Here is a 57,400-nt window from a genome sequence, read left to right on the forward strand (position 1 = left end):
CGCCAGGTCGCGGATGCGCTTGAAGATCAGCCGCGACTGCACCGGCGAGCCGCCCGGCGAATTGATCGAGATGGCGACGACAGGCGAATCGAAGCCGAAGGCCTTTTCGATGAGGCCGGCCGTCGAGGCGAGCGACAGGCTCGGCCGGAACTGGCCGCCGCCGGCCATGATGGTGCCCTGCAGCCGGATGACCGGAATGGTGACGACTGTCGAGCGCCAGGATTTCGGCAGCAGGCGGTTGAAGAGGCGTTTCACGAACGAGTGTCTCCGGTCAATTTGCGGGAGAAAGTTGAGAATTCATCTTTTGCTCCCGGGCATGTAAGGAACGCGCCAGCCAACGGCAATGCCGCATCGCCGGCCCCGGATCAATCGCCGAAGAGCGATGACAGGCCATTATTGATCATTTCCGTCCGCTCCGTCTGCTCGTTTCCGGATGGCCCGTGCAAGGTGAGCGGCGGGCGGATCGACAGTTTTCCGCGCGCGCCGAGCACCGCCCTGACGACGATGCGGATCGCCGCCGCGTCCGGACGCGGATGCACACAGAGCAGCTCGGCATCGCCGAAGCGGTCTTCGATGGCGTCGAGAATGGCGACCAGCTGCACGGGCCGCGCAATGATGGCCAGCCCGCCGCGCGGCTTGGCGACGGCGGCAGCGCTCCTGATCCAGCGCTCGAACAGCCCATCCTCCGTCACATGCGCCTGCTTGCGCAGCGCATCGGGCGTCGAGCGGTCTTGCGCCGCGTTGAAAGGCGGGTTCATGATGACGAAATCGAATTGGTTGTCGGCAAGCCCGGCCTCGCCGCGCGACCGGCCGGTCAGCGTCACGTCGGCTGACAGCACCGAAGCGCGGTCGCCGAGATGCGCGTTGCCGGGATGCGAAAGCGTGGCGGCGGCGAACCCCGCCATTTCGGCCGAGCGTTCGACGAGCACGGCCCGTGCCGCCGGACAACGCGACAGCACGGCAAGGGCGGCAGCACCGGCGCCCGCGCCGAAATCAGCAAGCCGCCCGGAAAAGCCGGACGGTACGGCCGCCGCCAGCATCATGGCGTCCATGCCGGCGCGATGACCGCCCCGGCTCGGCTGCACCAGCCAGAAGCGTCCGCGATGGAAGGCATCGACCGTGTGCGCCGGCGTATCCGGGACGGGGGCGGTGCTCGCTGCCATTATTTTTTGCGGATCTCGTTCTCGATGCCGGCATCCTTGAGGATGCGCCGCGCGGCATCGACCTTTTCGGCATCGACCATCACGCGTCGGGGCAGGATGCCCAGCGAACCGTCAAGCACGCTCATATTCTGGTCGGCGACGAAACAGGCGATGCCGGCATCGCGCATCAGCGATTCGACAAAGGAGATGACGACGGCGTCGTTGGTGCGGACAAGCTCGATCATGGAACGAAAATCGCAGGTTGCAGCGTTCCTGTAAACGTCGAGGCGAACCTGAGCGAACAACCGCGCCAATTCGCCTCTTGCCGTGCCCGGTTGTGCCGACCTAGAGTCCTGCCGGGACCAGGGTGTTGTCGTGCGCGTCAATTGACGGGAGTTGTCGTGGTGGGTGTCGTTCTCAACATCGAAGGCAAGCGGGAATCCGCTTCCATCAAGGATCTGATCGATCTGACGGGCACCGACATGGGGCGCGTCAACGAGCTGATCCTGTCCAAGGCCGGCTCCGACGTCGAGATGATCCCGGAGATCGCCAACCATCTGATCTCTTCCGGCGGCAAGCGGCTCAGGCCCATGCTCACGCTCGCCTCCGCGCAGATGTTCGGCTATTCCGGCGAAGGCCATGTCAAGCTCGCCACCGCGGTCGAGTTCATGCATACGGCGACGCTCCTGCATGACGACGTGGTCGACGAGAGCGCGCTGCGCCGCGGCAAGAAGACGGCGCGCATGATCTGGGGCAACCAGGCAAGCGTGCTGGTCGGCGATTTCCTGCTCGGCCAGGCTTTTCGCATGATGGTCGAGGTCGGCTCGCTGGAAGCGTTGGACATCCTGTCGGCTGCGGCCTCCATCATCGCCGAGGGCGAGGTGATGCAGCTTGCCGCGGCGAAAAACCTGGAGACCACCGAGGACGAGCATTTCGCCGTCATCAAGGCCAAGACCGCGGCGCTGTTCTCGGCCGCCGCCGAAGTCGGGCCGGTCATCGCCCAGGCCTCGCGCACCGACCGTGCCGCGCTGCGCTCCTACGGCATGAATCTGGGCCTTGCCTTCCAGCTCATCGACGATGCGCTGGATTATGGCGGCTCGAGCAAGGATCTCGGCAAGAATGTCGGCGACGATTTCCGCGAGGGCAAGGTGACGCTGCCGGTGATCCTCGCCTACCGGCGCGGCACCAAGGCCGAGCGCACCTTCTGGAAGCGCGCCATCGAGGACAATGTCACCGACGATGCCGGGCTGGAAAAGGCGATCGGCCTGATGGCGCGCCACGGCGCGATCGCCGACACGATCGGCCGCGCGCGCCATTTCGGCGAGATCGCCCGCGATGCGCTGGCGCCGCTGGAGGCGACGCCGCAGAAGTCGGCCTTGATCGACGTCATCGATTTCTGCATCAGCCGCGTCAACTGAGCTTGCGGTCCTGCCGGCGCTTGCCTGGCATCCGCCGGGCAGGGCGCCTGTGAATCCCGGACCGGCCGTCTCGACAAACGGGTGCCTGGCGAATTATCTATAAAATATGGCCAGCACCGAAGACACGATCGCCGTCCGCATCAGCAAGGAACTGGCGGACCGCATCATTTCGGGCGCCATCGAGCCCGGCTCGCGGTTGCGCCAGGACCATGTCGCCGAGGAATTCAACACCAGCCATGTCCCGGTGCGCGAGGCCTTTCGCCGTCTCGAGGCGCAAGGCCTGGCGATCAGCGAGCCGCGCCGCGGCGTGCGCGTCGCCTCCTTCGATCTCGGCGAGGTCAGGGAAGTGGCCGAGATGCGGGCCGCGCTGGAAGTGCTGGCGCTGCGCCATGCCGCGCCGCATCTGACGGCGTCGATCCTCGGTCAGGCCGAGGAGGCGACCAAGGCCGGCGACAAATCCCACGACGTGCGCTCCTGGGAGGAAGCCAATCGCACCTTCCACCGGCTGATTTTGGCGCCATGCAACATGCCGCGCCTGCTCGCCACCATCGACGACCTGCACGCGGCGAGCGCGCGCTTCCTGTTCGCGGCCTGGCGCTCGGAGTGGGAGACCCGCACAGACCAGGATCACCGGGCGATCCTGAGCGCGCTCAGGCAAGGCAACACCGAATCGGCCGCCGCGACGCTCGGGCGCCACGTGCAATGGATCGGCCAGAAGCCGGTCAAGACCGCCTCCGGCAGGACCCGCGACGCCTTCGCCATCGTTGGGTAGCGACTGGGCCTTCATTTCGTCATTCCAGGGCGAGCAAGGAGCGAAGCTCGTCGCGACGGCGGAAGCCTAGAGACGCCGGCGGGACAGCACCCCCCTCTGTCCTACCGGACATCTCCCCCGCAAGGGGGGAGATCGGATGTCGCGGCCGCTTTCGCCAATCGCCAACGTTGGAAGACGTGCGCCAGCACTGGAACTGCCAATCTCCCCCCTTGCGGGGGAGATGTCCGGCAGGACAGAGGGGGGTGTGAAGGAACTCAACGTAACAGTACTCGCTTTCGGAGCTACCGCGCCGCTCGGCAGCCAAGGCATAAGCCCAGAATCTACGCTTCGCGCCCGCCCGGGAATGACGAATCCGGGCTTTTCGCGCTGGAGCGCTTGTCATCCTCGCGAAAATATGGATTCGATAATAGATCGAACTCAAAAATTATCTATAATTTGACGCCAACCAGGGAAAACACCGTGACCAACGCAGCAGCTTCGACCTACAAACCCTCCTTCAGCCCGCTTCGGCTGCACGGCCGTCCGCTCGCCTGGCAGATTGGCGCAGTCGTGCTCGGCTCGCTGTTCCTGGCGCTGTCGTCCTACATCGAGGTGCCGATGGTGCCGGTTCCGGTGACCATGCAGACTTTCGCCGTCACCCTGGTCGGCGCCCTTTACGGCTGGCGCTTCGGCGCGCTCACCATCGCCGCCTGGCTGGTTGAAGGCGCGGCAGGGTTTCCGGTGCTGGCGGGCGGGGCGGCCGGCCTGCAGCATTTCGTCGGCCCGACCGGCGGCTATCTCTTCGCCTTCCCGGTCGTCGGCGCCGTTGTCGGCTGGTTGGCCGAACGTGGCTGGAACGGCAACCGCGTCATGCTTGCCTTCGCCGCCATGCTCATCGGCAACCTGCTTTGCCTGGTTTTGGGCACGGCCTGGCTTGCCGTCATGATCGGCGCCGAAAAGGCCATCACCTTCGGCTTCCTGCCCTTCATCGTCGGCGGCCTGCTCAAGTCGGCGCTGGGCGCGGCGACACTGAAGCTGTTTTCGGGCAACCGGCCGGCCGATCATCGGTAAAGCTATCTGATAGACCGATCCTCGACGCCATATGACCGTCAGCCTGCGCGCCCATCATCTGCTTTGCCTGCTGACCTATGTCGGCAAAGGCTACTCGCCGGCCTTCACCGCCAACTACGACGTTGTGGTGGGGCGCCTGGCCGGGGGCGAGGATATCCTGGTCGTTTCCGGTCCGGACGATATTTGCGCCCCGCTGCTGGACGAGTCGGATCCGCACTGCCTGGGCGAAAGCGCTGCCGGGCGCGACGACCTTGCGGCGCAGGATGTCGCTGATCTTCTGGGCCGGCCGCTCCAGGCCGGCGCCCGGCTCGAACTGGATGCTTCAAGCCTGGCGCGGATGCGCAAGGCGTTTTCTTCCGGCCTGACGCGCAAGGCCTGTCCCGGCTGCGAGTGGTTCGAACTGTGCGGGAAAGTCGCGGCGGGCGGCTTTCGCGGGACACGCCTTTAGAGCAATTCCAGGAAAAGTGTGAAACGGTTTTCCGTCCGGGATTGCGTACAACAAATGAGCAATTCCAGGAAAAGTGTGAAACGGCATTCCGTCCGGAATTGCGTACAACAAAACCCGCTTATCCCTGCGTTAGTCGATATTCAGCAGGCGAACGGCATATTTTCTCCGCTCGCCATCGTTTGTTAAGCGGGATGATTGGATTGTGATTCGCTTGCCGATTGAAGCCTGACCCCAAAAAGGCCATGCTTTGTCGGGAAAAGTACGAGTCTAAGGGCGGCCTGCCAAGGGCGGGATCGCATCTGGCTGAAAGGGATACGATGCGGCAAGGACGTGCGCGCTGGCTGACGAGGCTGGCATTTTTGACCGGAGTGGCGCTTTGGGTGCTGCCGGTCCAGGCCAAGGAAGGACCGCTGCAGATCACGTCTTTCTCGGGCGCTTATCTTGCGGCCCACATCGCCGAAAGCGACAACGACCTCGACGATGCGATCGCCTATTACAAACAGGCGCTGGCCTTTGCTCCGAACGACAACGAACTGCAGCAGAGCCTGATGCTGGCGCTGGTCGCGCAAGGCCGTTTTGAGGAATCGCTGGTCTATGCCGACAAGCTGAAGGAAGTGCCCGATGTCGAGCGCTTCTCGCGCCTGGCGCTGGCCATCGATTCCTTCCACAAGAAGGACTACGCCAAGGCGCAGTACTGGCTGAAGCTCTCGCTCGAATCCGATCTCGACCGGCTGCTCTCCGGCGTCATGGACGGCTGGGCCAAGGAGGGCGCTGGCAACGCGTCCGAGGCGATGGATTCCATCGACAAGTTGCAGGGCCCGGATTGGTTCGGCCTGTTCAAATCGTTCCACCGCGCGCTGATCGCCGACGCGGCCGGCTTGAACGACAAGGCCGATGAGATCTACGCCGCCACCCTGGCCGATACCACGGCCGGCGGCTCCGCGCCCGAAACCTGGATGCGCAATGCCCAGGCCTATGCCTCGTTCCTGGCCCGCAAGGGCGACAAGTCGAAGGCGCTGGCGGTGTTGAACCAGGCCGAAGCCTTCGCGCCGGGCAAGCTCGAAATCACCACGCTGCGCGACCGCATCGCCAAGGACGACAAGATCGAGCCGCTGGTCGCCGGCCCGGCCGACGGGGCGTCCGAAATCCTGCTTGACCTTGCCACGGCGCTCAACCGCGGCGGCGGCGAGCCTTTCGTCCGGCTTTACCTGCAATACGCGCTGGCGCTGAAGCCGGACAGCGACGCAGCCCTTGTGCAGCTTGCCGCCGTTGCCGAGCAGCTCAAGGACGGCGAAGGCGCCATCGCGCTTTACCGCCGCATTCCGGCGTCCTCGCCGCTGAAGGAGCTCTCCGACCTGCAGCTCGGCCTTAACCTGGCCGATCTCGACAAGCATGACGAGGCGATCACCCATCTCAAGGCCTATATCGACAAGCATCCTGACGACATGCGCGCCTATCTGGCGCTTGGCGGCGTCTATGGCTCGAAGGAAGATTTTCGCTCGGCCGCCAATCTCTACGACAAGGCCGTCGAGCAGTTGAAGTCGCCGACCGCCGCCAACTGGAACATCTTCTACCAGCGCGGCATCGCCTATGAGCGGCTGAAGGAATGGCCGAAGGCGGAACCCAATTTCCGCAAGGCGCTGGAGCTGCAGCCCGACCAGCCGCAGGTCATGAACTATCTCGGCTATTCCTGGGTCGACATGAACATGAACCTCAAGGACGGCCTGGCGATGATCCAGAAGGCCGTCGACCTGCGGCCGAACGACGGCTACATCGTCGATTCGCTGGGCTGGGCCTATTACCGCATGGGCCGTTTCGACGACGCCGTGCGCGAGATGGAGCGCGCCGTGTCGCTGAAACCGGAGGATCCGGTCCTCAACGACCATCTCGGCGATGCCTACTGGCGCGTCGGCCGCAAGCTCGAAGCCACCTATCAGTGGACGCAGGCGCGCGACCTCAAGCCCGATCCGGATGTGCTCGCCACCCTGCAGCAGAAGCTGCTCAAGGGCCTGCCGCCGATCGAATCCAACACCGCGCAGGAAACCCCGAAGGTGAAGCCGGAGCCGGCACCTGTGCCGAAGGGCTGAGCGACTTTCGCCAACATTCAAGAATGCGGGGCTCGTCGAGCCCCGTTTTCGTTTCAGCCTGGCCACCCGTCGTCATCCTCGGGTCTCCGCGACGCCGCTTCGCGGCTGCTCCGCCGTGGAATGACGAGGTTCGGGCGGCTTCAGCCAATCCTCGGCGTTTGCGCCGATTTCACGGAAATCACCGGCGAAAATCTCGCCCGTCGACAATGGCAACTTTCAAAATCCCTGTGTCCAGGAACTAAAACATTTTTCGGTAGACCACGAAGCCTGAGCGCTCGCCAATCCTGTCGTAGAGCTGCATGGCGGTGTGGTTGGTCTCGTGCGTCAGCCAATAGACGCGGTTCGCGCCCGCTTGCCTGGCGCGCTCGTAGACGCCTTCGATCAGCGCCCGGCCGACGCCCCGGCCGCGCGCGGCCTTTGTGGTGAAAAGATCCTGCAGGTAGCAGCTCGGGACTATCGACGTCGTCGAGCGATGGTAGAGATAGTGGACGAGGCCTTGTAGCTTGCCGTCGCACTCGGCCACCAGCGCATGCACCGGCTCATAGGCGTCGAAGAAACGCGACCAGGTCATCTGCGTGATCTCGCCGGCAAGCGCGGTCGGGCCGGATCGCCCGTAGAACGCGTTGTAGCCGTCCCACAGCGGCAGCCATTCTCCGTAATCCTGCCTTGTGAGGGGTCGGACAGTGAGTTGACCGGACATGGCGAAACCTCATTGTTGACGCTTAGCGGAGCAAACGGTCACCGCCGCTCGCCGGCAATGGGCCAGCCGGCCGCAAAGCGTTCAACCTCGTCGGATGCGGGTCGCTGCCTTGACGCTCGCCGGCCCGGCAACTAGGGAAAGCTTCGTTCCGCGCTTTCCGAGGCCGCCGTGACCATCGAGATTCCTGCCCATATGCATCCCAGCCGCTCCTTCCAGGGGCTGATCCTGACCTTGCACAATTACTGGGCAGATTATGGTTGCCTCATCCTGCAGCCCTACGACATGGAAGTCGGCGCCGGTACCTTCCATCCGGCAACCACCTTGCGCGCGCTCGGCCCCTTGCGCTGGAACGCAGCCTACGTCCAGCCCTCGCGTAGGCCGAAGGATGGCCGCTACGGCGAGAACCCGAACCGCCTGCAGCATTATTACCAGTACCAGGTGATCCTGAAGCCCAATCCGCCGAACCTGCAGGAGCTCTATCTCGGCTCGCTCGAGGCGATCGGCGTCGATCCGCTGCTGCATGACATCCGTTTCGTCGAGGACGACTGGGAAAGCCCGACGCTGGGCGCCTGGGGGCTCGGCTGGGAGTGCTGGTGCGATGGCATGGAAGTCTCGCAGTTCACCTATTTCCAGCAGGTCTGCGGCATCGAATGCGCGCCGGTGGCGGGCGAGCTGACCTATGGGCTCGAGCGGTTGGCCATGTATGTGCAGGGCGTCGACAACGTCTACGACCTCAATTTCAACGGCCGCGAGGGCGCCGAGAAAGTCACTTACGGCGACGTCTTCCTGCAGGCCGAGCAGGAATATTCGCGCCACAATTTCGAATTCGCCAACACCGCGATGCTGTTGCGGCATTTCGAGGACGCCGAGGCCGAGTGCAAGGCGCTGCTCGATGCCGGCACGCCCAAGCCGAGCGACAATCTGGCGATGCACCGCATGGTCTTTCCGGCCTACGACCAGTGCATCAAGGCAAGCCATGTCTTCAACCTGCTCGACGCGCGCGGCGTGATCTCGGTTACCGAGCGCCAGAGCTATATCCTGCGCGTGCGCAATCTGGCCAAGGCCTGCGGCGAAGCGTTCCTGAGGACGCGGGCTGGCGGGCTGGCGGCGGCTTAATCCAATACGGCTTTGGTGGTCTCGGCCGCGGCGGTGATCGGCAATGCGATCTGGGCAGTCGCGCCATCGATCGTGCGAATGGCCTGCCTGATCCCCGGCATCGTGATCGCGCCATGCGCCTGGGCGGCGAAGCAGGCGCTGAGCGCCAGGATCTGCAGGGTTCTCGATGCCGTTTTCATCGTCGTTCAGCCAATAGTTCTCTGCCTGAGCGTGTGTCGCTTCAGCGCAGCGTTCGGTTCATGGGAAGTTCTGCTCCAAGGACGGGCGAACCCGTGCCGTCCCGACAGTGGATCGAAAAATTCCGCGCAATCGACCGGAGAGCCGGTCGGCTTGCAGGGTGACAGCGGACGGCCGAGTTGCTATTCCCGCCCATTCGTGACATCGGCGCTACGCGCCGACCCTCCCCATCGAGGGGAGGGCGGGGAGCTTAACTATGCCTGACTTGCTGCTCGAACTTTGCTCCGAGGAGATTCCCGCCTGCCCGCGCGACCGCAGCGCCGGAGGCGCGAGGACGCGCAAAGAAGAAAAAGGCATGCGGGTGGAGAAACTCTGATGCCGGATTTATTGCTCGAACTTCGCTCCGAGGAAATTCCCGCGCGCATGCAGCGCAAGGCTGCCGGCGACCTCAGGAAGATGCTGACCGACGGTCTGGTCGAGGCGGGTCTGACCTATGAGGCGGCGCGCGAATATTGGACGCCTCGGCGCCTGGCGCTCGATATCCGCGGCTTGACCGCGCGCTCCAAGGACATTCACGAAGAGATCAAGGGTCCCTCGACCACGGCGCCCGAGCAGGCGGTGCAGGGTTTCCTGCGCAAGGCCGGGCTTTCGTCGATCGCAGACGCCCATGTCCATTCCGATCCGAAGAAGGGCGATTTCTATGTTGCCCATATCTCGAAGCCGGGCAGGGCGGCCGAGCAGATCATCGCCGAGCTGGTGCCGGGCATCATCAAAAACTTCCCCTGGCCGAAGTCGATGCGTTGGGGGCCGGCCTCGGCCAAGCCCGGCTCGCTGCGCTGGGTGCGGCCGCTGCAGTCGATCGTCTGCACCTTCGGCCCGGAGACCGAGGAGCCGGTGGTGGTCGATTTCGAGATCGACGGCATCCGCTCCGGCAACATCACCTATGGCCACCGCTTCCACGCGCCGGGCGCGATCACCGTGCGCCGCTTCGACGACTATGTGAGCAAGCTCGAAGTGGCCAAGGTCGTGCTCGACGCCGACCGGCGCAAGGAGATCATCCTGGCCGATGCCCGCAACATCGCCTTCGCCAACGGCCTCGACCTGGTCGAGGACGAGGGTTTGCTGGAGGAAGTCTCTGGCCTGGTCGAGTGGCCTGTCGTGCTGATGGGCGAGTTCGAACGGGATTTCCTCGCCATTCCGGGCGAGGTCATCCGCCTCACCATCCGCGCCAACCAGAAGTGTTTTGTCACCCGGCCGCAGAGCGCGGGCGAGGACCTCTCGAACCGCTTCATCCTCATCGCCAACATCGAGGCGACGGACGGCGGCAAGGAAATCGCATACGGCAACGGCAAGGTGGTGCGCGCGCGCCTGTCCGACGCGCTCTATTTCTGGCGGACGGACCAGGGCGATTTGCCGGACCTCGACCAGCTCGTGGAATCGGCGGCGAAGTTCGACCTGGATTTGAAGAAGCCGCTCGACCAGCGCATGGCGCGGCTCGATCATCTCAACGTGACCTTCCATGCCAAGCTTGGCACGCAAGGCGCGCGCGTCGCGCGGATCAAGCGGCTGGCTGAGGATCTTGCCCCGGTTGTCGGTGCCGATCTCGCGCTCGTCGCTCGCGCCGCGGTTCTCGCCAAGGCCGATCTGCAGACCGAAGTTGTCGGCGAGTTCCCTGAGTTGCAAGGCGCCATGGGCCGCAAATACGCGCTGCTGCAGGGCGAGCACCCCTCGGTCGCGGCGGCTGCCGAGGAGCATTACAAACCACAAGGCCCCACCGACCGCGTGCCGACCGATCCGGTCTCTGCTGCCGTCGCGCTCGCCGACAAGCTCGACATGCTCACCGGATTCTGGGCGATCAATGAAAAGCCGACCGGCAGCAAGGACCCGTTCGCGTTGCGCCGCGCGGCGTTGGGCGTGGTCAGGATCCTCATCGAGAACCGTATTCGTCTGGCGCTGACGTCTGTTTTCGCCAAGGCCTTCGCGAACTTCAAAGGCGGCGCGGATCAGTCGTCCGACCTCCTGGCCTTCTTCCATGACCGCCTGAAAGTCTACCTCCGCGACCAGGGCGCCAGGCACGATCTGATCGATGCTGTGCTGTCGGCAGGTTCGCGCCCAATCTCCCCCCTTGTGGGGGAGATGTCGGCGAAGCCGACAGAGGGGGGCGCTGTCCTGCCGGCCTCTCGTTCTGTCGCGCCCCCCTCTGCCCTGCCGGGCATCTCCCCCACAAGGGGGGAGATTGGCCAATCGCCGAACGACGACCTCCTGCAGATCGTCCGCCGCGTCGAGGCGCTGGGCACCTTTCTCGACACCGAGGATGGCAGGAACCTGCTTGCCGGCACCAAGCGCGCCGCCAACATCCTGGCCGCCGAGGAGAAGAAGAAAACGTTGGTCGCCGAGACCGTCGAGCCGGCATTGTTCCGCGAGGAAGCGGAAAAGAAGCTCTATGCCGCGGTGAATCAGGCCGAGAAGGAAGCCGGCCAAGCGATTCAAAACGAAGATTTTTCCGCCGCCATGCTGGCGCTTAGCGTGTTGCGCGAACCGGTTGATTCATTCTTTGAGGGCGTTCTCGTGAATGATGAGGAACAGGCCGTGCGCGCCAACCGTCTGGCGCTGCTCGCCCGCATCCGCGCGGCCACCGACCAGGTCGCGGATTTTTCAAAAATCGTCGGCTGACGGTTCGAAAATCGCGCGTTTTAGGTAACCCGCATCGCTACGACCCGGGTAGGCTTGCACAATTTGCCGCCCGAAATTTAATGCGCTGGAGCCGGCTTACAGTCATACGGCGATGACTTCCACGTGGGAGAACGATGCGTTCCCAACCACGGAGGCATGCCATGAATTCCGTTGACGATATCGACTTGATCGAAGAAACCCCGGCCGCCGCCGAGGCCGTAGAATCCCTCTCCGAAAACGTCCTCGATCATGCCGCAGCAGCGGCGGTCGAAGCCGCTGATCCGTCCGAAGACGACGAGGAAGACGGCGACGAAGACGGTGAGGCCGACGAAGACGGCGACGAGAAGACCACCGCCTCGGCCGACGACGAGTTGGAGGATGAGGATGATGACGAAGACGATGACGATGACGCCGACGAAGAAGCCAAGGCCTCGGGCGACGACAAGTCCGACGACGAGGATGAAGATGGCGACGGCGAAGACGCTTCCGACGATGACGATAAGGAAGAAGCGGCCTGAGCCGTTTCTTATCGTCTGAACAACGAAGGGCGGCGCGACAGCGTCGCCCTTTGTTTGTCAGTCCCGTTGTGTCGTTCTTCCGGAAAAGCCGACAGAGGCTGGACGCCTAGCATAGCGAAGCGGGATCCAGTGTGATCTACATCGCCTTGCCGGCACGCGGCAGTGACTCGGCATTTTGCGGCTGTGGCTGCGCGCCGCTTGACGCACTGGCCGTCGCGGCCGGCTGGCCGCCGGTCTTGCCGTTGCTGTTCGAAGCCGACGCAGTGCCGTTCGCGGGCATTGCCGGCGACGTGCCGTCTGCCGGCGCGGTGGCCGCGGTTGCCGGTGTTGAGGGCTTAGCCGACGCGGTCGCCGCGGGCGTTGCGAAAGCGCCGCCGACAACACCGCCGCGAATGATCATTGGGGCCGGCTGGTGCCCGGACTTTGCGGGAATTGCCGCCACCTTCTCGTCGGTGACGGCGGGCATTGGATCGCCAAGTGCTATCATCGATGGCGTCGATGCCGCGGACAGCTTGGCCGGCTCGATCGCGTTCACCCTGATAAACGAAGGCGTCGAGGTCGAGACGCCAAGCACGACGATGGACGAAGCATGTGCCGCGCCGTTCATCGCCAAAAGGCCGATACCGAACGCTCCAAGCAAGCGCATTATGAGAACTCCCCAGCCCGCAACCACATCAAGCCCGCACCTTAGGGCCGGTGAATTGAAACCGGCTTGCGCGGAAACTTAACATTTTAGGGATTGATAAATCGCCAATTCCTGCACTTGCCCGACGGAAGCGGCCGTATTACGGGACCGGCATGTTCAAGACTGGTGGCGGATTTGGCTGAGATACTGGCGGTTGGCGAGGCGTTTGCGCAGGCTTTGGCGTTGCTCGAAGGCGGCGACGTCGTCGCCATCCCGACCGAGACGGTTTACGGCCTGGCTGGCGATGCCACCAATGGCGTTGCCGTGGCGCGCATCTTCGAGGCCAAGGGCCGGCCGCGCTTCAACCCGCTGATCGCCCATGTCGCCGATCGCGCGATGGCGGACCGCATCGCCAGCTTCGATCCGCTCTCGGCAAAGCTGGCCGAGGCCTTCTGGCCCGGTCCATTGACGCTGGTGCTGCCGCAACGCGCGGAAAATGGCATCCATCCGCTGGTCACTGCGGGGCTGGACACCATTGCGCTGCGCATGCCGCGCGGGTTCGGCGGCGAACTGATCGCGCGGCTAGGCCGGCCGCTCGCCGCCCCCAGCGCCAATTCTTCAGGCAGGATCAGCGGCACCACGGCAGCCGCGGTCGCCGCCGATCTCGGCGACAGGATCAGGCTGGTCGTCGATGGCGGCGCGACGCCGGTCGGCCTGGAATCGACTATTCTCAAGGTCGAGCATGGCAAGTTGCGGCTGCTGCGGCCCGGCGGCATCGGCGCCGAAGAGATCGAGGCGGTGGCCGGTGCGAAACTGTCACGCGGCGCCAGCGGCATCGAGGCGCCTGGCATGCTCGCCTCGCATTACGCGCCCGGCGCCGCGATGCGGCTGAACGTCGAGGACGTTGCCGAGGGCGAGGCGCTGCTTGCCTTCGGCCGCAATCGCGCCGAGGGCTGGGAACGAGCCGTTGCGCTGCGCAATCTCTCCGAAACGGGCGACCTGCGCGAAGCTGCCAGCAACCTGTTCGCCTTTATGCAGGCGCTCGACCGCATCGGCGCCGCGACCATCGCCGTCGAGCCTGTCCCGTTCGAGGGACTGGGCGAAGCGATCAACGATCGGCTTGCCCGCGCCGCCGCGCCGCGCGACAAGACCGCTTGAGCCTATCTCTTTGTTTTGATGCAATTCCGGGCGGAACCGCTTCGCACTTTTCCTGGAATTGCTCTAGGTTCTGACCATGAACGATCAGCCCTTCGACCTCGATCCCGCCGTTATCGACCGCTTCGCGGCGATCGTCGGCGACAAATATGCGTTGCGCGATCAGGCCGATATCGCGCCTTACATCACCGAGCGGCGCGGCCTCTGGCACGGCCGGACATCGCTTGTGCTCAGGCCCGGCAGCGTCGACGAAGTGAGCCGCATCATGCGGCTTGCGACCGAGACCGGAACGCCGGTGGTGCCGCAGAGCGGCAATACCGGGCTGGTCGGCGCCCAGGTGCCGGACAAATCCGGCCACGACATCGTGCTTTCGCTGTCGCGGCTGAACCGCATCCGCGAGATCGATGTCTTGTCGAACACGGTGACGGTCGAGGCCGGCGTCATCCTGCAGACGCTGCAGGAAGCGGCAGACGCTGCCGACCGGCTCTTCCCGCTGTCGCTTGCCGCGCAAGGGTCCTGCCAGATCGGTGGCAATCTTTCCTCCAATGCCGGCGGCACCGGCGTGCTCGCCTATGGCAATGCGCGCGAGCTCTGCCTCGGCGTCGAGGTCGTGCTGCCGACCGGCGAGGTGTTCGACGACCTGCGCAAGCTGAAGAAGGACAACACCGGCTACGATCTGAAGAACCTCTTCGTCGGCGCCGAAGGCACGCTCGGCGTCATCACCGCCGCGGTGCTGAAGCTATTCCCGAAGCCGAAGGGCAGGGAGGTCGCCTTTGCCGGCCTGCCGTCGTCGCCGAAGGACGCGCTCTCGCTGTTCACCTTGGCGATGGACCGCGCTGGCGCCTCGCTCACGGCTTTCGAGCTGATCGCCAAAAGGCCCTACGACTTCACGCTCAAGCATGGTCAAGGCATCACGCGGCCGCTGGCCGACGACTGGCCGTGGTATGTGCTGATGCAGGTTTCGTCCGGCCGCTCCGAAGAAGATGGCAGGGCGCTGATCGAGGAGATCCTGGCCGAGGCTCTCGAGCAAGGCATCGTTGGCGACGCGGTGGTGTCGGCAAGCCTCGCCCAGGGCGACGCTTTCTGGAATTTTCGCGAGACGCTTCCCGAGTGCCAGAAGCCCGAAGGCGCCTCGATCAAGCACGACATCTCGGTGCCGATCGCCTCGATCCCCGAGTTCATTGAAAAGGCGGCCGGCGTGGTGGAAGGCGTCTGCCCCGGCGCGCGCGTGGTCTGCTTCGGCCACATGGGCGATGGCAATCTTCACTACAACATCTCGCGCCCCGTGGATTGGCAGGACGAGGCGTTCCTCGACCTTTACCACCCCATGAACAAGGCCGTGCACGATGTCGTGCGCTCCTTTCATGGCTCGATCTCGGCCGAGCACGGCATCGGCCAGCTGAAGCGCGACGAACTGATCGCCACGGCGCCGCCGATGGCGATCGATCTGATGCGCCGGGTGAAGGCGGCCTTCGATCCGGCCGGCATCATGAATCCCGGTAAGGTTATCTGATCCTTCCTGTATCCGGCGGCCGGTCGCATTCCGATAACCATCGGCTCAGATCAGCAAAATTTAACCGACTTTCTTAAGCGCACCGGTAAGAAGCGAGCGCTAATGTTTCCCCATAACGAGGCCGGAAAAACCGGCCCTGAGAGAACCGGAAAACGGCCCTCAGGAGTAACAGGGAAGACATTCGATGAACACTGGATTGAAGCCAGTCTGGGCCGGACGCAACATGCGCCTCGACCCGTTTCGCCTGCCGCAGATGGTGAGTTATGCCACCCGCGACGACTATGGCGATGTCACCTTCACCATCGACCATCGTGGCGCCGTTATCCGCCGTGTGTTGGAGATGAGCGGCGTGCCGGCGATCATCGCGCTGCCCGCCAACGCGTTCCGCGGCGTCGCCGCGCGCGCCATGGAAGATCCGGAAGGCAACGTCACGGTGACGCTGGAACTGCTGCACAATGACCCGATGCTGTCGGTGCCGCTGCTGGTCGCCGACGACCTCGACGACGTCGCCGCCGACTGGCGCGCCTGGGCCGATGCCTTTCGCCTGCCGATGCTTCTGATCGAGGCCGACGGCATTGCCCGCACGCTGGAAGAATCCCTCGGCGCCGCCATCAAGGCGCTGCCGGCGCAGGAGCGGCGCAAGGGCCGCGTCTCCACCATGCGCCGGCCGCGCTTCCTGGCCCGCCGCAAGGCCGGCAACCTGGGGCTCAGGCTCGTCATCGACGGGCAGGAGATTATTGCGCGGGAGTAGAGCGCCACTTCCCTTCTCCCCTTGCGGGAGAAGGTGTCGCCGAAGGCGACGGATGAGGGGTGTTCCAGAAGGCGCCAGCGCCTCACTCCGCTGGAACACCCCTCATCCGTCTCGGCGCTGCGCGCCGATCCACCTTCTCCCGCAAGGGGAGAAGGGAAAAGCCGCACTACACCAGCGGCTTCAGCCATATCCACACTGACCCGCCGATCAGTCCGAGGAAGATCAGCCAGCCGACCTGGTTGTTCGACTTGAACAGTTTCAGGCACTGATCCGGATTGTTGATGTCGAGCCGGATGATCTGGCGCGCCATATGCGCGCCGGCGGCGATCAGCCCGGCCAGCGCCACCACGGGCACCTGCGCCGAAGCGAACGCGATGGCGAAGCAGACCAGCGCGCCGCCATAGAGCCCAACCAGCCAGGTCTTGGTGTTGTCGCCGAACAGCCGCGCCGTCGAGCGCACGCCGACGATGGCGTCGTCTTCCTTGTCCTGGTGCGCGTAGATCGTGTCGTAGCCGATCACCCACAGGATCGAGCCGATATAGAGCATGATCGCCGGGTCATCGATGTCGCCGAACTCGACCGCCCAGCCCATCAGCGCGCCCCAGGAGAACGCCAGCCCAAGCACGAATTGCGGCCAGTTGGTGATGCGCTTCATGAACGGATAGACGGCGACGATAGCCAGCGAGGCGATGCCGAGCGGGATGGCGAAGCTGTTGAACTGCAGCAGCACGGCAAGCCCGATGAGCGCCTGGATGATGACGAATGTCCAGGCCTGGCGCCGTGTCACCTTGCCCGCCGGCAGCGGCCGCGAGCGGGTCCGCTCGACCTGGTTGTCGATGTCCTCGTCGGCGAGGTCGTTATAGGTGCAGCCGGCGCCGCGCATGGCGACGGCGCCGACAAAAAACAAAAACAGGTACCAGGGCGCGGGCAGCAGCGTCAGGAGCGGGTCGGTCGGGCGCGGATAGGCGCTCGCGGCAAGCGCCGCCGACCACCAGCAGGGCCACAACAGCAGCTGCCAGCCGATCGGCCGGTCCCAGCGCGCCAGCTGGGCATAGGGCCAGAGCCAGCGCGGCAGCACCCGGTAGACCCAATGGCCGCTCGGCGCATCGGCAACACGGCCCTGGATCGCTTTCGACTGGACGGGTTCCATCACGCTGGAGTGGCAGCAGCAAGCGGCGCCGTCAAGCGGCCGCGTTGTCGCTCAAGCCGTGAAACTCGGGCGGTGAAAACTCAAGCCGTGAAAACATCGTGACCGGCAAACCATGCCTTGGCGACCTCGATGAAGGCTGTAGCCGCCTTCGACAGGCGCTGGCGCGTATCATGGGTCAGGATGATGCGCTGCATGGGCAGCGGATCGGAGAGCGGCTTGCAGACCAGCGGCAGCCCGTCATAGCTGCGGTCGCCATACGGTCTTGTATAGCTGACCGCCACGCCGAAGCCGTTGGCCACCATGGAGCGCTGCAGCTCGAACGAGCTTGTCGTCGCCCGCGCGACCGGCGACAGGCCGCGGCTGAGGAAGAGGTCCAGCATGTGCTGCCAGCTGTGCGGCTGGTCTGTGGTGATCAGCGGATGTTCGGCGAGCTCCGCCAGGCTGACGGCGTGCTTGTCCGCCAGCACGTGGCCGGCGGGCAAAAGCGCATGCGGCCGCAACTCATGCAGAAGGACGCGCTTGAAATGCCCGGGCAGGCCGAGATCGTAGGTGAGGCCGAGATCGACGGCGCCGTCGGCCAGGCGCCGCCCCAGCGTGTCGAAGGTCTCGTCGCCTATGACGACCGTGACGGCGGGGCAGCGCTCGGCGAAGGCGCGCATCAGCGCCGGCGCGAAATAGGGCGCCAGGTCCTCGAAGCAGCCGAGCACTAGCTCGCCGCCGACATCGGCCTCGCGCGATCCGAGCGCGGCCAGTTCATCCGCTTCGCCAAGCACCTGCCTTGCCTTGGCAACGGCCCTGCGGCCGAAGGATGTCAAGGAAACGCCACTGCCCCGCTGGCGCACGAGCAGTTTTTGGCCGAGCGCATCCTCGACATTGTCGATCGCCACCGAGATCGACGGTTGCGACACGTTGAGCGCCGCGGCCGCGGCCGTCACGCTGCCATAGCGGGCGACGGCGACGACATAGCGCAACTGGGTGAGGGTCAATCTCACTGGAAAAACATCTCATAGGAAAAAACTATAAATCAGATGACAAGTTATTATTTTGCGCGATGTCCGGCACTTGCGATAGTCGGTTGCCTAACCACGAGCAATTCCAGGAAAGGTGTGTAGCGATTTTCCGTCCGGAATTGCGTCAAACAAAGCAATTCCAGGAAAGTGTGTAGCGGTTTTCCGTCCGGAATTGAGTCAAACAAAAGCAATTCCAGGAAAAGTGTGTAGCGGTTTTCCGTCCGGAATTGTGTCAAACAAAGAGATCGAGCGCCATGGCCAGCCCAAAGATCGATGCCTCGACGATTGCCGATTATCAGCGCGACGGCGCGGTTTGCATCCGCGGCGCCTTCAAGGACTGGGTCGATGTCATTGCCGACGGCATCGAGCGCAACATGCAGGAACGCAGCGCCACGGCGTCCGACATCGCCGGCGGTAAGGGCAGCTTCTTCGACGATTACTGCAACTGGGAGCGCATCCCGGAATTCGTCAGGGTCGTCAGGGAATCGCCGGCCGCCGAGCTCGCCGCCGCCGTGATGCAGTCGCGCAGCGCGCAGTTCTTCCACGATCACGTCCTGGTCAAGGAGCCCGGCACCCAGAAGCCGACGCCCTGGCACCAGGATATTCCCTATTACTTCGTCGACGGCAGCCAGACGGTCAGCTTCTGGATCCCGATCGATCCGGTGAAGGAAGCGACGCTGAGGCTGATCGCCGGCTCGCACAAATGGGAAAAGATGGTGCTGCCGGTGCGCTGGCTGAACGACGACAATTTCTACGCCGGCGAGGGCGACTACCGGCCGGTGCCAGATCCCGACAACGATCCTTCGATGAAGGTGCTCGAATGGGAGATGGAGCCGGGCGACGCCATCCTGTTCGACTTCCGCACCGCGCATGGCGCGCGCGGCAACCTGACCTCGGCGCGCCGCAGGGCGCTGTCGCTGCGCTGGGTCGGTGACGACGCGCGCTATGTCGAGCGTCCCGGCCGCACCTCGCCGCCGTATCCCGGCCACGACATGAAGCCCGGCCAGAAACTGCGCGAGGACTGGTTTCCCGTCGTTTTCCAGAGCTGAGTCGTTTTTCCGGACCGGCCGGAAGCTGGACTTGCCTCATCCGCCTTGATGAAGGCCAGCTTCCCGTGCGCAACCGCCGCCAAAATGCCAAGATGCCTTGACCCGTCGCCCGCGGAGCAATAGCGGGTTCGGAGAGACGATCAGCAAGAGGTGGCCATGAACGTTCTTCTTCTCGGCTCGGGTGGCCGCGAACATGCGCTTGCCTGGAAGATGGCCGCCTCGCCCCTCCTGACCAGGCTCTACGCCTCGCCCGGCAATCCAGGCATCGGCCGTGTCGCCGAACTGGTGAAGCTCGACGTCGCCGACCATTCTGCCGTGGCCGCCTTCTGCCAGGAGAAGAAGATCGACCTGGTCGTGGTAGGCCCGGAAGGCCCGCTGGTGGCCGGCATCGCCGACGATTTGCGCGCCTGGGGTGTCCGCGTCTTCGGTCCCTCGAAGGCTGCCGCCCGGCTCGAGGGCTCGAAGGGCTTCACCAAGGACCTTTGCGCCAAATTCAACATCCCGACCGCCGCCTATGGCCGCTTCGGCGATCTCAGCTCGGCCAAGGCCTATGTCGAGGAGACCGGTGCGCCGATCGTCATCAAGGCCGACGGGCTTGCCGCCGGCAAGGGCGTCACCGTCGCCATGACCCTCGACGAGGCGATCGCCGCGCTCGAAGCCTGCTTCGACGGTTCCTTCGGCACGGCCGGCGCCGAGGTGGTGGTCGAGGAATACCTGACTGGCGAGGAGGCGAGCTTCTTTTGCCTGTGCGACGGCGCCACCGCGCTGCCCTTCGGCACCGCGCAGGACCACAAGCGCGTCGGCGACGGCGATACCGGGCCCAACACCGGCGGCATGGGCGCCTATTCGCCGGCGCCGGTGATGACGCCGGAAATGACCGAACGCACCATGCGCGAGATCATCGAGCCGACCATGCGCGGCATGGCAGAACTCGGCGCGCCCTTTGCCGGCATCCTCTTCGCCGGGCTGATGATCACCGACCAGGGGCCGAAACTGATCGAATACAACACCCGCTTCGGCGATCCCGAGTGCCAGGTGCTGATGATGCGGCTGAAGGACGACCTGCTGGTGCTGCTCAACGCCGCCGTCGACGGCCAGCTCGCGCATATGTCGATCCGCTGGAGCGACGAGGCGGCACTGACCGTGGTGATGGCGGCCAGGGGCTACCCGGGCACACCGGAAAAAGGCTCGGTCATCCGTGGCCTCGATCAGGTGGAAGGCGAGGGCGTCCAGGTCTTCCATGCCGGCACCGCCATCAATGGCGGCGCGCTGGTCGCCAATGGCGGTCGCGTGCTCAACGTCACCGCGCTGGGCGCTACCGTCGGCGAGGCGCAGGCCAAGGCCTACGCCGCGCTCGACCGCATCGACTGGCCGCAGGGTTTTTGCCGCCACGACATCGGCTGGCAGGCGGTTGCGCGCGAGAAGGCCGGCGCCTGATCCTGGTTCCCGGTCGGCAAGGGATCAGGCAGCCTTGCTCCTGCCGCCCTTACGCGCCCAGGCTGGCAGCCAGTCGCCGTGAGTGGCGAGCAGATCGTCGACCAGCGACCAGATCTGGTCGAGGTCGAGCTCGGCCGCAGTGTGCGGGTCCATCATCGCCGCGTGGTAGATATGCTCGCGGTTCTCGTTGATCAGCGCCCGCACCGTCAGCTCCTGGACGTTGATGTTGGTGCGGATCAGCGCCGTCAGCTGTGGTGGCAGGTCGCCGATATAGGTCGGCTGGATGCCCGACGCATCGACCAGGCACGGCACTTCGGCGGCGCAGTCGAAAGGCAGCGAGGTGATGCAGCCATTGTTGCGGACATTGCCGTAGATCACCGACGGCTCGCCGGTCCACACCGAGTTCATGATCGAGGAGGCGTATTCCTTGGATTGCTCGACCTCGATCCGCTCCGCCGAGCGATAGGCCTCCGCCTGGCCCTTCCAGCGCTCGATCTGCTCGATGCAGCGTTTTGGATATTCGTCGAGCGGAATGCTGTATTTCTCGATCAAATCGGGCCGGCCGTCCTTGATGAAATAGGGCGTGTATTCGGCAAAATGCTCCGAGCTTTCGGTGACGAAATAGCCGAGCCGGGTCAGCATCTCGTAGCGCACCTTGTTGGGGCAGCGCGGGTTCCAGCCCGGCCTCGGCACACGCCCCTCGCGATAGGCGCGCACGAGATCCGGATAGAGGTCGCGGTAGGAGCCGTCCGCCTGGCGATGCTCGAACTTGAGATAGAAGGCCATATGGTTGATGCCGGCCGAGCGGTAGCGGATCTCCTCATAGGGGAGGTCGAGATCATGCGCCAATTCCATTGCCGTGCCTTGCACCGAGTGGCACAGCCCGACCTGCTTGATTGTGGGGTATTTCTCGGCGATCGCCCAGGTGTTGATCGCCATCGGGTTGACATACTGCAGCATGATCGCCTCGGGGCAGACGGCGAGCATGTCCTCGCAGATCTTCCACAGATGCGGCACGGTCCTCAATCCGCGCATGATGCCGCCAACGCCGAGCGTGTCGGCGATCGTCTGGCGCAGGCCGTATTTCTTCGGCACCTCGAAGTCGGTGACGGTGCAGGGCTCGTAGCCGCCGATCTGGAAAGCGACGACGACGAAATCCGCATCCGTCAGCGCCTCGCGCTGGTCGGAATAGGTCTCGGCCTTCGCCTTGACGCCGAGCGTCGCGATCAGCTTGTTGACGACGACGGCGCTTTCTTCCAGCCGCTGCGGGTTGATGTCCATCAGCGCGATCGTCGCAGCCGACAGCGCCGGCCGCTGCAGCACGTCGCCGACGATGTTCTTCATGAACACCGTCGAGCCGGCGCCGATGAACGCGATCTTGGGATTTCTAGCCACTATGAACCTCCGGCATATGTTCAGGCCACGTCGAAAGCGGCCCTGACGAGCCGTTCGGTGTAGGCGGTCTTGGGATTGGTGAGGACCTCGTCGACTGGCCCCTGCTCGACGATCTTGCCGTGCTGCATGACGATGACGCGGTGGCAGAGCGCCCGCACCACCTTGAGGTCGTGCGAAATGAACAGGTAGCTCAGGCCGCGCTCGTCCTGCAGCTTGCGCAACAGGTCGATGATCTGCGCCTGCACCGAGAGGTCGAGCGCCGATGTCGGCTCGTCCAACAGGATGAATTCGGGCTCCAGCGCGATGGCGCGCGCAATCGCGATGCGCTGGCGCTGGCCGCCGGAGAATTCATGCGGAAAGCGCGACAGGATATTGCCGGGCATGCCGGCGCTCACCAGCGCCTCGCGCACCCGATCGACCCGCTCGCGCCGTGTCGCGCCCAGCCTGTTGACGACCAGCCCTTCCTCGATGATCTGGCCGATCGTCATGCGCGGGTTGAGCGAGGAGAACGGGTCCTGGAAGACGACCTGCATGCGCGAGCGCAGCGGCCGCATCTCGTTCCGCGACAGGCCGTGGATCGGCTGGCCGTCGAAACGGATCTCGCCGCGCTTGGCGTCGGTGAGCTTGAGCAAGGCAAGACCGAACGTGGTCTTGCCGGAGCCGGATTCACCGACCAGCCCCAGCGTCTCGTGGCGGCAGAGTTTCAGGCCGAGATCGTCGACGGCGACCAGCTCGCGCCAATCCGGCTTCAGGAAGCTGCCATGGCGCAGCATGAAGCAGACGCGCATGTCGTGGGCCTCGAGAATGGTGCCGCTGTTCTGCGGCAGCGGCTGCGGCGCGCCGCGCGGCTCGGAAGCGAGCAGCCGCTGCGTGTAGGGATGCTGCGGATCGGCGAACAGCCGCTCGGTGACATTGTGCTCGCACATCTCGCCATGCTGCATGACATAGACGTAGTCGGAAAACTTGCGCACCACTGTGAGGTCGTGGGTGATCAGGATGACGGCCATCCTGAGCTCTTTCTGCAGGTTGCGGATCAGGTTGAGGATCTGCGCCTGCACCGTGACGTCGAGCGCGGTGGTCGGCTCGTCGGCGATCAGCACATCGGGATCGTTGGCAAGCGCCATGGCAATCATCACGCGCTGGCGCTGCCCGCCAGACAGCTGGTGCGGATACTGCTTGATGCGTGCTTCGGGCTCGGGGATCTGGACATGCCGCAAGAGCTCGAGCGCGCGGGCCCAGGCTTCCTTTCGGCTGACCTTGCGGTGCACCCTGATCGCCTCGACGATCTGGCTGCCGACCGTGTAGATCGGGTTGAGCGAGCTCATCGGCTCCTGGAAGATCATCGAGATGCGGTCGCCGCGCAGCTTGCGCCGGGCGCTCTCCTGGAATTTCAGTATGTTCTGCCCGCAATAGTCGACGCTTGATTTCGGCGACACGGTGGCCCGTTTCGACAGCAGCCCCATGACGGTGCGCGCCGTCACCGACTTGCCGGACCCGGACTCGCCGACGATGGCGATCGTCTCGCCGCGATAGAGCTGGAACGAGACGTCCTTCACCGCCTCGACGGTGCCGTGCTCGACCTTGAAGGCGACCTCGACGTTGCGGGCGTCGATGATGGGCTGGTCGTGGCGTCCGGCATGGTCGAGCCGGACGTCTGGTGCGAAGGATTCGGCGAGCGCGACGGTCATCCCGGCCACCTCAGTACGGATCGACGGCATCGCGCAGGCCGTCGCCCAGCGCGTTGAAGGCAAAGACGGTGACCAGCACGAAGCCGACCGGCGACAGGATCCACGGATAGGTGCCGATGACCGAATAGGTCGCGGTATCCTGCAGCATCAGCCCCCACGAGATCAGCGGCGGCTTCACCGCGAAGCCGAGGAAGCCGAGGAAGGATTCGAGCAGCACCACCGTCGGAATCGCCAGCGTCACGGCGACGATCACGTGGCTCATCACATTGGGGAAGATGTGCTGCAGGATGATGCGCCGGTCGGTGGCGCCGACCGCCATGGCGGCGCGCACATAGTCGATGCGCGCCAGCGCCAGCGTCTTGCCGCGCACTTCGCGCGACATCTGCGCCCAGCCCAGCGCCGACATGACGATGATGACGAAGGCGAGGAAGACGTTGGTCGGCGCGGTGACCGGGATCAGCGTCGTCAGCGCCAGGTAGAGCGGCAGTTGCGGGAAGGCGAGCACCAGCTCGACGAAGCGCTGCATCCAGACATCGAACTTGCCGCCGAAATAGCCGGACACCATGCCGACCGTGGTGCCAATGACGGTGATGATGAAGACGACCGTCAGCGCGATCATCAGCGAGACGCGCGATCCGTGGATGGCGCGCGACAGCACATCGCGACCGAACTTGTCGGTGCCGAGGAAATGCACGGGCTGGCCGTCCATCGAGGCGAAGAAATGCCGGTCCGCCGGGATCAGCCCGAAGAGCTTGTAGGGCGCGCCTTCGACGAAGAAGCCGAGCAGGCGCGGATGATCGTAGTCGGGACCGACGATCGGCTGGAAGGTGACCGGATCGAGATCGGCCGAATCGGCCAGCGCATAGACCCTCGGCCGCAGGGTGAAATTGCCGTCCTTGTCATGGAAGGAAGGCAGTTCCGGCGGCGCGAAGGCGACATCGGTCGCCTTCGGATCCGAGGGCGCGAGGAAATCCGCGAAGACAGCCATGATCAGCAGCAGCACGACCAGGAAGAGCCCGGTCATGCCGGTCCAGGAGCGCTTCAGCCGGCGCCAGACCAGCGCGATATAGCTTTCGTTGCCGTGTACCGGGGCGATCGTCGCCGCCTCGGGCGGCAATGGCGGCGGGGAGGGGTCGCGCGCAAGCATCTAGCGCTCCCCGAACTGGCGGACGCGCGGATCGAGCAGGACCAGCAGCATGTCGGCGATGATGTTGCCGACGATCAGCGTCGCCGACAGCACCATCATGAAGGTCGCGGTGACATAAACATCGCCGACCGCCATGGACCCGACAATCGCCGGGCCGACGGTCGGCAGCGCGAAGATGATCGCCGTCTCGATCTCGCCGGTGAGCATGTAAGGCAGCACCACGCCCTGATACATGATCAAAGGATGCAGCGCGTTGGGCACGGCATGGCGCATGACGACAGCGCCGCCGGTCAGGCCCTTGGCCTTGGCCGTCTCGACATATTGGGCGTTGAGCGTGTCGAGCAGATTGCCGCGCATAACGCGCATGTTGTAGGCGAGGCCGCCGAAGGTGGCGATCGCCACCACCGGCCAGACATGCTTGACCAGGTCGACGAACTTGGCCCACGACCACGGCGCGCCGCCATATTGCGGCGAGAAGAATGAGCCGATCTCCGACACGTTGAACTGGAAGACCAGGAGATAGACGATGATCAGCGCCATCAGGAAGCGCGGCACTGTCATGCCGAGGAAGGAGATGGCCGAGAGCGTCGAGTCGATCCAGCTATACTGCCTCGTCGCCGCCCAGATGCCGAAGGTAATGCCGAGAACCGAAGCGAGCAGGTGGCAGACCAGCGCCAGCAGCAGCGTGCGCGGCAGGCGTTCTCCCACTACATCGGCCACCGGCTTGTTGTAATAGAGGCTGTAGCCGAAATCGCCGCGGGTGACGATGCCGCCGATCCAGTTGAGATACTGGATGGGCAGCGGCTTATCGAGGCCGTGTTCGATGCGGTAGGCCTGCGCCTGGGCGTCGGCTTGGGCGAACGACGCGCCGCCCTGGTTGATCAGCTGGGAGCGGATGTAGTCGGCATAGTCGCCCGGCGGCGCCTGGATGATGGCGAAGGTCACTAGGCTCAAAATGGCGAGGACGGGAAGCGCCGACGCTATGCGCATGAGCAGGAATCGCAACATGGACGGTCCGCTTCCTCATCTCGCCGACGCGCCGCCTGGGGCGTTCGGGGGTTGGTTTGTCCCGGCCGCGCCATCAGCGCGGCCGGGGTCTCTCTCAGTCAGGGGAGGTAAACCTACATTGGGCCCTTGTCTCCAGGCTTGCCGGGAAGCTCCTCTGGGAACAGTTCGTATTTCGCCTGCTTGTCCGCCTTGACGAACACGCGCTCGCGGACGATCGAATCCTCGGCCCAGTTGAACATGAAGATCGGCGTCCCCTGCGGAATGTTGGCGAAGCGCTTGTTGACGATCAGCGCGCCGGGATATTCCGTCAGGCCGACATTGTAGACATGTTCCGTCGAGATCTTCTGGAACTCCTTCATCAGGCTGGCGCGCTCGTCATTGTCCGACGAGGAGACGAACTTGTTGACGATGTCGACGAGGTCCTTTTCGAAAGGCATCAGGTCGACCTGGCCGCTTTCCGGCGCGCGGTGATCCCAGCTGGTCTTGGGGCCGATGGGAGCGAGTTGCACGGTATTCTGCACGACGGAGGTCAGCTCCTGCTCGTTGCGCCGGATCAGCCAGTCGAAGCGGCCGGAATATTGCGTGGCATCGCGCTGGGTGCCATTGAGGCCGTTGAGCACGACCCTCAGGCCCAGCTTCTCCATCTGCGCGACGACGCCTTCGGCAAGGCTCTTGTCGGTGGTGTAGTCGTTGTTGACCAGCATCACGATCTCGACATCCTTGCCGCCGGCGGTGCCGGCCGGGAAGTTCACGATGCCGTCGCCGTCCGTATCCTTGAGACCGGCCTTGGCGAGCTCGGCCTTGGCGCCTTCGAGGTCGAAGGGATAGTAGACGGTGGAATTGCGGTCATAGAAGCTGGTGCCGGAGGAGAAGCCGCCGGGATAGATGGCGGTGAACGGCCCCTTGACGAGGGAGTCGCCGAGCGCCTTGCGGTCGAGCGCCATGGTGACGGCCTTGCGGAAGTCCTCGTTACGGTTCAATTCGCGGATGGCCTGGCCGCGCTCGTCCGGGTTGCCCCAGCCATTGGCGGAAAAGTTCAGGCGCAGATTATAGCCGATGAGGCGCGGGCCGAAGGCCAGGCGTGCCGGCGCGTTCGCGTCTGCGGCGCGCTTCAGGGAGGCGACGAAGTTTTCCGGCTGCTCAAGGTTGGAGAAATCGCCCGAGCCAGCGACCGCCTGGACGTCGCGGTCGGCCCAGGTCGATAGCTTGTATTGCAGCTCGTTGAGATAGGGCAGCTGGTTGCCCTTTTCGTCGACCTTCCAGTAGTAGGGGTTGCGGCGCATGACGATGATGTCGTCCGGCCGGTATTCGACCGGCACCCAGGCGCCCATCACCGGCATGTTCATGAAATCCGGTGGGAAGGCGTTCTTGAACTGGTCGTAGGTGTTCTTCGAATATTTCGGATGCTGCGGCTTCAATATGTGCGAGGGGCCTGGGCAGAAGGTGCCGTAGGCCATCGCGTAGAGGTACTGTTTCGGGAAGGCATCCTTGAAGGTCCACTCGACGGTGTAGTCGTCGATCTTCTTCAGCGTCGTGCCGACACCAAAGGTTTCCTGCGTCGCGCCATTGAGCGGCGAGACGTTCGGGTCGATGACCTCGTCGTCCCAGTAGAACATGACGTCGTCGGCGTTGAAGGGCGCGCCATCGGACCATTTGGCGCCCTCGACCAGATGCATGGTCAGCTTATGGCCGTCCTTCGACCACTCCCAGCTCTTGGCGAGGTTCGGCAGCGGTTCGGTATCCTTGGCCTCGACCTGGAACAGCGGCGCCGTGCGCGTCAGGCATTCGGACAGGCCGATGTCAATGCCGCCCCAGCCTTGCGTCTGGCCCGCGCCATAGTTCCAGCCTTCCGGCCGGCCGCCGATGACGTGACGCATCGTGTCGCCATAGACGCCGGTGCCGTCCGGCATGTTGGCCGTCTTGAACACCAGCGGCTCCTTGGGCAGCCTGTCCTTCACTGGCGGCAGCTTGCCGGCCTTGACGTATTTTTCGGTGACCCAGTCCGGCTCGTGATATTCGGGCAGCGCCTTGAACTCCAGGATGGAGTCGCGCGCCACGTATTTGATCTTGCCCTCGGCCGGAAACGTCGCCGGCTTGGGCGGCACCGTCGGCTCGGAAGCGAAGGCGTTGAGTGCCGGAACGGAGACGCTCAGCGCCAATCCGGCGGCAATGCCAATGCTGCGTAGGTTCCTCATTATTTCCTCCCTCTTGTTCACACGTTTTCTGCTTGTCTTCCGCCTCGACGGCTGACTGCGACGGACCTTTGCCTCCCGTGGATCCGCCGCCGCGCCCAGATTTTCAGCCGGTCTGCTTCAGTGCGGCCTTTTCGGCACGCAATTCCTCGATCGAGCGCACGTTGCGCCGCGCGGCACCGGCCCATTCGCGGGTCTTGACCTTGGATTTCGCCAGCCGCTCCTTTGCCGCCGGAACGGCGTGCGCGTATTGCGGCAGCCAGGCGGCTTGAGCGACGACCATCTCGTCCACCATCTGCCAGACCTCTTCCGGCGTCGACACCGCGCCGACCAGCGGATCATGCAGCACGGCGAGCTTCAACAGGTCGATGTCGCCGGCGATCGCCGCATGTACCGACATGCGCTGGACGTTGATCGAGGCCATGCAGGTGGCCGCGCAGGCTTCCGGCAGCGTGATGCCGGCGGCCATGTTGATGCCAAAGCGATCGACGAAGCCGGGTGATTCGATGATCGCGTCCTGCGGCAGGTTGGTGATCACGCCGTTATTCTTGACGTTGAAATGGCCGCGATAGACGCGGTTCGTCTCCAGCGCTTCCAATATGTGGCTGGCATGCTCGTTGGAGCGCTTGGCCGGGTCGATCGGCTTCGACGCGGCTTCGAGGAATTGCGGATATTCGGTCTCGAACCAGTTGCGGGTTTCGGTGGAATAGCGGAGATAGCCGCCGGTCTCGCCATGGATCCAGTCGGACATGTCGATCCAGCGCGTGATCTCGTCGGGCCGCTTGCGGTACCAGGGCAGATATTCGGAGAGATGGCCGTTGCTTTCGGTCGAATAGACGCCGAAGCGCTTCAGCACGTCGATGCGCAGCTTTTCCTGCTGGGAATAGACCGGGTGCGCCTCGAAGGCGGCAACCAGTTCGTCCTTGCCGATCTTGCGGCCGTTCAGCCGCAGATCGATGAACCAGGTCTGGTGGTTGATACCGGAACAGACATAGTCGAGTTCATGCCTGGACTTCGCGCCAAGCACCTCGGCGATCTGCTCGGCGCCATGCTGGACGCCGTGGCAAAGACCGACCGTGTCGACCTTGCCGTATTCGATCGCGGCCCAGGTGTTCATCGCCATGGGGTTGGCGTAGTTCAGGAATTTGGCATCGGTCTCGGCGACCTCGCTTATATCCTTGCAGAAGTCGAGGATCACCGGGATGTTGCGCTGGCCGTAGAGGATGCCGCCGGCGCAGATCGTGTCGCCGACGCATTGGTCAATGCCATATTTCAGCGGGATCCGGATGTCGTCGGCATAGGCTTCGAGACCGCCGACGCGCACGCAGCTGATGATGTAGCGTGCGCCCTCCAGCGCCTCGCGGCGGTTCGTGGTCGCCGTCACCCTGGTCGGCAGATGGTTGGCCTCGACGATGCGATCGAGGATCGCCTTGATCATGCCGAGATTGTGCTCGCTGACGTCGGTCAGCGCGAATTCTATATCCTTGAATTCCGGCACGCACAGAATGTCGGTGAACAGCTTCTTGGTGAATCCGACGCTGCCGGCGCCGATAATAGCGATTTTGAAGCTCATCACCTTCACCTCGATCCAATCGAATGCTAGGCAAGGAGCAGCAAGGGAGGACACGGCCGCGTGCCATCGCGCACGCACCGCTCAAAGCCGGAAATCCGGCTTTTTTCCTCCCGCCCGCTCCTCGACCGCGGGTCGTTCCCGTTCTTGAGGGCTTGATTATGCGCTTATTCGCGCGCTCGGCCAGAGAAGGATTATGCTTTCAAGGGTAATTTTGTGCTGCAGGACCTGATCGCCAACGGACAGTTGATGCGCACGATTTCGCTGCCGCGCGGCCGCCAGCGCCTGCACGCGATGCCGACCAGCACCGGCTATGAAGTGCGCGAAGGTGAGACCTACGACTGGGACGGGCGAAAGCGCGGCCAGACGCCGTTCACCGTGCTTCAGCATACGATCAGCGGCAACGGCCAATTGCGCTACGAAAGCCGCAACTATCGCCTGCAGGCGAACGACACGCTTTTGGTGCTGGTGCCGCACAACCATCGCTATTGGCTGGGGCAGGGCGACCGCTGGGAATATTTCTGGATCTCGATGAACGGCGAGGAGGCGCTGCGCATCCACAAGTCCATTCTGAGCGTTTCAGGACCGGTGTTCCGGTTGCAGCCGGCGACGATCGATCACCTCGCCGATTGTAGCCTGCGGCTCATCAAGGGTGCTGGTTCGCCCGGCGCTGCCTCCGCGATCGCCTACGAGGCGGCGATGGCGCTTTACGACGATGTCTTCGGCTCGCACGCCTTCGCCGAGAAGCAGAGCGCCATGCAGCCGGTCATCGACCATATCAACGCCAATCTCGACAAGCCGCTGCCGGTGGCGGATCTGGTCGGGATCAGCGGCCTCAGCCGCGCCCATTTCTCGCGCTGCTTTGCCGAGAGCGAGGGATTGCCGCCGGCCGAATTCGTCTTGCAGCAACGCCTGCAACGCGCGGCGAAGCTGCTGACCAGGGCGGATTTCCTGCCGGTGAAGGAAGTCGCGGTGCTATGCGGCTTCGAGGATGCGAATTACTTTTCCAAGGTGTTTCGCCGCTGCTACGGCATCAACCCGACGCAGTTTCGCACCACTGGCATGTATGCCAGCCTGGGCAGCCATCGCTAGAGCAATTCCAGGAAAAGTGTTTCACGGTCAGGCTCGGCGACTTCGCCGTAGCCTTCGTCCAGAATTGCGTAAAAACAAAAACTTGGAGCGGTTCTGCGGTTCCGTGAAACGCGGAACCGCTCTAGCGGCACGGTTACTACTGCCTGCGGTGGTCGAGCGCCGTCGAAGCGGTATTGACCGGGTCGGCTACGGCGAAGGCGGCATCGAGCTGTTCGGGCGTGCGTTGGCCGGCCCGTTTCCAGGCAACATATTGCGCGATGCCGAAGCCCGCGCGCTGCGGCACCGTCTTCACCACCGGCATGCGGAATCCGTCGCGGAATTTTTCCCAGCGCGACCCGAGCACCGCGACCATTTCCTCGAAGGTCGGCGGCGTCGCCACGTCGGCATAGGTGATCGTGACCTTGCCGGCGAGTGCTGCCTCGCGCGAAATCGGCACCGGGATCGAGGCGAGGTAGTCGGCCGGCACGTCGAGCAGGCCCCCGAAGGCCCATTCTTGGCGCAATTCATCCGCGCTCATCGGGGCAACGCTGACGTCGATGTCGTTGGGCGTGCCGGGCACCCGGTAGGGGCAGCGAAAACGGCCGCAATTGGCCTGCGCCGAGAATTGCCACAGCGCATAGCCCTGCCAGTTTCCCATCGGGAAATGCACGTCGATGTCCGGCTTGTAGCGCGCATACCAGAGCGGCAGCCGCGACAGCAGCCGGTACTGGTAGCGGTTGTCGGCGATATACTGGGCGGTCTTGCCGTTGACATAGAGCACGGGGAAGCGGCCGAGGCGGCGATGCACCTGGCGCACGAATTCCTCGGCGTCCTCCAGCGACATCCACTGCGTGGCGTCGATGCCTTCGATGTCGAGGGCCATCAGCTCGTCCGGCGCCGGTTGCGCAAAATCGATGAAATTATTGGCTTGCTCGACCGGGTTGCCGGGCCGCGCGAGGTGATAGGCGCCCCATTTCAGGCCGAGCGCCTTGGCCACAACCTTGCGCGTCTGGAACAACTCGCGCGTCACCGCATAGCGCTTCCACTGAGCCTTGCAGAGTTTGACGTCGGCGTCGGCCCCGAGGCAGAAATAGGGCGGCGGCAGGCCGTCGGACGCCTTGTTGATGAAGCCGGCGATGCGCTTGTCGGTGACGAGCTGCTGCCAGTCGATCGAATTGTACTCATAGGCGTCGATCACCAGCGGGCGCTCGGCATTCTTCCATGGCTCGGAGAAATCCGAGGCCTGTGCCGCCGTGCCCAGCGCAACCGCCGCCGCGAGAAGCGCCAGGCGGCGAAGAGGGCGCGCCGGCTTTTTCAATCAGGGTGTCCCCACTGACCAGGGGACGATCCTGAACCGCCATGGTTAAGGAAGTGCTTCGGGGGCGGATGTACAAACAAGGACAGGGCTCCGACCGATACGGCCGCGGCGACTGGCGTCGTTAGTTTCGCCGGGGCTATCCCACCGACCGGCCGAAAAAATCGAGGTCGAAGAGATCGGCCATCGCCTTGTAGCCGGCGTCGGAGGGGTGCAGGCCATCGCCGCAGTCGAACTCCGCGCGAATGCGCGAGTCGTCTTGCGGATCCGCCAGCGCCCGGTCGAAATCGACGATGGCGTCGGCGGGGCTGGAGGTCCTTATCCATTCGTTGACGGCGCGGCGCATCCGTTCCTTCTCGGGAGAATGGAACGTGCGCAGCGCCTCTCCCTGGAATGCGCCCGCAAAGGGTGTCAGCGTGCCCTGGATGACCTTGATGCCGCGCATATGGGTGCGGGCGATCAGTTGCCGGTAGCTGCCGACCATATCCTCCACCGAGACCGCCTCCGCCGCGCCGGCTAGCATCGTTCCCGGCCAACCAATGTCGTTGATGCCTTCCAGAAGCACGATGTGGCCGACATTGGGTAGACTGAGCACATCGCGGTCGAAGCGGGCGAGCGCACTTGCGCCGCGCGCCCTGCTGGCGTTCACCCTGTTGCCGCCGATGCCATGGTTGAGAACGCCAAGACGGGTAAGCAAACCCGCCGCCGAAAGCCGCTCGGCCAGGCGATCAGGCCATCTGGCGTTCGCATCCACCGTCGATCCGAACCCATCGGTTATGGAATCGCCGAAGCAGACGATCGAGCGGCTGTCCGCCTCGCAGCCGACAAGGACGGTGGTAAGGAAATAGCGGCTCGTGGACGTCTGCTGCAAGGGCATGCGCTCTGCGTCGACGAACTCGCCGTAATCAGAAATATAAGCGGTCTGCTGGGCCTCGAAGTGATACGTCTGGACGGGCGCGAAACCGCTGAAATACAGGCTGACGGCTAGGTCGCAAAGGTCGCCGGCCTCGAACTCGACGGGGTCGCTCAAAAGCGGCGCGCCGGGCAGGATCCTGGCTGCGCGCGAGCCGCCGAAAGTCAGCCCGCGCGCACTCCCGCCCTCGATGCCGCCGCCGGCGCTGGCCCTGGCGATGGATGCCGCGCCGATGTCGATCGGCTCGCTGCCATGCTCGTTCGAAAGCCGGATGCAAAAGCGCACGCCGCCCTTGCTGATGCGGACGACCTGCCTGACCGTCTGGTCGTGGAAGCCGTAGAGCACTGCGTCACCCGGCCACACATTCATCGGGCTGGCGGCCCACGTTCCCATCCAATGTCCCGTCATCCGTCGCCTCCTCATGGATCGAGCAAAGCAACGCTAGCAACGCCTCGTTGGCCTCACCACCAGAAATCCGCTGGCCGTCCGATACTTTCTTGCCTCAACGACTTGCCTCCACGTCAATCGCAGGACCGCCATCGGCGTCGCGTTCAAAGTACAAGAAAGTATCGATCGTGCGTCAGAGACGTGGTGGCATCATATTTTTCGCTTGGCTAGCCTTCACATTGTAGCAGCCGGCAGTGGAGGAGCCTTTGCCGGCCAAAGAACGGTTTTGCCGCCCGGTGGAGATCGCGCGCGAGACTGGTCGATTGCCTTTAGGAAGGGAGGATAGACTATGCCGAATATCATGGATTTCAGATTGAACCGTCGCGCCCTGCTTGCCGGTGCCGCGGCGACGGCCGCCGCCGGCGTAATGGCTGGGAGCGGTCCGGCCGGGGCGCAGGAGCTCTCGAAAGTGGTGGCCTGGGAAACGCCCTATCTCGGTTTTTTCTTTTTCGTCGTCCTGCAGGAGGCATTGAAGCGCAAGGCCGAGAGCCTGGGTCTGCAATTCGTCGGAAAGGACGCCAACGGCGATTCCAACGCGCAGGTGAACGACTGGAACAGCCTGCTGCTGCAGAAGCCACGCTACCTTATCTCGGACGCGCTCGATTCCGAACTGCTTATCCCGCTGACGAAGAAGGCCAGGTCGCTGGGCGTTCCAGTCGGCATGGTCGATACGCCGCTCACCGGCGGCACCGTCGCCGCCTCAGTCACCTTCGACAATCGTCAGTCGGGCGTCATGGCGGCTGAAAAGACGGCCGAATTGTTGACCAGGAAATACGGTTCGCCCAAGGGCAGCGTGCTGAACAATTACGGCTCGCTGACGGCGGTAGCCCTGCGCAACCGCAAGGAGGGTTTTGAGGAAACCCTCAAGTCCAAATACAAGGATATCGAGGTCATCTCGCGGCCGCAGAATAACCAGCATGACGAGGCGCTGGCCGTCGTCTCAGCCACGCTGCGCGAGCGCCCCGACCTCGACGCCATCCACATGCCAACCGACATCTTCGTCGTCGACGCCCGCAAGGCCATGGAGACGCAGAAGCGCCTTTTCCCGGTCGGTCACGAGAAGCACATCATCCTGACCAGCATCGACGCCTCGCCCAATGCGCTCGAATGGGTGAAGGCCGGCGAGATCGATGCCGATATCGCCCAGGACCCGATCGCCTATGTCGAGATTGTTGTTGACCTGCTGGAACAGTACACGCTCAAGGGCCAGCCGGTGCCGACCGGCCCCTATGAGAACAAGAAATACTTCTGGGAAAAGGGCATGATCGCCGACAGTCCATCAGGGCCCCTTCTGACCATTCCGCCCTACTTCCTGACCAAGGAGAACGCCGACGATCCGCGCCACTGGGCCAACGTCGTCACCAAGGTCTGGAAGATGGAACAGAACGCCGGCTGAGCACCGGCAGGGGAGGGCGCGCGCTGTCGGCCGCGCCCTACTTGACCTGGCATGGGGAAGCCGACCGATGACACAGTCAGATCGCGAGCCGACGGAAGGCGCGCGCCGGGCAGGCGAAGGGCTGTTTGCGCCAGCGCCGAGCGACCGGTCCGTGCTGGTCGTCGACAATGTCTTCAAGACATACGGGCCAGTTTCGGTGCTCGACGGTGTGTCTCTGGCGGTACCCAAGGGCGCGATCCACGGCCTGCTCGGCAAGAACGGCGCCGGCAAATCGACGCTATCCAATGTTATCGCGGGTTTCACGCGTGCCGATGCGGGCAGCATACTGCTCGCTGGCGAGGACGTGTCGTCGCTGACGCTTACCGCGCGCAAGAAGCGCGGACTGCACCTGCTCTCACAGCATTCCGAGATTTTCGAGGACCTGTCGATCGGCGAAAATCTGCTCCTGCCGAACCTGCCGCGCCGCCGCAGCCTGATCGACTGGGGCAAGCTCCACCGGCAGGCAAGCCTGCTCCTGGAAAGCCATGCCATGCAAGTCTCCTCGCGGCGGCGCGCCGGCGATCTCAATGCCAGCGACCGCAGGCGGCTCGCCATCATCAAGGCCGTAGCGGGCGATGCCAGGCTGATCATCCTCGATGAGCCGACGGCGGGGCTTGCGGCGCGCGAGCGCCAGCATCTGCTGGAATGGGTCGAGGCGCTGACGGCCGGGGGCACGTCCTTCATCTACATCTCGCATCACAATGACGAGGTCCGACAGCTATGCAGCGAATACACGGTCCTGCGCGACGGCAAGGTTGCAGCAAGCGGCGCCGCCGGGTCGCTGTCCGCCGACGGCATGGCGCGCCTGATCACCGGAAGCGACGTGAAAGAATTTCGGCGCGAGGGCCAGATGGCGCCGAAGCCGCCCATCGTCGAGATAAGCGATCTGTGTTTTCCCGGCGGCGGCCCCGTCGAGCTGACCGTTGGCCGTGGCGAGATCGTCGGCCTCGTCGGGTTGCTTGGCGAGGGCCCGCAGGAATTGCTTCGCACGCTGGGAGGCCTGCTCCCGGCCACGTCCGGTCGCGTCCTGGTCGACGGCCGCCCGGCGCGGATCGATTCCCCAGGCCACAGTCTTGCCGCCGGCATCGCGTACCTGACGCATGACCGCATCGGTGAGGGTCATGTCGCCTCGATGTCCATCGCCGAGAACCTAAGCCTGGGCAACTGGCCCCGCCGGGCCGGATGGATGATCAGCCGTTCCAGCATGCTCGGCCGCATGCGCCAGGCCCGCGCGGCCATGGACGTGGTAATGGATACGCCCGACCAGGAGATCCGCAAGCTCAGCGGCGGCAACCAGCAAAAGATCCTGCTTGGCCGCCTGCTGGAACGAAACCCGGCGATCCTGCTGCTCGACGAGCCGACGATCGGTGTCGACGTGGCGGCGAAGGAACACATCCACCGTCTCATCGACGACGCCACTAGGCGCGGCGTCGCGGTTCTGCTGATCGCGCAGGACCCCGACGAGATGCAGCGGCTGGTCGACCGCGTGGTCGTCTTTTCCAAGGGCCGCATCGAACGGTCGCTTTCGGCCGAGGGGCTGACGGCGGACGCCATCGCCGACGCCAGATCGCTCCGGAAACCCATGACAGAACGCAGGACGACATGAACGGCAGGAAATTCCTTCTCGACAATGTGGTGTGGATACTGATCATCGTTTTCAGTCTCCTTGCCGGCGTCCTCAATCCGTTCTTCCTGTCGGAGGGCAACCTGCAGAACGTGCTGGTGCAGGCAACCACATTGGGCGTGCTGGTGCTGGCGGTATCGTTCACGCTTCTGATCGGCGAAATCGACCTGTCGGTCATCGGCAACCTCGTCTTTTCCGGTATGATCGGCGCCTACGCCATGCAGGAATACGGCGCGCACTGGACCGTCGCCGTCGCGGTGACGGTGCTGACGGGCACGCTTATCGGCGCTGTCAACGGCTATTTCGTCTCCTATATGCGGATGAACTCGCTCATCGCCACGCTGGCCATGGGTCTGTTTCTGCAAGGCGCGGTGCTCGGCGCTACGCAGGCCCGCACGCTGGTCATTGCTGACGAAGGATACGGCTATATCGGCAGCGCGACGATCGGCACATGGCCGATCATGCCGGTGGCGCTGTTCGTCATCTATCTGGCGGCGCATGTCGTGCTTGCCTACTCCGCCTGGGGTCGCAACCTCTATGCCACCGGCGGCAACCGGCGGGCCGCGCACGCGGCCGGCATCAATGTGCGGCGCGTCCGGCTCAGCGCGTTCGCCGCAGCGGGATTCCTGGCCGGTCTCGCCGGCTTCCTCTACGCCTCCTATCTCGGTGGCGTGAGCGTCACCGTAGGCAGCACGACCCTGCTCTACGCGGTCGCGGCTCCTGTCATAGGCGGCGTATCCCTGCTTGGCGGACGCGGACGGGTGCTCGGCATGCTTGGTGGCACGCTGCTCATCACGGTCATCCAGACCGGACTACAGCTGATCAACGTGTCCGCCTATTACATTCAGATGATCGGCGGCGCGATGATCCTGCTGGCTATTGCCGTCGACGCTTTTCGGGTGCGTGGCGAGGAGCAGGAATCGGTCTGAGCACGGGCGTTTTCGGCAGATAAGGGGTTCCGCGCCTGTCACTCCCGCCCTGGGCGCCTGTGTTCATCAGCCGTTTTTCGTCGCCGCCAAAACGTCAAAAAAGTATCGGTTGGATGGACAAGCCGTGGTGGCAGGCGTTTCAATTGCCGCCTAAGCTTTCAATCACGGCGGCCAGCGGGAATACGCGGCCTGCCCGACGAAGCGCAGCAACCGGTCATAAGACCGGACCCGCGCGGGAGGAATAAAGATGAATCCGGACCTGGAAGTCGTCCAGATCAGACAGGGAGAGTCGTTCAAGGCCTGGGCCCACGGCTATCCTTTCCGCACCGTGCGCTGGCACTTCCACCCCGAATACGAGCTGCATCTGGTCGTGGCCACCACCGGCCGCTATTTCGTCGGCGACTTCATCGGCGAGTTCGAGCCGGGCAATCTTGTGCTCACCGGCCCCAACCTGCCGCACAACTGGGTCAGCGACGTGCCTCCGGGCGAGACCGTGCCGCTGCGCGGCCGCGTCGTCCAGTTCTCCGAAGAATTCATTGCCGACGCTTCCGCCGCGCTGCCCGAACTTGCAGCCTGCGCCGGTATCCTCGAAACCAGCCGTCGCGGCGCGCTGTTCTCGCTGGCGACGGCTGAGCTGGCCGCGCCCTTGCTGGCCGAACTGGTCGAGGCGCAAGGCGTGCGCCGCCTGTCATTGTTCATGGCCGTGCTCGACGTCTTGAGCCGTGCGAGCGACGTCCGCACCCTGGCCAGCGCCGGCTACCTTCCCGACCCGTCCGGCTTCATGTCGGCCGGCATCAACCAGGCGCTCGCCTATATCAACTGCCACCTGACCGAGCCGTTCAGCGAAGGCACCCTGGCCGAGATCGCGGGACGCAGCCCCAGCGCCTTCTCGCGCAGCTTCCGCCGGCACACCGGAATGGCGCTGGTGCAGTATGTCAACCGGCTGCGCATCAACCTTGCCTGCCAGTTGTTGATGAGCGAGGCCCAGATGTCGATCACCGAGATCTGCTACGCCGCCGGCTACAACAATATCTCGAATTTCAACCGCCAGTTCCTGGCGCAGAAAGGCATGTCGCCTTCGCGCTTCAGGGCGTTGCTGGCGCAGAACGTAAACGCGGAGATCGCCGCCTAACAGGGAGGAACAGGGAGGAGCCCAAAGCAATTCCAGCAAAAGCGTGAAACGCTTCGGTTCGGCGATTTCGCCGCAGCCCCGTCTGGAATTGCGTCAAAACAAACAGACGTTCAGGGAAGGAAAAACGCGGGGTGCGAGGCACCCTGTGCTGGAGATCGCTTGTCCTGAAATCCAGCACGCCAAGGAGGATGTTTGCGCGGCTTACCGGATCGGATCGATCCTCAGCCGCTGCCGATCATACTCCTTTCAACAGTCCGATATGCAGTCAAGGCCTGACGCGCCGTTTGGCGCGCAAGTCTCGTGAAACCATTTCTTGAAACGGAGTCATTCGAATGACCAGATATGCATGGAAATCGCCGTTTGCCTTGAAATCGACCATCGCGGCCGTGTTCGCGCTCTCTCTGCTCGGCGGCACGGCGGCCTTCGCCGCCACCGTCACCGACGCCACGGTTGCCTTCCTGATGCCTGACCAGGCATCGACCCGCTACGAGCAGCACGACTATCCCGGCTTCGTCGCCGAGATGAAGAAGCTTTGCCCAGGCTGCAAGGTGATCTACCAGAACGCCGATGCCGATGCGGCGCGCCAGCAGCAGCAGTTCAATTCGGTGATCTCGCAGGGCGCCAAGGCCATCGTGCTCGACCCGGTCGATTCGACCGCCGCCGCCTCGCTGGTCAAGCTGGCGCAGAGCCAGGGCGTCAAGGTGATCGCCTATGACCGGCCCATACCGACGGCGCCGGCCGATTTCTACGTGTCCTTCAACAACGAGGGCATCGGCAAGGCCATCGCCGATTCGCTGGTCGAGCATCTCAAGGCTCTGAAAGTCGATCCGGCCGGCGGCGGCCTGCTGCAGATCAACGGCTCCCCGACCGACGCCGCCGCGGGTCTGATCAAGAAGGGCATCCACGAGGGCCTCGACAACAGCGGCTACCCGATCCTGGCCGAGTTCGACACGCCGGAATGGGCGCCGCCGAAGGCCCAGCAATGGGCCAGCGGCCAGATCACGCGCTTTGGGACCAAGATCCTCGGCGTCGTGGCCGCCAATGACGGCACCGGCGGCGGCGCGATCGCGGCCTTCAAGGCGGCCGGCGTGGATCCGGTTCCGCCGGTGACCGGCAACGACGCGACGATCGCGGCCTTGCAGCTGATCATTGCCGGCGACCAGTACAACACCATCTCCAAGCCGAGCGAGATCGTCGCGGCCGCCGCCGCCAATGTTGCGGTCAAGCTCTTGTCGGGTGAGACGCCGAAGGCCGAGATGACCCTTTACGACACGCCCTCGCAGCTCTTCACTCCGGCGGTGGTGACGCAGGAGAACCTCAAGGCCGAGATCATCGACAAGAAGATCAACACGGCCGCAGAACTCTGCGTCGACCGCTACGCCGAGGGCTGCAAGAAGCTCGGCATCACCAACTGATAAGATCCCAGCATCCGGCCACCCGACGGGCGGCCGGATGTCCAGGGAACACGATCGTCACGAAAGGTCAGCGCATGAGTGAGAGTCCCGAAGGATCGGCTTCCGTCGGCGAGTTGGTGCTCAGCCTGCGCGGCATATCGAAGAATTTCGGTGCCGTCTCGGCGCTGACCGATATCGACTTCGACGTGCATGCCGGCGAGGTCGTGGCCTTGGTCGGCGACAACGGCGCCGGCAAGTCGACGCTGGTCAAGATTCTTGCCGGCGTGCACCACCCGAGCTCGGGGACGATCAATTTTCGCGGCAGCGCGGTCACGCTGCCCGACCCGCGAGCAGCGCTGACGCTGGGCATCGCCACGGTGTTCCAGGATCTCGCGCTGTGCGAAAATCTCGACGTGGTGGCGAACATATTCCTCGGCAATGAGCTCAGCCCGCTGCGGCTGGACGAAGTGGCGATGGAAATGCGGGCCTGGACGCTGCTCAACGAATTGTCGGCGCGTATCCCGAGCGTGCGCGAAGCGGTCGCCTCGCTGTCCGGCGGCCAGCGCCAGACGGTCGCCATCGCGCGCTCATTGCTGCTCGAGCCGAAACTCATCCTCCTTGATGAGCCGACCGCCGCGCTCGGTGTCGCCCAGACGGCGGAGGTGCTCAACCTTATCGACCGCGTCCGCGCGCGCGGCCTCGGCGTCGTGATGATCAGCCACAACATGGAGGATGTCCGCGCCGTTGCCGACCGTATCGTGGTGCTGCGGCTGGGGCGCAACAACGGCGTCTTCGAGCCCGACGCTTCGAACCAGGACCTGGTGAGCGCCATCACCGGCGCGTCCAACAACGCGGTGTCGCGTCGCACCGAGCGCCTGCGCATGGAGCGCGATCACGCCGGTAGCGCACAGGCGGGGGAACAACGCCAATGACGGCAGAGAAAAGCACCTCCGCTCCGCTGGCGCTCGACCGCGCCGACGCGCGGGTGAAGCATCAGGCAGGTCTCGGCGGAGCGATCCGCTCCTTCCTCGATCGCGTGCGCAGCGGCGATCTCGGCTCGCTGCCGGTCGTCGTCGGCCTCGTGGTCATCTGGACTGTGTTCACCAGTCTCAACCCCGTGTTCGTTTCGAGCAGCAATCTGGTCAATCTCCTGTTCGACTGTTCGACGGTCGGCGTCATCGCGCTCGGCATCGTTTGCGTGCTGATGGTCGGTGAGATCGACCTTTCCGTCGGGTCGGTCAGCGGTTTCGCCTCGGCGATGGTCGGCACGCTCTGGGTCAATCAGGGGTGGCCGGTCGCGCTCGCCATTGTCGCCGCGCTGGCCTTCGGCGCGCTGATCGGCTCGCTCTACGCCCTGCTGTTCAACCGGCTGGGCATGCCGAGCTTCGTCTCGACGCTTGCCGGTCTGCTCGCGGTGCTGGGCATGCAGCTTTATATCCTTGGCTCGACCGGCTCGATCAACCTGCCCTATGGCTCCACCCTGGTGGATTTCGGCCAGCTGATGGTGATGCCGAAATGGGTCTCGCACACCCTGGCGGCGATCCCGGGCCTGGCCATGCTGGTCAGCGGGCTTCGCACCTTCGCGCGCCGCCGCGCGGCCAATCTGTCGGCCCGGTCCGTGGCCGGTCTCGTCGTGCGCGTCGCCACCATAACCGTCGGTCTCGAGCTGATTGTCGCCTACCTCAACCAGTCGCGCGGCATCCCATGGATGTTCGGCCTCTTCGTCGGGCTTGTGGCGGCGATGAACTACGCCCTGACCAGAACCAAATGGGGACGTTCGATGACGGCCGTCGGCGGCAACCGCGAGGCGGCGCGGCGCGCCGGTATCAAGGTCCGCGTCATCTATCTCAGCGCTTTCGCGCTGTGCTCCACCTTTGCCGCGCTTGGCGGCGTGCTTGCGGCGGCGCGGCTCGCTTCCGCCAGCCAGCAGGCCGGCACCGGCGACGTCAACCTGAACGCGATAGCCGCCGCGGTCATCGGCGGCACCAGCCTGTTCGGCGGCCGCGGCAGCGCCTATTCCGCGCTGCTCGGCATCATCGTCATCCAGTCGATCGCCAGCGGCCTGACGCTGCTCGATCTGTCCTCGTCGCTTCGTTACATGATCACCGGTGCCGTGCTGGCGATCGCCGTGATCGTCGACTCCCTCGCGCGCCGTTCCCGTGCCTCGCACGGCCGCGCCTGAACAGCTCAAACGAGAAGGGTACACATGGCTCAGAATCTTTCGGGAAAAGTCGCCGCGGTCACCGGCGCGGCATCGGGTATCGGTCTCGAATGCGCCAGGGCGATGCTTGCCGCCGGCGCTCGGGTGGTGCTTGTCGACAGGGCGCAGGACAAGCTGAAGGAGATCGTCGCCGAACTCGGCGAAAGCGCGATCCCGCTGGTGGTCGATCTCACCAGCCCCGCGAGCGTGGCGACGATGATGCCTGGGATCCTCGAAAAGGCCGGCCAGCTTGACATCTTTCACGCCAATGCCGGCTCCTATGTCGGCGGCGAGATCCTCAACGGCGACCCGGACGCCTGGGACCGCATGCTGAACCTCAACATCAACTCGGTCTTCCGCTCGGTGCACGCGGTGCTGCCGCATATGGTCGAGCGCAAGACCGGAGATATCATCGTCACCAGTTCAATTGCGGGTCTCGTCCCCGTCGTCTGGGAGCCGGTCTACACGGCCTCGAAACATGCCATACAGGCGTTCGTCCATACGCTGCGCAGGCAGGTGGCCAAGCACGGCCTGCGCGTCGGCGCCGTGGCACCAGGGCCGGTGGTGACGGCGCTGATCAGCGATTGGCCGAAGCAGAAGCTCGAGGACGAGCTGGCGGCCGGTGGCCTGATGCAGCCCACCGAGGTCGCGGAGGCCGTCCTGTTCATGCTCACGCGGCCGCGAAACATCACCATTCGCGACCTGGTGATCCTGCCGCAGAGCAATGATCTGTAGGCAGTAGGATTTAGGCAGTAGGGAATAGGGAAGGGGCAGTTGCCTCCGGCCATCCAACGCGGACCATTTTTTCTACTGCCTACTGCCTACTGCCTACTGCCTACTCACTTACCTTTGAGGTCCCCCATGCCTTCCCACTTCATCGGCATCGATGTCGGCACCGGCAGCGCGCGCGCCGGCGTCTTCGATGAGCGCGGCGAGCTCCTGGCTTCAGCCAAGCGCGACATCGCTCTCTTCATCGAGCCCGGCGAGATCGCCGAGCAGTCCAGCCGGGACATCTGGCAGGCGGTGTGCGCCAGCGTCCGCGACGCGGTTGCAAAATCAGGCGTGGAGCCCCGCAAGATCGGCGGCGTCGGCTTTGACGCAACCTGTTCCCTTGTGGTGGTCGGCGACGACGGCGAGGCCCTGCCGGTGGGCCATTCGGGAGACAGCGACAGGAACATCATCGTCTGGATGGATCATCGCGCCCTCGACCAGACCAGGCGCATCAATGCCGGCCGGCATCCGGTCCTCGACTATGTCGGCGGCGTCATTTCGCCGGAGATGGAAACGCCGAAGCTGCTATGGCTGAAGGAGAACCTGCCCGAGACCTTCGCTGCGGCCGCGCATTTCTTCGACCTGGCCGACTATCTGACCTGGCGCGCCACCGGCAGCCTGGCCCGCTCGGTTTGCACCCTGGCCTGCAAGTGGACCTATCTCGCCCATGAGCGGCGCTGGGACGAGAGCTATTTCCACGCTATCGGGCTTGGCGAACTTGCCGACGAGCATTTTGCCCGCATCGGCACCGAAGTGGTCGATCCAGGCACGGCGGTGGGTGCCGGCCTGACGGAGGCGGCCGCGGCTGAATTGGGACTGGTTGCAGGTACAATCGTCGCTGCCGGGCTGATCGATGCCCATGCCGGCGGCGTCGGCACGGTGGGTGCCGCCGGCGATACCGGCACCATCTCGTCGCGCATGGCCTATGTGCTCGGCACATCAGCCTGCACCATGGCGAGCAGCGAAGGCCCTGCCTTCGTGCCTGGCGTGTGGGGGCCTTATTATTCCGCCATGGTGCCGGGGTTTTGGCTGAGCGAGGGCGGTCAGTCGGCGGCCGGCGCGGCCATCGATCTTCTGGTGCGGTTCCACCCGGCCGCAGCCGAGGCTTCCGCGCATGCCGCGGCAGAAGGCAAATCGCTTGCCGATTGGCTGGCCGCGGCCGCCACGGCGGCTTCGCCCGACCTGTCGGCGGCCGCCACGCTCGCGGGAAGCATCCACGTCGTGCCCGAGTTCCTCGGCAATCGTTCGCCGTTCGCGGATCCGGATGCCCGCGGCCTGATCGCCGGGCTGGGCACCGACCGTTCCGTCGAAAGTCTTGTCGGCCTTTACGTGGCCGGCCTTTGCGGCCTGGGCTATGGCGTGCGCCAGATCGTGGCGGCGCAGGGATCGTCCGGTCTTGCCGTCGACACCATCGTCATCAGCGGCGGCGCCGGGCAGTCGCCACTGGTACGCCAACTGCTTGCCGACACCGCCGGCCTGCCGGTCGCCGCCTCGCAATCGCCGGAACCGGTGCTGCTGGGCGCCGCGATGCTCGGAGCGGTCGCGGCCGGCCGTTACCCCGACCTTTCGACCGCCATGCCTGCCATGTCCCGGCTTGGCGACGTTTTCCGGCCGGCAGCCGGCGCCATGCGGACGTGGCATGACAAGCGTTACGAAGCCTTCCTGGCCCTGCAGGCGGTAGGCCGCAGCATACGCTGAGCTATCGGCAAGGCTTCAGCGCCGCAACAGCGACGGGACCTCGAACGGATCGGGCGCCGGCTCCTGTGGCAGCGTGCCTTCGGCCCTGCGTTTCTTGTGATGCGCCAGCGAACATTGCGCCGAGCACAAGATACCGCGATCGGTCCAATAGGCGGGGCCTTCCTCGAGCATGCCGTGATAGTAGCTGAAGCTTGGGGCCCGATAGGGCAGCCCGCATTCGATGCAGCGATAAGCGTCAGGTCTGGCAAGCATGGGTGGTGTCCGGTCTGTCTGTGATCTGCCCCAGCAGATTATAGCGGGATGCAGTTCCCTGTTGCAGTAATTTTGAAGGCAACAATGCCTCGAAAATTGGCCGAAGCCTTCGCGGGTTCGTCATCCACGGGCGGAGCAAGGAGCGAAGCGACGCGCGCAGACCCGAGGATCCATTCCGTGACTTCGACGCGTTGCAACGGTCCAGAATTCTGCTCCGCTGCACCCTTTGGCTGCGGTCACGGCAGGATCCTCGGGTCTGCGCTCCCGCTCCGTCCGTGGATAACGACGCCCGCGTAAAATCCGCGTGACAAAATTTGACGTTTACGTAAAAAGAAGGTGCGAACCGGGCCCAAAGACGGATGGTTTCGCTTCGGCCATGCACTACGATTGGCTGGAACGGAGGAGGAGAAGCAAACATGTATCGCGCACCGGTCGAGGACATCGCCTTCACGCTGAAGCAGGTGGCCGGGCTGAAGCCGGCGCTGGATGCCGGCACTTTCGGCGATCTCGGCGAGGACCTCGTCGACGCGATCCTGGCTGAAGCGGGACGTTTTGCCAGCGACGAGGTTGCTCCCCTCTACAAGATCGGCGACGAGCATGGCGCGGTGCTGAAGGATGCGGCCGTCACCACGCCGCCCGGCTGGAAGGAGCTTTACCGGCGCTGGATCGAAGGCGGCTGGAACGCACTGTCCGGGCCGGAGGAATATGGCGGTCAGGGTCTGCCGACGATGCTTGGCGTCGCCGCGCTCGAAATGTGGAACTCCGCCGCCATGGCGTTCGGCATCGGCCCGACGCTGACCATGGGCGCGGTCGAGGCGCTCGACAAACACGCTTCCGAGGCGCTGAAGCAGAAATATCTGGCCAAACTCGTCTCGGGCGAGTGGATGGGAACGATGAACCTGACCGAGCCGCAGGCGGGCTCTGACCTCGGCGCGCTGCGCAGCCGCGCCGAGCCGGTCGGCGACGGTACCTACCGCATCTTCGGCCAGAAGATCTTCATCACCTATGGCGAGCATGATTTCACCGACAACATCGTGCATCTGGTGCTGGCGCGGCTGCCCGACGCGCCGGCCGGCACGCGGGGCATCTCGCTGTTTTTGGTGCCGAAGTTCTTCGTCAATGACGACGGTTCGCTCGGCGCACGCAACGACGTCTTCTGTTCCGGCCTCGAGCACAAGCTAGGCATCCATGCCTCGCCGACCTGCACGATGATCTATGGCGACGGCTTTCAGGGAGTGACGCCCGGCGCCGTCGGCTGGCTGATCGGCGAGGAGAACAAGGGGCTGGCCTGCATGTTCACGATGATGAACAACGCCCGCCTTGCCGTCGGCATGCAGGGCGTGGCCGTGGCCGAGACCGCGACACAGAAGGCGATCGCCTATGCCAATGAGCGGCGCCAGGGCAAGGCATCGGACTATTCAGGCTCCGGCATGGCGCCGATCGTCCATCACCCCGACGTGCAGCGCAATCTTCTCACCATGAAGGCGCTGACCCAGATCGCACGCGCGATCAGCTATTCCTGCGCGCATGCCATCGACCGCGCGCGTGTCGCCGAGGGCGAGGCCGCAGCCAACTGGCGCGACCGCGCCAATTTGCTGACGCCGCTTGCGAAAGCCTTCTCCACCGATGTCGGCGTCGAGGTGGCATCGCTTGGTGTCCAGGTGCATGGCGGCATGGGCTTCATCGAGGAGACGGGCGCTGCCGCCCTTTATCGCGACGCGCGCATCGCGCCGATCTATGAAGGCACCAACGGCATCCAGGCGATCGACCTCGTCTCGCGCAAACTGCCGCTTGGCAACGGCGAGCATGTGCATCGCTATATCGGCGAGCTCAAGGCGGTCGCCGATGCGGTGCGCACCTCCAATATCGAAGGCTTCGGCCGCACCGCCGACAATCTCGACCGCGCGCTGGCCGATCTCGACGAGGCGACGCGCTTCCTGCAAAAGCTGCTTGCCGACGGCGAGGCCGACGCCGCGATGGCTGGCGCCACACCTTATCTGCGGCTGATCTCGCTTGCCGCGGGCGGCGCCTATCTGGCGCAGGGCGGGCGGGCCGACCGCGGCCGCATCGCGCTCTGCCGCTTCTTTGCCGAAAACCTGCTTGGCGAGACGCGCGCCTTGAAGGAGCGCGTCATCGACGGCGCCGAAAGCCTTGCCGCCGCAGGCAAGGCGCTGATCTCCGCTTAAGCATCCTGACGTTCAAAGGACCAACCGTGACCGACCATATTCTCATCGAGCGCCAGGGCGCCGTGCAGATCATACGCATCAACCGTCCGGACAAGAAGAATGCGCTGACGCGCGCCATGTACGCCAAGATGTCGGCGGCGCTCGCCGAAGGCGATGCCGATCCGGCGGTGCGCGTGCATGTCTTCCTCGGCGTTCCTGGCGCTTTCTCCTCCGGCAACGACCTCGCCGATTTCCTGGTCATCGCCACTGGCGGCGAGGGCGGCAACGAGGTTTGGGATTTCCTGATGGCGCTGGCCAGGTCGCAAAAGCCGATGGTTTCGGGCGTCGACGGCATCGCCGTCGGCATCGGCACCACGCTCAACCTGCACTGCGACCTGACCTTCGCCACGCCGCGCACGCTCTTCCGCACGCCCTTCGTCGATCTCGGCCTGGTGCCGGAGGCCGGTTCCAGCCTGATCGCGCCGCAGCTCCTGGGACGCCAGGGCGCCTTCGCGCTGCTCGGCCTCGGCGAGGGTTTCTCGGCCGAGCGCGCCAAGGCCGCCGGACTGATCTATGAAGTGGTCGCGGAAGACGCGCTCGAAGGTGCGGTGCTGGCTGCCGCCAACGGCATCGCCGCCAAGCCGCCGCAGGCGCTGAAGATCGCGCGCGACCTCATGCGCGAGCCGCGCGAAGCGCTGATTGCCCGCATCAAGGTCGAAAGCGAGCATTTCCGGGAGCGGCTGACCTCCGACGAGGCGCGCGCCGCGCTGACGGCTTTCATGACCCGGAAGAAATAGCCGGAGCTATCGGTGCTCCGCCGCGATGCGGATGCCGAGGCCGATCAGCACGATTCCGGTGACGCCTTCGATGGCGCGACGGATCGATGGCCGGCGCAGGAAGTCCCCTGCCTTGGCCACCACCGTCGCGCAGAGAGCCAGCCAGGCAAAGGTCATGATGGCGAAGACCGCTCCGAGGCAGAGCAGCGCGAGGAAACTTTCCCCGCCGGGCGGCACGAATTGCGGCAGGAGGCTTGCAAAGAACACCGCCATCTTCGGATTGCCAAGGTCGCTGATCAGGCCCTGGCGATAGGCGTTTGCACTGGTCAGCCGCCGTGACGGCCCCGCGATGGTTGCCATGTCCTGCTGATGCGAGGGCCGCCAGGCCTCCTGCAGCGCCTTGAAGCCGAGATAGATGAGATAGGCGGCGCCCGCATACTTGACCGCGAGGAACAGCGGCTCCGAAGCGACCAGAAGCGCGACGATGCCGGCGCTGGTGGCAAGCGCCCAGATCGTCTGGCCGCTTGAGATGCCGAGCGCGGTGAACACGCCGGCCATGCGGCCGCCGAGCAGCGTGTTGCGAATGGTGATGGCGGTATCGGGCCCCGGCGTGGCGAGCACGATGAACGAGACACCGAGAAAGGCCAGGAACAGACTCATGGGTCACCTCTTTGCAGTCGGATCAACGTGAGATCGCACCCTGCGCACCATCCTCGGGAACGTCAGGGATACAGCCTGGCCTTGTCCCAGCCGCCCGCGGCGTTGCGCGAAAAGACGACACGGTCATGCAGGCGGAACGGCCTGTCGTGCCAGAACTCGATCGTCTGCGGCAGGATGCGGAAGCCCGACCAGTGTTTTGGCCGGGGGATTTCGCCGATGGCGTAGCGCGCCGTGTACTCGGCTACCGCTTTTTCCAGCGCGAAGCGGCTCTCCAGCGGCCGCGACTGTTTCGAGGCCCAGGCGCCGATGCGGCTGCCGCGCGGCCGCGTTGCGTAATAGGCGTCGGCCTCGGCGTCGCTGACGATCTCCACCGGCCCGCGCACGCGCACCTGCCGGCGCAGCGATTTCCAGTGGAAGCACATCGCGGCCTTCATGCTGCCAAGAATCTCGCGGCCCTTGGCGCTTTCGAAATTCGTGTAGAAGACAAACCCCTTTTCGTCGAACCCCTTGAGCAGCACCATGCGCACATCCGGCATGCCGTCGGCATCGACGGTCGCCAGGGCGACGCCGTTGGCGTCATTGATCTCGCTTTTGGTGGCGTCCTCCAGCCATGCGGCAAAGAGCCTGAACGGCTCCGCGGCCTCGGTGAAGTCACTGCTTGTTAACTCGGTTTCGTTCATAGTTTTCCAAATTTTTACCGTTGCGGGAGGAGTTCGCCGATTGTTGCGTATCGCGCAAGCTTTTGACAGCAGGCAATGGGGCGTTATCGCTTCGGCCAGCGTCAAGGCTGTGGTCGTGTCGGCGGTGCTGCCGCTTGCCGCTTGCGGCGCCGGCGGTTTCAGCCTGGAAAAGGCTGAGGTCGACCGCTCGATCATCACCTCCAGCGCGCCGTTCTCGCCCGCCGCCCCGGCGGCGGGCGACAAGGACTCCGACCAGACCACCATCGGCAACGCTGTCTCTTCCGCCGACATCAAGGAGCTTGGCGGCCAGACGGTACCATGGGCCAACGCAGGCACCGGCTCGCGCGGCGCGATCACCGAGCTGGTGGAGTTGAAGGATGGCGGCCTGACCTGCCGCCGTTTCAGCGCCACGCGCGAGAGCTTCGACGGCGTTGCCCTCTACCAGGGCGAGCTGTGCCTGGCCGGCGCCGGCGGCTGGCGCATGCAGGAATTCAAGGCGCTCTGAGTTTCGCGCAAATTGCCCTTGCGCCACTGGAATTTCTTCCTATGCGAGCGCATATAGGGGGCGACTACAAATCCATTCCCTCTTGCAGGCAGGAAGCATGCGCGACCCCTATGAGGTGCTGGGCGTTGCCAAGAACGCATCGGCCAAGGACATAAAATCGGCTTACCGCAAGCTCGCCAAGAAGCATCATCCGGATCAGAATCCGAATGATCCGAAGGCGAAGGACCGTTTTGCCGCCGCCAACCAGGCTTACGAGATCGTCGGCGACGAGAAGACGCGCGCCGCTTACGATCGCGGCGAGATCGACGCCGACGGCAAGCCGAAATTCCATGGTTTTGAAGGTGCGGCCGGCGGCGACCCGTTCGCCGGCTTCCGGCGCCAGCAAGGCCCGGGCGGCGCGCATTTCGAGTTTCGCAGCGGGCGGCCGGGCGGCGATCCGTTCGACGGCAACAGCGACATCTTCAGCCAGATATTCGGCGATGCTTTTTCCGGCGCGCGCGGCGCCGGCAGGGGTGGCGATCGTCGCCAGCCTGCCCAGGCCGCCGATTTGAACGTCACGCTGGACATCAGCGTCGAGGAAGCCGCCACCGCCGAGAAGGTGACGGCGATGTTCCCCGATGGCCGCAAGATGGCTGTCAAGCTTCCGGCCTATGTCGAGGAAGGCCAGACCATCCGCCTCAAGGGGCAGGGCGAGCAGGGGCCAGGCCAGCCGGGCGACGCGCTGGTCAAGATCCACATCCGCCGCCATTCGCGCTACCGCATCGAGGGCCGCGACCTGCATGTCGACCTGCCTGTCGATCTGGCCGACGCCGTGCTCGGCGCCAAGGTGGCGGTCGAGACGCCGACTGGCAAGCTCGCGGTCAATGTCCCCGCATGGTCGAGCTCGGACAAGGTGCTGCGCCTAAAGGGCAGGGGCCTGCCGGAAAAAACAGGCGGCCACGGCGACCTCTACGCCCATGTGCGGCTGATGCTGCCGGAAGGCGGAGACGCCGATCTCGAAGCCTTGATGCGCAACCGAAAAGGCTGATCCCGGCGATTTTCTCCTCAGGTCAGTCTGTTTTCAACGCTTGAAGGGGCTTTGTGCCTGTGCGATAGGCACTCCACAAAGCAGACATTCTTGCGGAGAACGCGCACATGGCGGGTGGACAAGGCCTGATGGCCGGTAAGCGAGGCCTGATCCTGGGCGTCGCCAACAATCGGTCGATCGCTTTCGGTATCGCCAAGGCTTGCGCCGATCACGGCGCCGAAATCGCGCTGACCTATCAGGGCGAAGCGTTCAAGAAGCGCGTCGAGCCGTTGGCGGCCGAACTCAACGCGCATGTCGCTGGCCATTGCGACGTCACTGATCCCGATAGCCTGGACGCCGTCTTTGCCGATATCGCCAAGCGCTGGGGCAAGCTCGACTTCCTCGTCCACGCCATCGCTTTCTCTGACAAGGACGAGCTCACCGGCCGCTATGTGGAGACGACGCGCGACAATTTCCTGCGCACCATGGACATTTCGGTGTTTTCCTTCACCACCATCGCCAAGCGCGCCGAGCCGCTGATGACGGATGGCGGCTCGCTTTTGACGCTGACCTATTACGGCGCCGAGAAGGTGATGCCGCACTATAACGTCATGGGCGTCGCCAAGGCGGCGCTCGAAGCGAGCGTGCGTTATCTCGCCGTCGACCTCGGCGGCAAGAAGATCCGCGTCAACGCGATTTCGGCCGGCCCGATCAAGACGCTCGCCGCTTCCGGCATCGGCGACTTCCGCTACATCTTGAAGTGGAACGAGTACAATTCGCCGCTCAAGCAGACGGTAACGCAGGAAGAGGTCGGCGATTCCGCCGTCTACTTCCTGTCGGACCTGTCGCGCGGCGTGACCGGCGAAGTCCATCATGTCGATTCCGGCTACCATGTCGTCGGCATGAAGGCGGTCGACGCGCCGGATATCTCGACCGTCAAGGAATAACCCGCTTCGCCTAACTTCGTCCCAGGCCCTGGCCCGACCTCGGAAGACCTGATGTACCCGCTCGTCTACATCGCGCGCCATGGCCAGACCGAGTGGAATGCCGAGCGTCGCCTGCAGGGCCAGGCCGACACCGACATCAACGCATTCGGCCGCGAGCAGGCGAGGCGCAACGGCGAGCGGCTGGCCGCGCTGATCGGCAAGGGCCAGGATTTCGATTTCGTCGCCAGCCCGATGCGGCGCACGCGCGAGACGATGGAATTGATGCGCGCCGCGATGGGGCTTGACCCCTCCGCCTACCGCACCGACCCGCGTCTGGTGGAAATAAGCTTCGGCGACTGGCAGGGCTTCACCTTCGCCGAGCTCGAGAAACGTGCCCCCGGTTCAACCGACGGCCGCCGCGCCGCCAAATGGGATTTTCAGCCGCCCGGCGAGGGCGCCGAAAGCTACGAGATGCTGCTCGAGCGGATGAAGCCCTGGTTCGACGCGCTCCGTCAGCCGACGGTCTGCGTCACCCATGGCGGCGTCATACGCTGCTTCTTCCGCTTCGTTGCCGGCTTGTCCAAGCAGGAAGCCGCCGGCCTCGAGGTCCCGCAGGACCGCCTGCTGCGGCTGGAGGGTCGCAGCCTGGAGTGGTTGTGAGGAAGACGCGTCTCCGCTTCGTCATGTATGGACGGCCCCTCTTGGGCAAGAGGGGCCGTCCATACATGACGAAGCTTCGGCGTTCCGGCCAACGTCTAAGGTCGGTCCCGGCGCAATGCGGGCCTCGCGGCATAAATTAATTCTGGTCGCTGTCGGGCAACTGCATATCCGTCACGACATTCTCGCCATTGGTCACATCGTAGGCGAGGACGATGTCCATGCCAGGCTTCAGCGAGTCGAGATCGGTCTCTGCGTTGAGCTTGTAGGCCTTGCCGTCGTCAAGCGTCAGCGTCAGCGTGTCCTTGTCGACCTTCTTGATCAGGCCTTCGGTCTGGCCGGCGAACGCGGCGGAGGTGGAAATCAGCAACATGGCGCAGGCAGCGCCGATCAGGGTACGCATCGTCGTCCTCTTTAGGTCATTGCGCCGGTTGGTCAGCGGCGGGTCCTCAACGGCGGATGGGAAGAGAGCAGAAACCAACCGAATGTGTCAAAACTAAATCCGCAATATCACAGTTTGATGCATCCGATCACCGTTTGACCACTGTGGAAAACGCCAATAGAACGCAGCCTTAGCGGCTCGCCGCCGGGCAGGACAAACCTTCATGTCTCACAACACATTCGGCCATCTCTTTCGCGTCACCACCTGGGGTGAAAGCCATGGCGCGGCGCTCGGCTGCGTTGTCGACGGCTGCCCGCCCGGCATCCGCTTCAGGCGCGAGGACATCCAGGCCGAGCTCGACAGGCGCCGGCCCGGCCAGTCGCGCTTCGTCACCCAGCGCCGCGAGCCGGACGAGGTCAAGATCCTGTCCGGCTTCATCCTCGACGAGGACGGCGAGACGATGGTCACCACCGGCACGCCTGTCTCGATGCTGATCGAGAATGTCGACCAGCGCTCCAAGGACTATGGCGAGATCGCCCGCCAGTACCGTCCTGGCCATGCCGACTACACCTATGACGTCAAATACGGCCTGCGCGACCATCGCGGCGGCGGCCGTTCCTCGGCGCGCGAGACGGCAGCCAGAGTGGCGGCCGGCGCGCTGGCGCGCAGGATAGTGCCCGGCATAGTGGTGCGCGGCGCGCTGGTCTCGATGGGCGAGAAATCGATCGATCGCGCCAACTGGAACTGGAATTTCGTCGGCGACGCCGAAAACCCGTTCTTCACCCCCGATCCGGCATCGGTCCCGGTGTTCACCGCCTATCTCGACGGCATCCGAAAGGCCGGCTCCTCGGTCGGCGCGGTGATCGAGATCGTCGCCGATGGCGTGCCGGCCGGCCTCGGCGCGCCGATATATGCCAAGCTCGACCAGGATATCGCTTCCGGCCTGATGTCGATCAACGCCGTCAAGGGCGTCGAAATCGGCAACGGTTTCGAGGCGGCCCACATCACCGGCGAGCAGAACGCCGACGAGATGCGCATGGGCAATGATGGTAAGCCCGTGTTCTTGTCCAACAATGCCGGCGGCATCCTCGGCGGCATCTCGACCGGCCAGGCGATTATCGCCCGCTTCGCCGTCAAGCCGACCTCCTCGATCCTGACCCCGCGCCAGTCGATCGACAAGGACGGCAAGGACGTCGAGGTGATGACCAAGGGCCGCCACGACCCATGCGTCGGCATTCGCGCCGTGCCGATCGGCGAGGCCATGGTTGCCTGCGCGATCGCCGATCATTATCTGCGGCACAGAGGACAGACGGGGAGGGGAGTAGGGGAGTAAGGCAGTAGGGAGTATGTTAGCCGGCCGCCAAGGTCGCCAACTTTTTCCTTTCCCCTACTCCCTTACTGCCCTATTCCCCTACCCCCTGCGAGCGAAGCGAGCGTTCCATGCCATACGACCAGAAGAAGATCGTCGAAGCGATCCGCGCCTTCGAGCGCGGCGAGATCGTCGTCGTCATGGACGATGACGGGCGCGAGAACGAGGGCGACCTGATCGTCGCGGCTGTCCACTGCACGCCGGAGAAGATGGCCTTCATCGTGCGCAACACCTCCGGCATCGTCTGCACGCCGATGCTGCGCGAAGACGCCAGGCGGCTGAACCTCGCGCCGATGGTGGCGGACAATGACTCTGCCCACACCACCGCCTTCACGGTCAGCGTCGATTTCAAGCACGGCACCACGACGGGCATTTCGGCCGACGACCGCACGCTCACCGTGCGCAACCTCGCCAACGGCAATGTCGGCGCCTCCGACTTCGTGCGTCCCGGCCACATTTTCCCGTTGATCGCGCGCGAAGGCGGCGTCTTGATGCGCTCCGGCCATACCGAGGCCGCGGTCGACCTCTGCAAGCTAGCCGGCCTGCCGCCGGTCGGCGTCATTTCCGAACTGGTCAACGACGACGGCACCGTCAAGCGCGGGCCGCAAGTGCAGGCCTTCGCCGAAGAGCATGGCCTGAAGCAGGTGTCGGTCGCCGACCTCATCGCCTATCGCCAGCGCAAGGAAACGCTGGTCGAACGCGTCGCCTGTTCCGACATCGAGACGCTTGGCGGCAAGGCGCAGGTCTTCACCTACACGCTGCCCTGGGATTCCATGCACCATGTCGCGGTCGTCTTCGGCGATATCCGTGACGGCGAGGAGGTGCCGGTGCGCCTGCATTCCGAAGATGTCGTGACCGACGTCTTCGGCACCAGCCATCGGCTCGACGGCATCATGAAGGCGATGGGCGAGCGCAGGCGCGGCGTTATTGTCTATCTGCGCGAAGGCTCGGTCGGCGTCGCCCATCAGGAGCGCAAGCGGCCGGCAAGCGGCGACCGCGAGGACCATGAGGAAGCCCGCCGCCGCGAGAACGAGTGGCGCGAGATCGGCCTCGGCGCGCAGATACTGAAGGACCTCGGCATCTCCTCGATCAACCTGATCGCCTCGCGCGAACGCCACTATGTCGGTCTCGAGGGCTTTGGCATTCATATCGCCAAGACCGAGATTCTATAGGCTGTCGAGGGGCTGGAGCGACGAAGTCTTTGCGACTTCGTCATCCACGGGCGAAGCAAGGAGCGAAGCGACGCGCGAAGACCCGAGGATCCATTCCGTGACTTCGAAGCGCTGCAACGGTCCAGAATTCTGCTCCGCCGCATTCTGCGATCAAGGTAACGGAATGGATCCTCGGGTCTGCGCTCCGCTTCGCGTCGCTCCGCCCGTGGATGACGACGTCGGCCAACGTCTGCGCTGACGGTAGTCGAATGACCGTCACTCCGCGGGAGCCACGGCCTCGCCCCTATCCACATCGCACTCGTCAGTCGCCAGCCGGCATTGGCCGGCGAGCACGGTGGCAAGAGCGATCGCGCCTGCCGCGACGGACACAAAGAACCCGCTCTGCGGACCGAAATTGTCGACCATCCAGCCGGCGGCGAAGGAGCCCAGCGCCATGCCGATGCCGATGCCGGTCGTCACCCAGGTGACGCCTTCGGTCAGCATTGCCGGCGGCACGTGGCGCTCGATCAGGCCGAAGGCGGTGATGAAAGTCGGCGAGATCGCGACGCCGCTGACGAAGACGGCAAGCGCCAGCGTCGGCACTGTGTCGGCGAAGAGCAGCGGCAGCGCGCTGATCGCAAGGACGGTGACCGCGAGCGCCAGTTGCCGCTGCAGCGGCGCCTTCAGGCTGAGCGCGCCGACGATGATGCCGAGCACGAAGGATCCAAGCGCATAGACGCCGATGACAAGGCTCGCCGCTTGCGGCTGGCCGAGCTCCTTGGTGATCGCAACGGTTGTGACTTCCGTGGTGGCGAAGGTCGCGCCGACGAAGATCAGCGCGAAGGTGATGATCTGGACCGGACGCAGGCGGATCGCAGAACCGGCCGCGCCGTGCCCCGCTGGGCGGACAGGCGGCTCGGACGAGCGCTGCAGCAGGAATGCCGCCGAGCCGAGCGCAAGCAGCAATGTGCTGACCACCATGCCGGCTTCGGGAAACAGCGCGGCGCTCAAGCCCACTGACAGCGAGGCGCCGGCGATATAGACCAGTTCGTCCGCAGCCGATTCGAAGGCGAAGGCGGTGTTGAGCTCGGGCCGGTCGCGAAAGATTCCGGTCCAGCGCGCCCTGACCAGCGCCGGGATGCTGGGCATGGCGGCGGCAAGCAGCGCCGATCCGAACAGGGTCCAGACTGGCCAGTGCTGATTGGCGGCCACGGTCAATGTCGCGAAGGAAAGCACCGAGACGAGCGTCATCGGCGCGGCCACCGCTGTCTGGCCGCGCCGGTCCACCAGCCGCGACACTTGCGGCGACAGGAATGCGTTGACCAGCGCATAGGTCGCGGAAACCGCGCCGGCCAGCCAGTATTCGCCATGCGTCTGCGACAGCATCGCCACGATGCCGATCGGCGCCATGGCGATCGGCAACCGCGCGATGAAGGCGGCGGCGGCAAAGCCTTTCGTGCCGGGAGCCCGAAAGATGTCCGAATAGGGGTTTCGCATGATCCTGCTCCTCGACAAGGGAAGGCGCCGCGATTACATACGCAGCGTATGAGTGTCAGATAATTCATACGTTGCGTATGTCAATTGGCATACGAGGCGTATGTTAATAGGTCCAGGGCCATGCACAGACCGCGCAGGGAGATGATCGCTGAGACACGCGCCAAGCTGATCGCGGCCGCCCGCCACGCCTTCGGCACGATCGGCTATGCCGAGGCCTCGATGGACGATTTCACCGCCTCGGCCGGTTTGACGCGCGGCGCGCTCTACCATCACTTCGGCGACAAGAAGGGGCTGTTGCAGGCGGTGATCGCCGAAATCGACGGCGAGATGGCCGTGCGCGTTAACGAGGTGGCTTCGAAAGCACCGACCCGCTGGCAGCACTTCGTCGACGAATGCACCACCTATATCGAGATGGCGCTGGAGCCGGAGATCCAGCGCATCATGTTCCGCGACGGACCGGCCGTGCTCGGCGATCCGGCGCAGTGGCCGAACGCCAATGCCTGCACCGCGTCAATGACGGATCATCTGACTAGGCTGCAGGAGGAAGGCGTCGTCGTTCCCGATCTCGATCCCGAGACCGCCTCACGACTGATCAACGGCGCCAGCAGCCAGGCCGCGCAACGCATCGCCAATTCGAAGGATCCGGAAGCGACG

53 protein-coding genes (2 of these 53 cut by a window edge) are annotated in these 57,400 nt (G+C 64.4%); 33 read left to right on the forward strand and 20 right to left on the reverse strand.

Annotation, left to right across the window (positions count from 1 at the left end; all coding sequences use genetic code 11):
• The 3 genes from YU3_RS0101620 to YU3_RS0101630 all read right to left on the reverse strand — a co-directional run.
• A protein-coding gene (locus YU3_RS0101620) for a S49 family peptidase (RefSeq protein ID WP_027164592.1) crosses the window boundary here: on the reverse strand, positions 1-255 show its 5' end (the start). 603 nt of this gene lie to the left of the window's left edge; only the first 255 of its 858 coding nucleotides appear in the window; the start codon lies at positions 253-255; its stop codon lies beyond the left edge, outside the window.
• A gap of 110 nt (positions 256-365) precedes the next feature.
• Entirely contained in the window at positions 366-1,163 is a 798-nt protein-coding gene (locus YU3_RS0101625) for a methyltransferase (protein WP_027164593.1), read from the reverse strand.
• Positions 1,163-1,387 carry a DUF2007 domain-containing protein gene (locus YU3_RS0101630; protein WP_027164594.1) on the reverse strand — a complete coding sequence of 75 codons (225 nt, stop codon included), beginning with the start codon at positions 1,385-1,387 and terminating at the stop codon, positions 1,163-1,165. Before YU3_RS0101630 ends, YU3_RS0101625 begins: the two co-directional genes overlap by 1 nt.
• 159 nt (positions 1,388-1,546) lie before the next feature.
• Between YU3_RS0101630 and YU3_RS0101635 the strand changes: the two genes are divergently transcribed.
• From YU3_RS0101635 to YU3_RS0101655, 5 genes are all read left to right on the forward strand, one after another.
• Entirely contained in the window at positions 1,547-2,560 is a 1,014-nt protein-coding gene (locus YU3_RS0101635) for a polyprenyl synthetase family protein (protein ID WP_027164595.1), read from the forward strand.
• Positions 2,561-2,666: 106 nt separating this feature from the next.
• Complete coding sequence (locus YU3_RS0101640) at positions 2,667-3,332, forward strand: GntR family transcriptional regulator (protein WP_027164596.1); 666 nt, start codon at positions 2,667-2,669, stop codon at positions 3,330-3,332.
• A gap of 459 nt (positions 3,333-3,791) precedes the next feature.
• Positions 3,792-4,382, forward strand: a complete 591-nt coding sequence (locus YU3_RS0101645; RefSeq protein ID WP_027164597.1) for a biotin transporter BioY — start codon at positions 3,792-3,794, stop codon at positions 4,380-4,382.
• 31 nt (positions 4,383-4,413) lie between these two features.
• The gene (locus YU3_RS0101650; protein WP_027164598.1) at positions 4,414-4,830 is read left to right on the forward strand and encodes a DUF1284 domain-containing protein; all 417 of its coding nucleotides are present in this window, start codon (positions 4,414-4,416) and stop codon (positions 4,828-4,830) included.
• 317 nt (positions 4,831-5,147) lie between these two features.
• The gene (locus tag YU3_RS0101655) at positions 5,148-6,917 is read left to right on the forward strand and encodes a tetratricopeptide repeat protein (protein ID WP_027164599.1); all 1,770 of its coding nucleotides are present in this window, start codon (positions 5,148-5,150) and stop codon (positions 6,915-6,917) included.
• Between the two features lie 238 nt (positions 6,918-7,155).
• Here the strand turns inward: YU3_RS0101655 and YU3_RS0101665 are convergent, their stop codons facing one another.
• Entirely contained in the window at positions 7,156-7,617 is a 462-nt protein-coding gene (locus YU3_RS0101665) for a GNAT family N-acetyltransferase (RefSeq protein WP_027164600.1), read from the reverse strand.
• Positions 7,618-7,809: 192 nt separating this feature from the next.
• On the opposite strand from YU3_RS0101665, the gene YU3_RS0101670 reads away from it, so the two are divergent.
• Positions 7,810-8,733 carry a glycine--tRNA ligase subunit alpha gene (locus tag YU3_RS0101670; RefSeq protein WP_198021629.1) on the forward strand — a complete coding sequence of 308 codons (924 nt, stop codon included), beginning with the start codon at positions 7,810-7,812 and terminating at the stop codon, positions 8,731-8,733.
• Here the strand turns inward: YU3_RS0101670 and YU3_RS0101675 are convergent.
• The gene (locus YU3_RS0101675) at positions 8,730-8,912 is read right to left on the reverse strand and encodes a hypothetical protein (protein ID WP_027164602.1); all 183 of its coding nucleotides are present in this window, start codon (positions 8,910-8,912) and stop codon (positions 8,730-8,732) included. The genes YU3_RS0101670 and YU3_RS0101675 overlap by 4 nt on opposite strands.
• 373 nt (positions 8,913-9,285) lie before the next feature.
• Here YU3_RS0101675 and glyS point away from each other — a divergent pair, with 373 nt between their 5' ends.
• The 6 genes from glyS (at position 9,286) to YU3_RS0101710 (ending at position 16,145) form a co-directional block, all read left to right on the forward strand.
• Complete coding sequence (gene glyS / locus YU3_RS0101685; protein ID WP_027164603.1) at positions 9,286-11,583, forward strand: glycine--tRNA ligase subunit beta; 2,298 nt, start codon at positions 9,286-9,288, stop codon at positions 11,581-11,583.
• A 161-nt stretch (positions 11,584-11,744) separates the two neighbouring features.
• Positions 11,745-12,101, forward strand: a complete 357-nt coding sequence (locus tag YU3_RS0101690; protein ID WP_027164604.1) for a hypothetical protein — start codon at positions 11,745-11,747, stop codon at positions 12,099-12,101.
• A 131-nt stretch (positions 12,102-12,232) separates the two neighbouring features.
• A complete protein-coding gene (locus YU3_RS40345) occupies positions 12,233-12,829 on the forward strand; it encodes a hypothetical protein (protein ID WP_156913284.1) in 597 nt (198 codons plus the stop codon).
• 92 nt (positions 12,830-12,921) lie between these two features.
• Entirely contained in the window at positions 12,922-13,884 is a 963-nt protein-coding gene (locus YU3_RS0101700) for an L-threonylcarbamoyladenylate synthase (protein ID WP_027164605.1), read from the forward strand.
• Between the two features lie 76 nt (positions 13,885-13,960).
• The gene (locus YU3_RS0101705) at positions 13,961-15,394 is read left to right on the forward strand and encodes an FAD-binding oxidoreductase (RefSeq protein ID WP_027164606.1); all 1,434 of its coding nucleotides are present in this window, start codon (positions 13,961-13,963) and stop codon (positions 15,392-15,394) included.
• 184 nt (positions 15,395-15,578) lie between these two features.
• Positions 15,579-16,145, forward strand: a complete 567-nt coding sequence (locus YU3_RS0101710; protein WP_027164607.1) for a DUF6101 family protein — start codon at positions 15,579-15,581, stop codon at positions 16,143-16,145.
• A gap of 166 nt (positions 16,146-16,311) precedes the next feature.
• Here the strand turns inward: YU3_RS0101710 and ubiA are convergent, their stop codons facing one another.
• A complete protein-coding gene (gene ubiA / locus YU3_RS0101715; RefSeq protein ID WP_027164608.1) occupies positions 16,312-17,295 on the reverse strand; it encodes a 4-hydroxybenzoate octaprenyltransferase in 984 nt (327 codons plus the stop codon).
• A gap of 80 nt (positions 17,296-17,375) precedes the next feature.
• On the reverse strand, positions 17,376-18,287 hold the full coding sequence (locus tag YU3_RS0101720) for a LysR family transcriptional regulator (RefSeq protein WP_027164609.1): 912 nt from the start codon (positions 18,285-18,287) through the stop codon (positions 17,376-17,378).
• A 272-nt stretch (positions 18,288-18,559) separates the two neighbouring features.
• Here YU3_RS0101720 and YU3_RS0101725 point away from each other — a divergent pair, with 272 nt between their 5' ends.
• Positions 18,560-19,354 carry a phytanoyl-CoA dioxygenase family protein gene (locus YU3_RS0101725; RefSeq protein ID WP_027164610.1) on the forward strand — a complete coding sequence of 265 codons (795 nt, stop codon included), beginning with the start codon at positions 18,560-18,562 and terminating at the stop codon, positions 19,352-19,354.
• A gap of 156 nt (positions 19,355-19,510) precedes the next feature.
• Entirely contained in the window at positions 19,511-20,791 is a 1,281-nt protein-coding gene (gene purD, locus YU3_RS0101730; protein WP_027164611.1) for a phosphoribosylamine--glycine ligase, read from the forward strand.
• Positions 20,792-20,815: 24 nt separating this feature from the next.
• On the opposite strand, the gene YU3_RS0101735 is transcribed toward purD, so the two are convergent.
• The 6 genes from YU3_RS0101735 to YU3_RS0101760 all read right to left on the reverse strand — a co-directional run bounded on the left by YU3_RS0101735 (position 20,816) and on the right by YU3_RS0101760 (position 29,794).
• Positions 20,816-22,186 (reverse strand): alpha-glucosidase/alpha-galactosidase, encoded by a 1,371-nt coding sequence (locus tag YU3_RS0101735; RefSeq protein WP_027164612.1) that lies wholly within the window; start codon positions 22,184-22,186, stop codon positions 20,816-20,818.
• A 20-nt stretch (positions 22,187-22,206) separates the two neighbouring features.
• Positions 22,207-23,874 (reverse strand): ABC transporter ATP-binding protein, encoded by a 1,668-nt coding sequence (locus YU3_RS0101740; RefSeq protein ID WP_027164613.1) that lies wholly within the window; start codon positions 23,872-23,874, stop codon positions 22,207-22,209.
• Positions 23,875-23,884: 10 nt separating this feature from the next.
• Entirely contained in the window at positions 23,885-25,021 is a 1,137-nt protein-coding gene (locus YU3_RS0101745; RefSeq protein WP_027164614.1) for an ABC transporter permease, read from the reverse strand.
• Positions 25,022-26,029: an ABC transporter permease gene (locus YU3_RS0101750; protein ID WP_027164615.1), complete on the reverse strand. Its 1,008-nt coding sequence runs from the start codon at positions 26,027-26,029 to the stop codon at positions 25,022-25,024.
• 113 nt (positions 26,030-26,142) lie between these two features.
• Positions 26,143-28,224, reverse strand: coding sequence for an ABC transporter substrate-binding protein (locus tag YU3_RS0101755; protein WP_027164616.1), 2,082 nt, complete (start codon positions 28,222-28,224; stop codon positions 26,143-26,145).
• A gap of 103 nt (positions 28,225-28,327) precedes the next feature.
• Positions 28,328-29,794 carry an alpha-glucosidase/alpha-galactosidase gene (locus YU3_RS0101760; RefSeq protein ID WP_027164617.1) on the reverse strand — a complete coding sequence of 489 codons (1,467 nt, stop codon included), beginning with the start codon at positions 29,792-29,794 and terminating at the stop codon, positions 28,328-28,330.
• Between the two features lie 246 nt (positions 29,795-30,040).
• Here YU3_RS0101760 and YU3_RS0101765 point away from each other — a divergent pair, with 246 nt between their 5' ends.
• On the forward strand, positions 30,041-30,883 hold the full coding sequence (locus YU3_RS0101765) for an AraC family transcriptional regulator (protein ID WP_156913319.1): 843 nt from the start codon (positions 30,041-30,043) through the stop codon (positions 30,881-30,883).
• 136 nt (positions 30,884-31,019) lie between these two features.
• Here YU3_RS0101765 and YU3_RS0101770 read toward each other — a convergent pair whose 3' ends face one another.
• Positions 31,020-32,180, reverse strand: coding sequence for a glycoside hydrolase family 25 protein (locus YU3_RS0101770; RefSeq protein ID WP_027164619.1), 1,161 nt, complete (start codon positions 32,178-32,180; stop codon positions 31,020-31,022).
• Between the two features lie 136 nt (positions 32,181-32,316).
• Positions 32,317-33,498, reverse strand: a complete 1,182-nt coding sequence (locus tag YU3_RS35835) for an SGNH/GDSL hydrolase family protein (protein ID WP_198021624.1) — start codon at positions 33,496-33,498, stop codon at positions 32,317-32,319.
• A 328-nt stretch (positions 33,499-33,826) separates the two neighbouring features.
• On the opposite strand from YU3_RS35835, the gene YU3_RS0101780 reads away from it, so the two are divergent.
• From YU3_RS0101780 to YU3_RS0101820, 9 genes are all read left to right on the forward strand, one after another.
• Positions 33,827-34,933 (forward strand): sugar ABC transporter substrate-binding protein, encoded by a 1,107-nt coding sequence (locus YU3_RS0101780; protein WP_027164620.1) that lies wholly within the window; start codon positions 33,827-33,829, stop codon positions 34,931-34,933.
• A gap of 67 nt (positions 34,934-35,000) precedes the next feature.
• Entirely contained in the window at positions 35,001-36,578 is a 1,578-nt protein-coding gene (locus tag YU3_RS0101785; protein WP_027164621.1) for a sugar ABC transporter ATP-binding protein, read from the forward strand.
• Complete coding sequence (locus YU3_RS0101790; protein ID WP_051333813.1) at positions 36,575-37,525, forward strand: ABC transporter permease; 951 nt, start codon at positions 36,575-36,577, stop codon at positions 37,523-37,525. The genes YU3_RS0101785 and YU3_RS0101790 overlap by 4 nt, the downstream gene beginning before the upstream one ends.
• A 247-nt stretch (positions 37,526-37,772) precedes the next feature.
• Positions 37,773-38,657: an AraC family transcriptional regulator gene (locus YU3_RS0101795; RefSeq protein ID WP_027164623.1), complete on the forward strand. Its 885-nt coding sequence runs from the start codon at positions 37,773-37,775 to the stop codon at positions 38,655-38,657.
• A 332-nt stretch (positions 38,658-38,989) separates the two neighbouring features.
• Complete coding sequence (locus YU3_RS0101800; RefSeq protein ID WP_027164624.1) at positions 38,990-40,072, forward strand: sugar ABC transporter substrate-binding protein; 1,083 nt, start codon at positions 38,990-38,992, stop codon at positions 40,070-40,072.
• A 74-nt stretch (positions 40,073-40,146) separates the two neighbouring features.
• On the forward strand, positions 40,147-40,983 hold the full coding sequence (locus tag YU3_RS0101805) for an ATP-binding cassette domain-containing protein (RefSeq protein WP_027164625.1): 837 nt from the start codon (positions 40,147-40,149) through the stop codon (positions 40,981-40,983).
• Positions 40,980-42,233, forward strand: a complete 1,254-nt coding sequence (locus YU3_RS0101810) for an ABC transporter permease (RefSeq protein ID WP_027164626.1) — start codon at positions 40,980-40,982, stop codon at positions 42,231-42,233. Before YU3_RS0101805 ends, YU3_RS0101810 begins: the two co-directional genes overlap by 4 nt.
• Positions 42,234-42,257: 24 nt before the next feature.
• Complete coding sequence (locus YU3_RS0101815; protein WP_027164627.1) at positions 42,258-42,986, forward strand: SDR family oxidoreductase; 729 nt, start codon at positions 42,258-42,260, stop codon at positions 42,984-42,986.
• Between the two features lie 114 nt (positions 42,987-43,100).
• Positions 43,101-44,720, forward strand: a complete 1,620-nt coding sequence (locus YU3_RS0101820) for an FGGY-family carbohydrate kinase (protein WP_027164628.1) — start codon at positions 43,101-43,103, stop codon at positions 44,718-44,720.
• A gap of 15 nt (positions 44,721-44,735) precedes the next feature.
• Here the strand turns inward: YU3_RS0101820 and YU3_RS0101825 are convergent, their stop codons facing one another.
• Positions 44,736-44,972 carry a hypothetical protein gene (locus YU3_RS0101825; protein ID WP_027164629.1) on the reverse strand — a complete coding sequence of 79 codons (237 nt, stop codon included), beginning with the start codon at positions 44,970-44,972 and terminating at the stop codon, positions 44,736-44,738.
• A gap of 416 nt (positions 44,973-45,388) precedes the next feature.
• On the opposite strand from YU3_RS0101825, the gene YU3_RS0101830 reads away from it, so the two are divergent.
• A complete protein-coding gene (locus YU3_RS0101830; protein ID WP_027164630.1) occupies positions 45,389-47,158 on the forward strand; it encodes an acyl-CoA dehydrogenase family protein in 1,770 nt (589 codons plus the stop codon).
• A gap of 26 nt (positions 47,159-47,184) precedes the next feature.
• Positions 47,185-47,934, forward strand: a complete 750-nt coding sequence (locus tag YU3_RS0101835; protein WP_027164631.1) for a crotonase/enoyl-CoA hydratase family protein — start codon at positions 47,185-47,187, stop codon at positions 47,932-47,934.
• 6 nt (positions 47,935-47,940) lie between these two features.
• On the opposite strand, the gene YU3_RS0101840 is transcribed toward YU3_RS0101835, so the two are convergent.
• Positions 47,941-48,573, reverse strand: a complete 633-nt coding sequence (locus YU3_RS0101840; protein WP_027164632.1) for a LysE family translocator — start codon at positions 48,571-48,573, stop codon at positions 47,941-47,943.
• A 62-nt stretch (positions 48,574-48,635) separates the two neighbouring features.
• Positions 48,636-49,253 carry a pyridoxamine 5'-phosphate oxidase gene (pdxH, locus tag YU3_RS0101845; RefSeq protein ID WP_027164633.1) on the reverse strand — a complete coding sequence of 206 codons (618 nt, stop codon included), beginning with the start codon at positions 49,251-49,253 and terminating at the stop codon, positions 48,636-48,638.
• A 40-nt stretch (positions 49,254-49,293) separates the two neighbouring features.
• On the opposite strand from pdxH, the gene YU3_RS0101850 reads away from it, so the two are divergent.
• The 4 genes from YU3_RS0101850 to YU3_RS0101865 all read left to right on the forward strand — a co-directional run bounded on the left by YU3_RS0101850 (position 49,294) and on the right by YU3_RS0101865 (position 52,350).
• On the forward strand, positions 49,294-49,758 hold the full coding sequence (locus YU3_RS0101850; protein WP_027164634.1) for an RT0821/Lpp0805 family surface protein: 465 nt from the start codon (positions 49,294-49,296) through the stop codon (positions 49,756-49,758).
• Positions 49,759-49,855: 97 nt separating this feature from the next.
• Positions 49,856-50,785 carry a DnaJ C-terminal domain-containing protein gene (locus tag YU3_RS0101855; RefSeq protein ID WP_027164635.1) on the forward strand — a complete coding sequence of 310 codons (930 nt, stop codon included), beginning with the start codon at positions 49,856-49,858 and terminating at the stop codon, positions 50,783-50,785.
• A 107-nt stretch (positions 50,786-50,892) separates the two neighbouring features.
• Positions 50,893-51,711: an enoyl-ACP reductase FabI gene (fabI, locus tag YU3_RS0101860; RefSeq protein ID WP_027164636.1), complete on the forward strand. Its 819-nt coding sequence runs from the start codon at positions 50,893-50,895 to the stop codon at positions 51,709-51,711.
• 51 nt (positions 51,712-51,762) lie between these two features.
• A complete protein-coding gene (locus YU3_RS0101865) occupies positions 51,763-52,350 on the forward strand; it encodes a histidine phosphatase family protein (RefSeq protein WP_027164637.1) in 588 nt (195 codons plus the stop codon).
• 136 nt (positions 52,351-52,486) lie between these two features.
• Here the strand turns inward: YU3_RS0101865 and YU3_RS0101870 are convergent, their stop codons facing one another.
• Positions 52,487-52,750, reverse strand: coding sequence for a DUF1344 domain-containing protein (locus YU3_RS0101870; protein ID WP_027164638.1), 264 nt, complete (start codon positions 52,748-52,750; stop codon positions 52,487-52,489).
• Positions 52,751-52,952: 202 nt separating this feature from the next.
• Between YU3_RS0101870 and aroC the strand changes: the two genes are divergently transcribed.
• Positions 52,953-54,062 (forward strand): chorismate synthase, encoded by a 1,110-nt coding sequence (gene aroC / locus YU3_RS0101875; RefSeq protein ID WP_027164639.1) that lies wholly within the window; start codon positions 52,953-52,955, stop codon positions 54,060-54,062.
• Positions 54,063-54,169: 107 nt separating this feature from the next.
• Entirely contained in the window at positions 54,170-55,270 is a 1,101-nt protein-coding gene (gene ribB / locus YU3_RS0101880; RefSeq protein WP_027164640.1) for a 3,4-dihydroxy-2-butanone-4-phosphate synthase, read from the forward strand.
• Positions 55,271-55,525: 255 nt separating this feature from the next.
• Here the strand turns inward: ribB and YU3_RS0101885 are convergent, their stop codons facing one another.
• Positions 55,526-56,746, reverse strand: coding sequence for an MFS transporter (locus YU3_RS0101885; protein WP_027164641.1), 1,221 nt, complete (start codon positions 56,744-56,746; stop codon positions 55,526-55,528).
• 120 nt (positions 56,747-56,866) lie between these two features.
• Here YU3_RS0101885 and YU3_RS0101890 point away from each other — a divergent pair, with 120 nt between their 5' ends.
• Positions 56,867-57,400 carry the 5' portion of a TetR/AcrR family transcriptional regulator gene (locus tag YU3_RS0101890; RefSeq protein ID WP_027164642.1) on the forward strand. It continues 60 nt past the right edge of the window, so 534 of the gene's 594 nt are visible here — the first part of the coding sequence; its start codon is at positions 56,867-56,869; its stop codon lies beyond the right edge, outside the window.

This window comes from Mesorhizobium sp. WSM3224, from assembly GCF_000427725.1.
In the GTDB taxonomy this organism is placed as follows: domain Bacteria; phylum Pseudomonadota; class Alphaproteobacteria; order Rhizobiales; family Rhizobiaceae; genus Mesorhizobium.

Bases quoted from the DNA above. Each gene is read 5' to 3' on its own strand.
- YU3_RS0101625 (WP_027164593.1), bottom strand. From the start codon at position 1,163: ATGGCAGCGAGCACCGCCCCCGTCCCGGATACGCCGGCGCACACGGTC.
- YU3_RS0101630 (WP_027164594.1), bottom strand. From the start codon at position 1,387: ATGATCGAGCTTGTCCGCACCAACGACGCCGTCGTCATCTCCTTTGTC.
- YU3_RS0101640 (WP_027164596.1), top strand. From the start codon at position 2,667: ATGGCCAGCACCGAAGACACGATCGCCGTCCGCATCAGCAAGGAACTG.
- YU3_RS0101650 (WP_027164598.1), top strand. From the start codon at position 4,414: ATGACCGTCAGCCTGCGCGCCCATCATCTGCTTTGCCTGCTGACCTAT.
- YU3_RS0101655 (WP_027164599.1), top strand. From the start codon at position 5,148: ATGCGGCAAGGACGTGCGCGCTGGCTGACGAGGCTGGCATTTTTGACC.
- YU3_RS0101665 (WP_027164600.1), bottom strand. From the start codon at position 7,617: ATGTCCGGTCAACTCACTGTCCGACCCCTCACAAGGCAGGATTACGGA.
- YU3_RS0101670 (WP_198021629.1), top strand. From the start codon at position 7,810: ATGCATCCCAGCCGCTCCTTCCAGGGGCTGATCCTGACCTTGCACAAT.
- YU3_RS0101675 (WP_027164602.1), bottom strand. From the start codon at position 8,912: ATGAAAACGGCATCGAGAACCCTGCAGATCCTGGCGCTCAGCGCCTGC.
- glyS (WP_027164603.1), top strand. From the start codon at position 9,286: ATGCCGGATTTATTGCTCGAACTTCGCTCCGAGGAAATTCCCGCGCGC.
- YU3_RS0101690 (WP_027164604.1), top strand. From the start codon at position 11,745: ATGAATTCCGTTGACGATATCGACTTGATCGAAGAAACCCCGGCCGCC.
- YU3_RS0101705 (WP_027164606.1), top strand. From the start codon at position 13,961: ATGAACGATCAGCCCTTCGACCTCGATCCCGCCGTTATCGACCGCTTC.
- YU3_RS0101710 (WP_027164607.1), top strand. From the start codon at position 15,579: ATGAACACTGGATTGAAGCCAGTCTGGGCCGGACGCAACATGCGCCTC.
- ubiA (WP_027164608.1), bottom strand. From the start codon at position 17,295: ATGGAACCCGTCCAGTCGAAAGCGATCCAGGGCCGTGTTGCCGATGCG.
- YU3_RS0101725 (WP_027164610.1), top strand. From the start codon at position 18,560: ATGGCCAGCCCAAAGATCGATGCCTCGACGATTGCCGATTATCAGCGC.
- purD (WP_027164611.1), top strand. From the start codon at position 19,511: ATGAACGTTCTTCTTCTCGGCTCGGGTGGCCGCGAACATGCGCTTGCC.
- YU3_RS0101740 (WP_027164613.1), bottom strand. From the start codon at position 23,874: ATGACCGTCGCGCTCGCCGAATCCTTCGCACCAGACGTCCGGCTCGAC.
- YU3_RS0101745 (WP_027164614.1), bottom strand. From the start codon at position 25,021: ATGCTTGCGCGCGACCCCTCCCCGCCGCCATTGCCGCCCGAGGCGGCG.
- YU3_RS0101750 (WP_027164615.1), bottom strand. From the start codon at position 26,029: ATGTTGCGATTCCTGCTCATGCGCATAGCGTCGGCGCTTCCCGTCCTC.
- YU3_RS0101755 (WP_027164616.1), bottom strand. From the start codon at position 28,224: ATGAGGAACCTACGCAGCATTGGCATTGCCGCCGGATTGGCGCTGAGC.
- YU3_RS0101760 (WP_027164617.1), bottom strand. From the start codon at position 29,794: ATGAGCTTCAAAATCGCTATTATCGGCGCCGGCAGCGTCGGATTCACC.
- YU3_RS0101765 (WP_156913319.1), top strand. From the start codon at position 30,041: ATGCGCACGATTTCGCTGCCGCGCGGCCGCCAGCGCCTGCACGCGATG.
- YU3_RS35835 (WP_198021624.1), bottom strand. From the start codon at position 33,498: ATGACGGGACATTGGATGGGAACGTGGGCCGCCAGCCCGATGAATGTG.
- YU3_RS0101780 (WP_027164620.1), top strand. From the start codon at position 33,827: ATGCCGAATATCATGGATTTCAGATTGAACCGTCGCGCCCTGCTTGCC.
- YU3_RS0101785 (WP_027164621.1), top strand. From the start codon at position 35,001: ATGACACAGTCAGATCGCGAGCCGACGGAAGGCGCGCGCCGGGCAGGC.
- YU3_RS0101790 (WP_051333813.1), top strand. From the start codon at position 36,575: ATGAACGGCAGGAAATTCCTTCTCGACAATGTGGTGTGGATACTGATC.
- YU3_RS0101795 (WP_027164623.1), top strand. From the start codon at position 37,773: ATGAATCCGGACCTGGAAGTCGTCCAGATCAGACAGGGAGAGTCGTTC.
- YU3_RS0101800 (WP_027164624.1), top strand. From the start codon at position 38,990: ATGACCAGATATGCATGGAAATCGCCGTTTGCCTTGAAATCGACCATC.
- YU3_RS0101805 (WP_027164625.1), top strand. From the start codon at position 40,147: ATGAGTGAGAGTCCCGAAGGATCGGCTTCCGTCGGCGAGTTGGTGCTC.
- YU3_RS0101810 (WP_027164626.1), top strand. From the start codon at position 40,980: ATGACGGCAGAGAAAAGCACCTCCGCTCCGCTGGCGCTCGACCGCGCC.
- YU3_RS0101815 (WP_027164627.1), top strand. From the start codon at position 42,258: ATGGCTCAGAATCTTTCGGGAAAAGTCGCCGCGGTCACCGGCGCGGCA.
- YU3_RS0101825 (WP_027164629.1), bottom strand. From the start codon at position 44,972: ATGCTTGCCAGACCTGACGCTTATCGCTGCATCGAATGCGGGCTGCCC.
- YU3_RS0101830 (WP_027164630.1), top strand. From the start codon at position 45,389: ATGTATCGCGCACCGGTCGAGGACATCGCCTTCACGCTGAAGCAGGTG.
- YU3_RS0101840 (WP_027164632.1), bottom strand. From the start codon at position 48,573: ATGAGTCTGTTCCTGGCCTTTCTCGGTGTCTCGTTCATCGTGCTCGCC.
- pdxH (WP_027164633.1), bottom strand. From the start codon at position 49,253: ATGAACGAAACCGAGTTAACAAGCAGTGACTTCACCGAGGCCGCGGAG.
- YU3_RS0101855 (WP_027164635.1), top strand. From the start codon at position 49,856: ATGCGCGACCCCTATGAGGTGCTGGGCGTTGCCAAGAACGCATCGGCC.
- fabI (WP_027164636.1), top strand. From the start codon at position 50,893: ATGGCGGGTGGACAAGGCCTGATGGCCGGTAAGCGAGGCCTGATCCTG.
- YU3_RS0101865 (WP_027164637.1), top strand. From the start codon at position 51,763: ATGTACCCGCTCGTCTACATCGCGCGCCATGGCCAGACCGAGTGGAAT.
- YU3_RS0101870 (WP_027164638.1), bottom strand. From the start codon at position 52,750: ATGCGTACCCTGATCGGCGCTGCCTGCGCCATGTTGCTGATTTCCACC.
- aroC (WP_027164639.1), top strand. From the start codon at position 52,953: ATGTCTCACAACACATTCGGCCATCTCTTTCGCGTCACCACCTGGGGT.
- ribB (WP_027164640.1), top strand. From the start codon at position 54,170: ATGCCATACGACCAGAAGAAGATCGTCGAAGCGATCCGCGCCTTCGAG.
- YU3_RS0101885 (WP_027164641.1), bottom strand. From the start codon at position 56,746: ATGCGAAACCCCTATTCGGACATCTTTCGGGCTCCCGGCACGAAAGGC.